62 protein-coding genes, 7 tRNA genes and 5 pseudogenes (2 of these 74 cut by a window edge) are annotated in these 57671 nt (G+C 36.6%); 18 read left to right on the plus strand and 56 right to left on the minus strand.

The features are described 5' to 3' along the window. From PUN35_RS11830 to PUN35_RS11845, 4 genes and pseudogenes are all read right to left on the minus strand, one after another. Positions 1–99: pseudogene (locus tag PUN35_RS11830) on the minus strand (hypothetical protein); it reaches 146 nt to the left of the window's first position. Positions 100–157: 58 nt separating this feature from the next. After that, complete coding sequence (locus PUN35_RS11835; RefSeq protein ID WP_014478962.1) at positions 158–1465, minus strand: arsenical efflux pump membrane protein ArsB; 1308 nt, start codon at positions 1463–1465, stop codon at positions 158–160. Positions 1466–1477: 12 nt separating this feature from the next. After that, positions 1478–1813 (minus strand): metal-responsive transcriptional regulator AseR, encoded by a 336-nt coding sequence (gene aseR, locus PUN35_RS11840; protein WP_014478961.1) that lies wholly within the window; start codon positions 1811–1813, stop codon positions 1478–1480. Between the two features lie 573 nt (positions 1814–2386). After that, positions 2387–3259 carry a YitT family protein gene (locus tag PUN35_RS11845; protein WP_014478959.1) on the minus strand — a complete coding sequence of 291 codons (873 nt, stop codon included), beginning with the start codon at positions 3257–3259 and terminating at the stop codon, positions 2387–2389. A gap of 254 nt (positions 3260–3513) precedes the next feature. On the opposite strand from PUN35_RS11845, the pseudogene PUN35_RS11850 reads away from it, so the two are divergent. Then, a pseudogene (locus tag PUN35_RS11850) lies at positions 3514–3844 on the plus strand (winged helix-turn-helix transcriptional regulator). Positions 3845–3926: 82 nt separating this feature from the next. Continuing rightward, positions 3927–4499 (plus strand): alpha/beta hydrolase, encoded by a 573-nt coding sequence (locus PUN35_RS11855; RefSeq protein WP_033881081.1) that lies wholly within the window; start codon positions 3927–3929, stop codon positions 4497–4499. A gap of 52 nt (positions 4500–4551) precedes the next feature. Here PUN35_RS11855 and PUN35_RS11860 read toward each other — a convergent pair whose 3' ends face one another. Both PUN35_RS11860 and PUN35_RS11865 read right to left on the minus strand, forming a co-directional pair. Further along, complete coding sequence (locus tag PUN35_RS11860; protein WP_014478957.1) at positions 4552–4977, minus strand: MaoC family dehydratase; 426 nt, start codon at positions 4975–4977, stop codon at positions 4552–4554. Between the two features lie 195 nt (positions 4978–5172). Next, positions 5173–6564 (minus strand): MocR-like pyridoxine biosynthesis transcription factor PdxR, encoded by a 1392-nt coding sequence (locus tag PUN35_RS11865; RefSeq protein ID WP_033881073.1) that lies wholly within the window; start codon positions 6562–6564, stop codon positions 5173–5175. A gap of 154 nt (positions 6565–6718) precedes the next feature. Here PUN35_RS11865 and PUN35_RS11870 point away from each other — a divergent pair, with 154 nt between their 5' ends. Beyond that, on the plus strand, positions 6719–7582 hold the full coding sequence (locus PUN35_RS11870) for a DMT family transporter (RefSeq protein ID WP_014478955.1): 864 nt from the start codon (positions 6719–6721) through the stop codon (positions 7580–7582). A 143-nt stretch (positions 7583–7725) separates the two neighbouring features. Here PUN35_RS11870 and PUN35_RS11875 read toward each other — a convergent pair whose 3' ends face one another. Beyond that, entirely contained in the window at positions 7726–8271 is a 546-nt protein-coding gene (locus tag PUN35_RS11875) for a TetR/AcrR family transcriptional regulator (RefSeq protein ID WP_014478954.1), read from the minus strand. 332 nt (positions 8272–8603) lie between these two features. On the opposite strand from PUN35_RS11875, the gene PUN35_RS11880 reads away from it, so the two are divergent. Continuing rightward, entirely contained in the window at positions 8604–8879 is a 276-nt protein-coding gene (locus PUN35_RS11880) for an HPr family phosphocarrier protein (protein ID WP_014478952.1), read from the plus strand. Between the two features lie 237 nt (positions 8880–9116). Here the strand turns inward: PUN35_RS11880 and PUN35_RS11885 are convergent, their stop codons facing one another. Next, positions 9117–9476, minus strand: coding sequence for a TVP38/TMEM64 family protein (locus PUN35_RS11885; RefSeq protein ID WP_228224831.1), 360 nt, complete (start codon positions 9474–9476; stop codon positions 9117–9119). 187 nt (positions 9477–9663) lie between these two features. Between PUN35_RS11885 and PUN35_RS11890 the strand changes: the two genes are divergently transcribed. Next, a complete protein-coding gene (locus PUN35_RS11890) occupies positions 9664–10323 on the plus strand; it encodes a hypothetical protein (protein ID WP_033881077.1) in 660 nt (219 codons plus the stop codon). A gap of 344 nt (positions 10324–10667) precedes the next feature. Here PUN35_RS11890 and PUN35_RS11895 read toward each other — a convergent pair whose 3' ends face one another. The 4 genes and pseudogenes from PUN35_RS11895 to PUN35_RS11910 all read right to left on the minus strand — a co-directional run bounded on the left by PUN35_RS11895 (position 10668) and on the right by PUN35_RS11910 (position 14892). Continuing rightward, on the minus strand, positions 10668–11261 hold the full coding sequence (locus PUN35_RS11895; protein WP_014478948.1) for a YdeI/OmpD-associated family protein: 594 nt from the start codon (positions 11259–11261) through the stop codon (positions 10668–10670). A gap of 235 nt (positions 11262–11496) precedes the next feature. Next, complete coding sequence (locus PUN35_RS11900) at positions 11497–11871, minus strand: hypothetical protein (protein ID WP_014478947.1); 375 nt, start codon at positions 11869–11871, stop codon at positions 11497–11499. Between the two features lie 230 nt (positions 11872–12101). Beyond that, positions 12102–13393 (minus strand): annotated as a pseudogene (locus PUN35_RS11905) (MFS transporter). 110 nt (positions 13394–13503) lie between these two features. After that, positions 13504–14892, minus strand: coding sequence for an aminotransferase-like domain-containing protein (locus tag PUN35_RS11910; protein WP_014478944.1), 1389 nt, complete (start codon positions 14890–14892; stop codon positions 13504–13506). A gap of 226 nt (positions 14893–15118) precedes the next feature. Between PUN35_RS11910 and PUN35_RS11915 the strand changes: the two genes are divergently transcribed. Further along, positions 15119–16003 (plus strand): AraC family transcriptional regulator, encoded by an 885-nt coding sequence (locus tag PUN35_RS11915; protein WP_014478943.1) that lies wholly within the window; start codon positions 15119–15121, stop codon positions 16001–16003. Positions 16004–16143: 140 nt separating this feature from the next. Here PUN35_RS11915 and PUN35_RS11920 read toward each other — a convergent pair. Next, positions 16144–17103, minus strand: a pseudogene (locus tag PUN35_RS11920) (DMT family transporter). A 112-nt stretch (positions 17104–17215) separates the two neighbouring features. Here PUN35_RS11920 and PUN35_RS11925 point away from each other — a divergent pair. From PUN35_RS11925 to PUN35_RS11935, 3 genes are all read left to right on the plus strand, one after another. Then, the gene (locus PUN35_RS11925; RefSeq protein WP_014478939.1) at positions 17216–18091 is read left to right on the plus strand and encodes an AraC family transcriptional regulator; all 876 of its coding nucleotides are present in this window, start codon (positions 17216–17218) and stop codon (positions 18089–18091) included. Between the two features lie 231 nt (positions 18092–18322). Continuing rightward, a complete protein-coding gene (locus PUN35_RS11930; RefSeq protein ID WP_031600199.1) occupies positions 18323–19210 on the plus strand; it encodes a DMT family transporter in 888 nt (295 codons plus the stop codon). 589 nt (positions 19211–19799) lie between these two features. Then, positions 19800–20261 (plus strand): CarD family transcriptional regulator, encoded by a 462-nt coding sequence (locus PUN35_RS11935; RefSeq protein WP_010886417.1) that lies wholly within the window; start codon positions 19800–19802, stop codon positions 20259–20261. Positions 20262–20943: 682 nt separating this feature from the next. Here PUN35_RS11935 and cspC read toward each other — a convergent pair. From cspC to PUN35_RS11970, 7 genes are all read right to left on the minus strand, one after another. Next, complete coding sequence (gene cspC / locus PUN35_RS11940) at positions 20944–21144, minus strand: cold shock protein CspC (RefSeq protein ID WP_003234247.1); 201 nt, start codon at positions 21142–21144, stop codon at positions 20944–20946. Positions 21145–21406: 262 nt separating this feature from the next. Then, a complete protein-coding gene (locus PUN35_RS11945; RefSeq protein ID WP_014478936.1) occupies positions 21407–22000 on the minus strand; it encodes a type 1 glutamine amidotransferase family protein in 594 nt (197 codons plus the stop codon). Positions 22001–22349: 349 nt separating this feature from the next. After that, positions 22350–22535: a hypothetical protein gene (locus tag PUN35_RS11950; protein ID WP_009966647.1), complete on the minus strand. Its 186-nt coding sequence runs from the start codon at positions 22533–22535 to the stop codon at positions 22350–22352. A gap of 424 nt (positions 22536–22959) precedes the next feature. Beyond that, complete coding sequence (locus PUN35_RS11955; RefSeq protein ID WP_004399401.1) at positions 22960–23646, minus strand: hypothetical protein; 687 nt, start codon at positions 23644–23646, stop codon at positions 22960–22962. A 24-nt stretch (positions 23647–23670) separates the two neighbouring features. Further along, a complete protein-coding gene (locus tag PUN35_RS11960; protein WP_009966645.1) occupies positions 23671–23847 on the minus strand; it encodes a hypothetical protein in 177 nt (58 codons plus the stop codon). Positions 23848–24667: 820 nt separating this feature from the next. After that, positions 24668–25021, minus strand: a complete 354-nt coding sequence (locus PUN35_RS11965; protein ID WP_033881080.1) for a hypothetical protein — start codon at positions 25019–25021, stop codon at positions 24668–24670. Continuing rightward, positions 25018–25251 carry a helix-turn-helix transcriptional regulator gene (locus tag PUN35_RS11970; protein WP_003240464.1) on the minus strand — a complete coding sequence of 78 codons (234 nt, stop codon included), beginning with the start codon at positions 25249–25251 and terminating at the stop codon, positions 25018–25020. The genes PUN35_RS11965 and PUN35_RS11970 overlap by 4 nt, the downstream gene beginning before the upstream one ends. 480 nt (positions 25252–25731) lie before the next feature. Here PUN35_RS11970 and PUN35_RS11975 point away from each other — a divergent pair, with 480 nt between their 5' ends. The 3 genes from PUN35_RS11975 (at position 25732) to PUN35_RS11985 (ending at position 28744) form a co-directional block, all read left to right on the plus strand. Beyond that, entirely contained in the window at positions 25732–27453 is a 1722-nt protein-coding gene (locus PUN35_RS11975) for a ribonuclease YeeF family protein (protein WP_014478934.1), read from the plus strand. 10 nt (positions 27454–27463) lie between these two features. Then, a complete protein-coding gene (locus tag PUN35_RS11980) occupies positions 27464–27982 on the plus strand; it encodes a hypothetical protein (protein ID WP_014478933.1) in 519 nt (172 codons plus the stop codon). Positions 27983–28180: 198 nt separating this feature from the next. Beyond that, the gene (locus PUN35_RS11985) at positions 28181–28744 is read left to right on the plus strand and encodes a GNAT family N-acetyltransferase (RefSeq protein ID WP_014478932.1); all 564 of its coding nucleotides are present in this window, start codon (positions 28181–28183) and stop codon (positions 28742–28744) included. A gap of 492 nt (positions 28745–29236) precedes the next feature. On the opposite strand, the gene PUN35_RS11990 is transcribed toward PUN35_RS11985, so the two are convergent. After that, positions 29237–30136, minus strand: coding sequence for a LysR family transcriptional regulator (locus tag PUN35_RS11990; RefSeq protein ID WP_014478930.1), 900 nt, complete (start codon positions 30134–30136; stop codon positions 29237–29239). A 130-nt stretch (positions 30137–30266) separates the two neighbouring features. Between PUN35_RS11990 and PUN35_RS11995 the strand changes: the two genes are divergently transcribed. Then, complete coding sequence (locus PUN35_RS11995) at positions 30267–31526, plus strand: APC family permease (RefSeq protein ID WP_014478929.1); 1260 nt, start codon at positions 30267–30269, stop codon at positions 31524–31526. Between the two features lie 544 nt (positions 31527–32070). On the opposite strand, the gene PUN35_RS12000 is transcribed toward PUN35_RS11995, so the two are convergent. From PUN35_RS12000 to PUN35_RS12040, 9 genes and pseudogenes are all read right to left on the minus strand, one after another. Then, positions 32071–33963, minus strand: a complete 1893-nt coding sequence (locus PUN35_RS12000; RefSeq protein WP_014478928.1) for an NACHT domain-containing protein — start codon at positions 33961–33963, stop codon at positions 32071–32073. Between the two features lie 124 nt (positions 33964–34087). Continuing rightward, positions 34088–34372, minus strand: coding sequence for a hypothetical protein (locus PUN35_RS12005; RefSeq protein ID WP_033881083.1), 285 nt, complete (start codon positions 34370–34372; stop codon positions 34088–34090). 153 nt (positions 34373–34525) lie between these two features. Further along, a pseudogene (locus PUN35_RS12010) lies at positions 34526–34822 on the minus strand (hypothetical protein); the annotation flags it as partial. Between the two features lie 167 nt (positions 34823–34989). Next, positions 34990–36114, minus strand: a complete 1125-nt coding sequence (locus PUN35_RS12015; RefSeq protein ID WP_014478926.1) for an IS4-like element IS4Bsu1 family transposase — start codon at positions 36112–36114, stop codon at positions 34990–34992. 114 nt (positions 36115–36228) lie between these two features. Then, complete coding sequence (locus PUN35_RS12020) at positions 36229–36429, minus strand: PIN domain-containing protein (RefSeq protein WP_014478925.1); 201 nt, start codon at positions 36427–36429, stop codon at positions 36229–36231. A gap of 243 nt (positions 36430–36672) precedes the next feature. Beyond that, on the minus strand, positions 36673–37848 hold the full coding sequence (gene rapI / locus PUN35_RS12025; RefSeq protein ID WP_014478924.1) for a response regulator aspartate phosphatase RapI: 1176 nt from the start codon (positions 37846–37848) through the stop codon (positions 36673–36675). 214 nt (positions 37849–38062) lie between these two features. Then, positions 38063–38443, minus strand: a complete 381-nt coding sequence (locus tag PUN35_RS12030; protein WP_072592623.1) for a DUF4467 domain-containing protein — start codon at positions 38441–38443, stop codon at positions 38063–38065. A gap of 62 nt (positions 38444–38505) precedes the next feature. Beyond that, on the minus strand, positions 38506–39012 hold the full coding sequence (locus tag PUN35_RS12035) for a hypothetical protein (protein ID WP_031600193.1): 507 nt from the start codon (positions 39010–39012) through the stop codon (positions 38506–38508). A 14-nt stretch (positions 39013–39026) separates the two neighbouring features. Then, positions 39027–39989, minus strand: coding sequence for a bifunctional lytic transglycosylase/C40 family peptidase (locus PUN35_RS12040; RefSeq protein WP_031600192.1), 963 nt, complete (start codon positions 39987–39989; stop codon positions 39027–39029). Positions 39990–40094: 105 nt separating this feature from the next. Here PUN35_RS12040 and PUN35_RS12045 point away from each other — a divergent pair, with 105 nt between their 5' ends. Then, positions 40095–40667 carry a hypothetical protein gene (locus tag PUN35_RS12045; RefSeq protein ID WP_014478921.1) on the plus strand — a complete coding sequence of 191 codons (573 nt, stop codon included), beginning with the start codon at positions 40095–40097 and terminating at the stop codon, positions 40665–40667. 42 nt (positions 40668–40709) lie between these two features. Here the strand turns inward: PUN35_RS12045 and conG are convergent, their stop codons facing one another. The 17 genes from conG to xis form a co-directional block, all read right to left on the minus strand. Further along, positions 40710–43160 carry a transposon conjugation system subunit ConG gene (gene conG / locus PUN35_RS12050; protein WP_031600190.1) on the minus strand — a complete coding sequence of 817 codons (2451 nt, stop codon included), beginning with the start codon at positions 43158–43160 and terminating at the stop codon, positions 40710–40712. A gap of 3 nt (positions 43161–43163) precedes the next feature. Then, positions 43164–43490, minus strand: coding sequence for a YddF family protein (locus PUN35_RS12055; protein ID WP_033881975.1), 327 nt, complete (start codon positions 43488–43490; stop codon positions 43164–43166). 17 nt (positions 43491–43507) lie between these two features. After that, a complete protein-coding gene (gene conE, locus PUN35_RS12060) occupies positions 43508–46003 on the minus strand; it encodes a VirB4-like ATPase ConE (RefSeq protein ID WP_121517049.1) in 2496 nt (831 codons plus the stop codon). Further along, on the minus strand, positions 45891–46415 hold the full coding sequence (locus PUN35_RS12065) for a conjugal transfer protein (RefSeq protein WP_041516320.1): 525 nt from the start codon (positions 46413–46415) through the stop codon (positions 45891–45893). Before PUN35_RS12065 ends, conE begins: the two co-directional genes overlap by 113 nt. Before the next feature lie 12 nt (positions 46416–46427). After that, entirely contained in the window at positions 46428–46676 is a 249-nt protein-coding gene (gene conC, locus PUN35_RS12070; RefSeq protein ID WP_014478915.1) for a transposon conjugation system subunit ConC, read from the minus strand. A gap of 11 nt (positions 46677–46687) precedes the next feature. Then, the gene (locus PUN35_RS12075) at positions 46688–47752 is read right to left on the minus strand and encodes a conjugal transfer protein (protein ID WP_041516317.1); all 1065 of its coding nucleotides are present in this window, start codon (positions 47750–47752) and stop codon (positions 46688–46690) included. Then, positions 47742–48050 carry a hypothetical protein gene (locus PUN35_RS12080; protein ID WP_033882198.1) on the minus strand — a complete coding sequence of 103 codons (309 nt, stop codon included), beginning with the start codon at positions 48048–48050 and terminating at the stop codon, positions 47742–47744. Before PUN35_RS12080 ends, PUN35_RS12075 begins: the two co-directional genes overlap by 11 nt. Before the next feature lie 12 nt (positions 48051–48062). Then, entirely contained in the window at positions 48063–48380 is a 318-nt protein-coding gene (locus tag PUN35_RS12085; protein WP_033882199.1) for a hypothetical protein, read from the minus strand. 11 nt (positions 48381–48391) lie between these two features. Next, positions 48392–48658 carry a hypothetical protein gene (locus tag PUN35_RS12090; RefSeq protein WP_014478911.1) on the minus strand — a complete coding sequence of 89 codons (267 nt, stop codon included), beginning with the start codon at positions 48656–48658 and terminating at the stop codon, positions 48392–48394. Beyond that, a complete protein-coding gene (locus PUN35_RS12095; protein ID WP_014478910.1) occupies positions 48651–48902 on the minus strand; it encodes a DUF3850 domain-containing protein in 252 nt (83 codons plus the stop codon). The genes PUN35_RS12090 and PUN35_RS12095 overlap by 8 nt, the downstream gene beginning before the upstream one ends. Before the next feature lie 270 nt (positions 48903–49172). Further along, positions 49173–50231 (minus strand): DNA relaxase NicK, encoded by a 1059-nt coding sequence (nicK, locus tag PUN35_RS12100; protein ID WP_014478909.1) that lies wholly within the window; start codon positions 50229–50231, stop codon positions 49173–49175. Then, on the minus strand, positions 50224–51666 hold the full coding sequence (conQ, locus tag PUN35_RS12105) for a coupling conjugation protein ConQ (protein ID WP_041516314.1): 1443 nt from the start codon (positions 51664–51666) through the stop codon (positions 50224–50226). The genes nicK and conQ overlap by 8 nt, the downstream gene beginning before the upstream one ends. A gap of 35 nt (positions 51667–51701) precedes the next feature. Then, positions 51702–52082, minus strand: a complete 381-nt coding sequence (gene helP / locus PUN35_RS12110; RefSeq protein WP_009966619.1) for a helicase processivity factor HelP — start codon at positions 52080–52082, stop codon at positions 51702–51704. Between the two features lie 35 nt (positions 52083–52117). Further along, positions 52118–52246 carry a hypothetical protein gene (locus tag PUN35_RS12115; RefSeq protein WP_121517044.1) on the minus strand — a complete coding sequence of 43 codons (129 nt, stop codon included), beginning with the start codon at positions 52244–52246 and terminating at the stop codon, positions 52118–52120. Between the two features lie 202 nt (positions 52247–52448). Next, entirely contained in the window at positions 52449–52709 is a 261-nt protein-coding gene (locus PUN35_RS12120; RefSeq protein WP_003240400.1) for a hypothetical protein, read from the minus strand. A gap of 53 nt (positions 52710–52762) precedes the next feature. Further along, positions 52763–53023, minus strand: a complete 261-nt coding sequence (locus PUN35_RS12125) for a hypothetical protein (protein WP_048356433.1) — start codon at positions 53021–53023, stop codon at positions 52763–52765. Continuing rightward, positions 53020–53214 carry an ICEBs1 excisionase gene (gene xis / locus PUN35_RS12130; protein WP_003240395.1) on the minus strand — a complete coding sequence of 65 codons (195 nt, stop codon included), beginning with the start codon at positions 53212–53214 and terminating at the stop codon, positions 53020–53022. Before xis ends, PUN35_RS12125 begins: the two co-directional genes overlap by 4 nt. Positions 53215–53487: 273 nt before the next feature. On the opposite strand from xis, the gene immR reads away from it, so the two are divergent. Genes immR through PUN35_RS12145 form a run of 3 tightly spaced genes read left to right on the plus strand, consistent with a single transcriptional unit; the run spans position 53488 to position 55496 of the window. Further along, on the plus strand, positions 53488–53871 hold the full coding sequence (gene immR, locus PUN35_RS12135) for a helix-turn-helix transcriptional regulator ImmR (protein ID WP_003240393.1): 384 nt from the start codon (positions 53488–53490) through the stop codon (positions 53869–53871). Beyond that, entirely contained in the window at positions 53868–54377 is a 510-nt protein-coding gene (gene immA / locus PUN35_RS12140; protein WP_014478906.1) for a metallopeptidase ImmA, read from the plus strand. Before immR ends, immA begins: the two co-directional genes overlap by 4 nt. Before the next feature lie 12 nt (positions 54378–54389). Further along, positions 54390–55496, plus strand: a complete 1107-nt coding sequence (locus tag PUN35_RS12145; protein ID WP_014478905.1) for a tyrosine-type recombinase/integrase — start codon at positions 54390–54392, stop codon at positions 55494–55496. 85 nt (positions 55497–55581) lie between these two features. On the opposite strand, the gene PUN35_RS12150 is transcribed toward PUN35_RS12145, so the two are convergent. From PUN35_RS12150 to PUN35_RS12185, 8 genes are all read right to left on the minus strand, one after another. Next, positions 55582–55665: transfer RNA gene (locus PUN35_RS12150), tRNA-Leu, on the minus strand. Between the two features lie 86 nt (positions 55666–55751). Beyond that, positions 55752–55833, minus strand: a tRNA-Leu gene (locus PUN35_RS12155). A gap of 11 nt (positions 55834–55844) precedes the next feature. After that, positions 55845–55920: transfer RNA gene (locus PUN35_RS12160), tRNA-Lys, on the minus strand. A 28-nt stretch (positions 55921–55948) separates the two neighbouring features. Further along, positions 55949–56023: transfer RNA gene (locus PUN35_RS12165), tRNA-Gln, on the minus strand. An 11-nt stretch (positions 56024–56034) separates the two neighbouring features. Beyond that, a tRNA-Glu gene (locus tag PUN35_RS12170) sits at positions 56035–56106 on the minus strand. Between the two features lie 29 nt (positions 56107–56135). Then, positions 56136–56226, minus strand: a tRNA-Ser gene (locus PUN35_RS12175). A gap of 4 nt (positions 56227–56230) precedes the next feature. Then, positions 56231–56305: transfer RNA gene (locus PUN35_RS12180), tRNA-Asn, on the minus strand. A 122-nt stretch (positions 56306–56427) separates the two neighbouring features. Next, on the minus strand, positions 56428–56880 hold the full coding sequence (locus PUN35_RS12185; RefSeq protein ID WP_003234309.1) for a SprT family protein: 453 nt from the start codon (positions 56878–56880) through the stop codon (positions 56428–56430). 103 nt (positions 56881–56983) lie between these two features. Here PUN35_RS12185 and cmpA point away from each other — a divergent pair, with 103 nt between their 5' ends. Next, positions 56984–57097 (plus strand): cortex morphogenetic protein CmpA, encoded by a 114-nt coding sequence (gene cmpA / locus PUN35_RS12190; protein WP_003225207.1) that lies wholly within the window; start codon positions 56984–56986, stop codon positions 57095–57097. A 9-nt stretch (positions 57098–57106) separates the two neighbouring features. Here cmpA and PUN35_RS12195 read toward each other — a convergent pair whose 3' ends face one another. Then, positions 57107–57671, minus strand: partial view of a Tex family protein gene (locus tag PUN35_RS12195; protein ID WP_014478904.1) — the 3' portion only. The gene runs 1595 nt beyond the window's last position; only the last 565 of its 2160 coding nucleotides appear in the window; its start codon lies off the right edge, out of view; it ends in the stop codon at positions 57107–57109.

The following is a 57671-nucleotide window of genomic DNA, read 5'->3' on the forward strand; positions in this document are numbered from 1 at the left end:
TTGCTTTGACAGCACTCGATGTCATCCATGAGCTTCGATTCCTGCGCTGTACATATTCCACTTGTCCCCAAGGTATTTTCTCCCCCACCCTTCAGCCATTTGGCTGCGGCAAGAGTTACCTGTGCATTGTTTTCCTTGATATAGTGACCTTGTCCTTTTAGAAACAAGAATGGATTATCAGCAGCCAAATATACAGGCCGACAAGTGTGATCAATAAAGTGGGTATCGTGAGGATAATTCCTGTTTTAAAATACGTGCCCCAGGAAATCTTCATACCTTTGTGCGAAAGAACATGAAGCCATAATAATGTCGCCAAGGAACCAATCGGTGTTATTTTAGGCCCTAAATCTGAACCGATCACATTTGCATAAATAAGCGCTTCTCTCATCATCCCATGTGTGTCTGTACCGGCAATAGCCAATGCGTCAATCATAACAGTCGGCAAGTTATTCATAATGGAAGAAAGAATCGCCGCAATAAAGCCCATTCCAATTGTCCCAGCAAACAATCCTTGATCAGCTGCGGCTTGAATCACATCTGAAAGGACATCCGTTAATCCGGCATTTCGGACACCATACACAACAACGTACATGCCAATTGAAAAGAATACGATAGCCCATGGCGCCTCTTTCACCACTTTCTTTGTATGGACGGCCGGACTCTTTTGCGCAGCGATTAAGAAAATGATCGCAATGCTGCCCGCTACCACTGATACAGGGATAGAAAAAAATTCACTTGCAAAATATCCAATTAACAGCAGCCCTAAGATATACCATGACAGTCTGAACATGTTTTGATCTTTAATTGCTTCAACAGGTTTTTTAACCTCAGTCAGATCATAGCGTTTTGGTATGCTTTTTCTAAAGAAAAGGTAAAGTACAATGATGCTCGCCAGCAGCGAAAACAAGTACGGGACAACCATTCTGGATGCATAATCAATAAACGTAATATGAAAATAGTCCGCTGAAACAATGTTGACCAAATTGCTCACTACTAAAGGAAGCGAAGTGGTATCCGCAATAAATCCGCTGGCAATGATAAAAGGAAAAACTAATTTTTCATTAAAATGTAATGCTCTGACCATCGCTAATACGATTGGTGTCAATATAAGAGCTGCACCGTCATTTGCAAATAACGCGGCGACAATAGCTCCTAATAGAGATACATAAACGAACATCCGCACACCGTTTCCTTTTGCAGCCTTAGCCATATGAAGCGCTGCCCATTCAAAGAAACCGATATTATCAAGAATTAACGATATCAGTATGATGGCCACAAAAGCCAAGGTCGCATTCCAAACAATCCCTGTCACAGTTAACACATCATGAAAATTGACAACACCTGCTATTAGAGCTAAAACTGCGCCTCCACAGGCTGACCACCCTATAGATAAATTTTTCGGCTGCCATATGACCAATACTAGAGTTAATAAAAAGATGAATACTGCCAAAATCATTGATGTCAATCTAATGCCTCCTTACTGGCAACACGCTTGAGTTTTCTTTTGTTTGATATGGTTTAACAATTCATCCTCCTGATCGATTTGATGTAAGATCAATTGCAATGTATCAAACTCAGGACAGGAACCATTTATTGAATAATAACGCCATTGGCCTCTTCTGTCCTCATTCACAAAACCTGCGTTTCTTAATTTCCGCAAATGCTGGCTTATGGCGGGCTGGCTCATTTCGAACATATCAACCAATTGACAGACACAATATTCTTTTTCAAGAAATAATCTCATCATTATAAGCCTAGTTTGATCACTAAGTGTTTTCAAACAACGAGTCATCGCCGCAACATCAATCGTCATATGAGCTCCTCCTTCCCAAATCAATATATAAGCAAATCATTATATACACGCCAAATGATTCTACATTCCCCTTTACGTTTCCATATGTAGCGCTCCGTATATCTTAAGGATCAAAACTTCGAAACGAAAACCTGAGTAGCTCCCCGCGTTACCTTAGCGCCACCGTCATTATATAAACTTTTATTTATATAAACAATCCCTTATATTTGGAACATCAAATATGTTTGATTCAATTAATATCAATCTCTTTATTTTCCTTTACCCATTGTACATTGAACCGAGTACGGCAATATAGCTTGTGTTTGCTTTTGGTTTTTGGCAGGAAGGATGGCCAGGACAACACTTATGGCGGACAAAGCATTTCATTCCCAAATCAGTAACTGAAATGGATATCGGACAGGAAAGCATAATACATAAGCAATCAGCAAAATACAAAAAATACCAGGGGTTTTGATACCCTTGGTATTTATGATTGAGACCTTCACCGGTTATTCACCCACAAGCCTCAAAAAAGTGTTTTTGATTAAATTACCCGCGGCATGTCAGTTACGGTTAAAAAGGTCATTCTATTTTTTAATGATGATTAAGACTTCTAAAATTGCTGCCCTTCACTTCAGCTACGTCATATACGGTGACAAAGGCGGATTTATCAATATCATTAATAATTTCCTTTAGTTTGGTTTCTTCTAAACGATTGATGACACATGTGATTTCTTTAAATTTCTCGTGGGAAAAACCCCCGTAAGCTTCTTTATATGTGGCGCTTCGGCCTAATTGATCACGTATTGTCTCTACCATTAATTCAGGTTGGGTTGTAATAATTTGAAAGGTTTTAGAGCCGCTTAAGCCTTCCTCCACAACATGAATCACTTTGGATGCAATGTAGTAAGCAATGACTGAAAGCAATGCCCCTTGTAAGCCAAATACTGTGGAAACAAAAATAAACACAAATAGGTTTAAGAATAGAATGAGATCGCTCGTTCCGAATGGCAGTTTTCGGGATAGCAGCACAGCAAGCATGTCAATTCCATCTAATGCGCCGCCATTACGCAGCGCCAGCCCCATTCCGAATCCAAGGATAATCCCGCCGACAACGGTAATTAACAGGGTATCTCCTTCTATGATAGCGGGTGTGTGGTGAAAAAAGCTTGTCCCCGCGGCAAGCGATACGATTCCGATAATTGATAATAATGCAAAGCTTTTCCCAATTTGCTTATATCCTAACCAGACAAATGGAATGTTGATCACAGCAATCAAAATCCCCAGCGGCAAGTTGAATAGCTGTGAACCAACGATGCTCAGACCCGTCACCCCTCCATCAGATACACTGTTTGGAATGAGCACTGTTTCTAGTCCATACGCCGCTATGATTCCTCCAATGATAACCATGATGATTTGGAAAATCATTTTCGCTTTAAATTTCTTATGTTTTTTGGTTGTATTCATACCATTCCTCATTTCTCAAATATTTCGTTATATTTAAATATACCATAATAGATATTTTCAGCTAAAAACATGCGTTTTTTTAAATAAAGTAATTAACAGTAAGGTAACCCTCTTTGACTTAGAACATTCATGTACCGTGCCGCCTGTTGAGCAAGCGCCCCCTTTCACTTCAGATCGTGAATCGCCCTCAAACTTCAACACCGAAAATCCTAATTTATTCTGATATGATACTTAAAAAAGGAGGTTCGATTACAATGAATAACCTGTGCCGCAGTAAACAAGCCCCATTTGAATACACCTTATCTCTTATAGGGGGCAAATGGAAAATGAGAATTCTCTATGAGTTAGGGGTGTGAAAAAACGATGAGATACGGCGAGCTGAAAAGGGCTATGCCCTTCATCACCCATAAAATGTTAAGCGCACAGCTTAAGGAATTGCAAACTGACGGCCTTATTCATCGGTATGAGGTTTCTCAAACCCCACTGAAAGTAGAGTATTCGTTATCTGACAGAGGGCGATCTTTGTATCCCCTCATAGATGAAATGTGTAAGTGGGGAATGGCACAAGGAATGCCTCATATGTAAAACTACTTACAAAAAAGTGCGTACTTGTTTCCCAATGAGAGGAATTTTATACTGAATGAAAATGCTTCGTGTGGAGGAAAAAATGATAAAACAAGTCTATATCATTCATGGCTACGGAGCCTCCTCAACAAATCATTGGTTCCCTTGGCTGAAAAAACGCCTGCTCGCAGATGGGGTCAAAGCAGACATTTTAAACATGCCTAATCCGCTACAGCCAAGACTTGAGGATTGGCTGGATACACTCTCTTTATATCAGCACACTTTACATGAAAATACGTATTTGGTTGCGCACAGCTTAGGGTGCCCCGCCATTTTGAGATTTTTGGAACATCTTCAATTACGAAAACAGCTTGGCGGAATCATACTTGTTTCCGGCTTTGCCAAATCATTGCCCACTTTAAAGATGTTAGATGAATTTACACAGCGATCGTTTGATCATCAAACAATCATTGAGTCCGCGAAGCACCGTGCTGTTATTGCTTCTAAGGACGACCAAATTGTGCCTTTTTCATTCAGCAAGGATCTGGCACAACAAATTGACGCTGCGTTATATGAAGTTCAGCACGGAGGTCATTTTCTAGAAGATGAGGGATTTACTTCTTTGCCTATTGTTTATGATGTTTTAACCTCTTATTTTTCAAAGGAAACTCGCTAACATCTTTCACCCATCTGCTTCAATCGAGCCCGCGAAAAGCGGGCTTTCTGAGTTATCGTTTGATCAATACAGATAACTCACCTTCAAACACTTTTACTTCTTTTTGATTATAAGTAGATAGCAATACTGTGAGTATTCCCAATTCATTTCTCTTTGGCTGCTTATCAAGAACCTTAACAATTGTAAACAATTCATCATCCGGATATACGGGTTTTATGAATATCATATGATTCATCTCTGTTCCGGCTATAATATCGTCTCCATAGAAACCTTCTTCAATCCAAAGTTTAAAAGATATGGCCAGTGTTTGTATGCCGGAAGCGATAATTCCATTAAATCTGCCTTTACTCGCTTTTTCTTCATCTACATGCATATACTGGGGGTCAAATTCACCCGCAAACCGCATAATATCATCTTTGGATACTTTTAATGATTTCGTTTTGAAGACCTGGCCAATTGTAAACTCATCTAACTTCACTCTTACACCTCTATTTTTTCAATTGTCTATTTTGTTTATTTTAGCACTGTGATGAGCAAATAAAAAATTCTGTTTGTCGCTAAACAGACGTATCGTGGCCTGGACTGCAGGCACTCATCATATACTTAAATAATATTGAACAGCTCTCAACACTTAGTTCCGTCACTTGGCCGTCTTGCTAAACTGAAAGCTCCCTCATATCTTCCAGGCAGCCTTCAGTTTTTTTATGCCTTCTCTTATGTCGGATTCAGAAACCCCTGCAAACCCGAGCGAGACCGTTTTTGTGGGAGGATGATGTTGATAAGAAAGAGAAACAGGATAAATTTTCACTCCATGTTTTTTCGCCTTCTCAATTAACTCTTTTTCACCAAATGGCAAATAAACGTCAAGTAAGATACGAAGCCCAGAGTTTTCTCCGCGAATTCTGACATGCTCTCCTAATTCCCTTTGCACTGCCTCTAATACAATGGCTCTTTTTTTGCGGTAAAGCTTTCTCATTCTGTTGATGTGTTTTTGCCACTCTCCATTTTTTATAAATTCAGCTAGGGTTAGCTGACTGTGGCAGGACACTGTCTGCTTATATAATGACGTGATGTCATGCCCCTTTTTTAAAAGAGGTGAAGGAAGAATCATATAGCTGATACGCAGCGAGGGCAAAAGAGACTTAGAAAAAGTGCCCATATAAATGACACGGTTATGCTGATCAAGCCCTTGCAGAGAAGGAACCGGCTGTCCTGTGTACCTAAATTCCCCGTCATAATCATCCTCTATGATAAAGGATTGATTTTCGGCTGCCCATTTGAGCAGCTGAATTCTTCTGTTTATTGTCATTATGGTTCCCAGCGTAAATTGATGGGAAGGTGTGACATATACAAGGTTTGGCTGCTGTTCTTTGACCTTCTGTATACAGATTCCTTCCTCATCGACTGGTATCGGAACAATATTCATGCGATTGGCTTCAAAAATTTTGCGTGCTCTTGGATAACCAGGATCCTCATACCCTATAGAAATATTCGGCTCAAAAACTTGGCACAAGATTTGCAGCAGAATAGGGTTCCCGGCACCTATAATCACTTGTTCAGGGCCGCAATGAACACCCCGAGATTGATACAGGTACTCTGCAATGAGTGTTCTCAGCTCAAACTCTCCTAAAACATGTCCTGGCCGATAAAGCTCGTGTCCATATTGGTCTAAGCTATTGACCATGCTTTTTCGCCATGCGGAAAAAGGGAAGTAAGAAGAATCTACATTCCCATAATGAAAATCAATCCATTGTTTATTTTCTTCTGCTTCTTGTTGAATGGGTGTTGTGCTTGGCATTCTATCATTAGCAAAATCAGAATCATGATAATCAGCAAACCACCCGCTTCTTGGCTTGCTCACAATATAGCCCTCAGCAGCGAGCTGTTCATAGGCACGTTCTACAGTCGTTTGGCTGATGGAAAGCTGATTCGCCAAGAGTCTTTTTGAAGGAAGCTTCATTCCTTTTTGAATACGGCCCCGATGCATGTTTTCTTTAAAATACCGATAAAGCTGCTGATAAAGCGGACTATCCAGATTTCTATTCAAAAAAGGCGTGATATCCATTTGCACGTTGTTCTCCTAACTGGTATGCAATTTTTTATGAAAACTGGCTGTTTATAAAAGGCCAATTCCAGTTTATAGTCATTGTAATCCTTAGCTACTGGTTTTGTTAAGAAAATACAGACAATGAACAAGAAAGATATGTGGAGTGATTATAATGAACAAAACAACAAATGGCTGGATAAATGGTTTTATAGGCGTACTCATTTTCAGCGGCTCGCTGCCTGCGACCCGTTTGGCTGTGTCGGACTTCGATCCGCTGTTCCTCACCGTATGCCGCGCTGCGATAGCTGGTGTACTGGCGGGAGGTCTCCTTCTCATCTTCCGGCAGCAGCATCCTGCCAAAAGAGACCTCATTTCATTATTAGTGGTAGCGTTTGGCGTAGTGATTGGTTTCCCGTTGCTGACAGCTTTAGCGCTTCAGCATGTCACATCCGCACACGCCATTGTCTTCATTGGACTTCTTCCACTCGCAACGGCGGTCTTCGGCGTACTGCGCGGGGGTGAACGCCCTCGGCCCGTCTTCTGGATTTTCTCAACCGTTGGCAGCTTGTTAGTAGCAGGTTTCGCCCTCATTCAGGGGGGAGGTTCATCCCCGCTTGGCGACGCGTACATGCTGGCTTCTATTGTCGTATGCGGTCTTGGTTATGCGGAAGGGGCAAGGCTTTCACGGCGTCTGGGGAATTGGCAGGTGATCTCATGGGCACTCGTTCTGTCGCTTCCTCTTATGCTGCCATTGTCGTTCTTTTTTACGCCGGACTCATGGTCGGCGATCGGCGTTCCCGCACTGCTCAGTCTTGCATATGTATCCTTATTCAGCATGCTGATCGGCTTTGTGTTCTGGTATCGAGGTCTTGCCCAAGGCGGAATTGCGGCGGTTGGGCAGCTCCAGCTTCTCCAGCCTTTTTTTGGACTGCTGCTTGCCTCAGTGATTCTACACGAGAAAGTGGGCTGGGCACTCGTAGCAGTGAATATCGCCGTTATCATGTGCGTTGCGGCTGCACGGCGATTTGCAAAGTAAGGCAGACCTTTAAGCATAAACTTCAAAAATGCATGAAAGTATAAAAATACCAAGGGCCAGCAACCCTTGGTATTTTGTATGCGATCGAGGAGACTTGAATCTCTCGCTTAGACAAATAAGTCAACACCCATTTCCTGCCTCCATTATAAAATCCGCTCTAATAACTCCCCCACTTTTTCTGCCATGACACGAGGCGGATAAGGCATTTCGTTTTTTAACCACCATTCCACTACCCCTACGTAAGCATTTGCTATAAATTCAACAATGACATCTTCACTTTGGCCGTAATTCTTGCCTTTCGTTACATCTACATCTTTCCTGAACTCTTCGATATTAAACTTAAGGAACTGACTGCGAAAATATCGAGCGCCTTCACTGGCTAACATCGTCGAAAAGAATAAATAATTACTCTCAAGGTATTCCATGCAGTGTACAGTCGATTCAATCCAGTCCATTTCAGCTGCCGACTCACAAAAATCCCCCATATTGTTTATATGCTCTTCCATAATTTTTTCTAATAGATCAAATTTATCTAAGTAATGAAGATAGATTGTTCCCCGGTTTACATTTGCCCTTTCAGAAATTTCCTTAATCGTAATATGATCAAAACTTTTTTCAGTCATCAGCTCAATCAGAGCTATTTTAATAGCCTCTTGGCTTTTGGTTATTCTTCTATCCACTTTGGACATAGCTTTTCACCAAACTTTCTTAAGATAATCAACAATTTAGAGTGGAATGTTGAATAATCAACAAATCGCCTGAATGTAACCATTGTACACACCATGTTTGTATTTACAATAATAAATAAAAGCTGATAGTGAATCATGCTTTTTCCCGAATGAAGTCATTGTCCATTTTAGTTAGTTGAGAATTATTTTGTAAACACAAAGAAAGGGTGTTATTTCAAAATGCAGAGAAAATGATGAAATTAGATCACTTATCCTAAAGGTACTCTAAATTCAAATTTGATCTGCAGCCCAACTATAAATCCGTATAGAGGCAGACTTTAATGAGGTGAAGAATGATTAAAAGACAATTTACGATCATTAAGGAAACAGGGTTTGCGCGACCAGCTACCCTGTTAGTCAGTATAGCTCATCGGTTTACATCAGATATTTTTCTTGAATACCAAGGGAAAACTGTTAACCTCAAACAAGCGCCAAAAGCCATCATGGACATTATGGATTTAGGAATTAAACCAGGAACCGAAATACATATATACGCTCATGGAGCCGACGAAGCGAAGGCAATTCAAAAAATGAAAGAGCATTTACTAAAAAACGATTATATACAGTAATTTCAAAATCTATCGTAGTAGCGGGATTGTTATCGTTAATTTATTTTGCGGCAAAACAGCTTTTCAGATCATGCGTTCATTTTTCTTCTGGTGATCATTCAACCTAAAATACAAAAATTAAAAAGGATCTACAAACGAAAATGGAGGGTTTATATATGTGCAGCAGAACATAATACCAAGGGCAGTTATACCCTTGGTATTATTGGATACCGAAAGAACTTAAATCTCTACAGGTGCTTATAAGCTATAAATGGTTAGTCTCGTGGCATTTCTATGTGCTCCGTTTATGCTTAAGGGTGTTCCACATTTAATGGATACAATAGAAACCAAAACAAATGATGCGACAACCAATACAGTTCCCATTAATGACTCACTAAAATTGATCACAATGAAACTCGAAAATATCAATAAAGGGATATTCGTAACGATAACCGTTAAAATGTAAGTGGTATACTTGATTCCTACAGCTGCCGATAAAAAACAAACGACATCTGTTGGAGCTATTGGACAAATCATCCCCAGCGCCAAAAACTTATAATTATAAGTCTCCAATAATTTTTTCAACTCTGGATATTTACGTTCTAAATCCTTCATCATGTTCCCGCTTGAAAACACAGAAAAAGGGGCAAAACTTCTTAAGAATTCTTAAGTTTTCGCGATGCTATTCAAGATCGTTTCCTCTTCTTAAACAGTTTTCAATATCATCCTATCTATTCCATGGTAATATTTAGATACATAAACTTATATATGAAGCTGACCTGAGTTAATGGAGAGGAATGAAAAAATGAAGAAACACAGAAAGATATATTTTTGTATTACTGCCCTGCTGCTCATGATTTTGCTTGCTGGATGTACGGGCAGTAAGAATGGAGAAGCACATCAACCTTCAAATCAAGCTTCTGCTGTGCAAACTGACGAAAAACACACTGAGCCTGAAGAGAGAACCAAAATACGCAAGGATGAAGCGGAGCCAATAACAGAATCAGAAGAATCCGCAACAAAAGCTGCAAATGATACCTCTTCAGCAGAGGAGAAAAGCAAAGAAGACAATGTATTGGCAGCATACTCTTCGGAAAAAATTGAATATGCCAGGGTTTGGCTTCAACTGGGACCTAATCAAGAGATAGATGAATTAAACGTTCGACATATTTCGGCTGGCGAGCCAATTAATCCTAATGATGATACAAGTGCCAGCTATCCAGAAGATGTGACCCAGTTGGCAGGTTCTCGTTTAGTGGATGGATCAGTCACTTATCATGGCAATGGGGATGGCACGATTCATGTATATAATGTGCCTTTACGCTGGGATTCCGCTGATGATATAGAAAAAGGCGTCATGAGGGAAGTGACTGAGAGTATCATAAAAAACAGAAAAACAGTGTACGTTGATACAGGCGACGATGAAAAAATCAAACGGCTCATTGATATCATGATGATTCATTAATCAGTATTCGTTTGTCTGCACCTGACTAAAAACAATGGTTAATAAGGTATATTAATACAAAAACAAAGTTTGGAGTGTAGTAACTTGCTAAAAATCTTCCGGTTCTATTAGTTCTCCTAGGCATTCTAAATGTGATGAGCCGTACCATTGAGCTATTTCTAGGTGTTGCATTAATATTTTATAACGCTGTCTAGTGGCATACAATGTTAATCAAAAGAAGCATTTCAGCAGTAAGTGAATGTTGTCCTAAGAAAAAACAAGCATCTTACTATGCTTGTTTTTCTTCTATAGAAAGGATCTTATTACGCTATGATGATATTCCTTTAGCCTGAACCTTGGCGTGCCTAATCCTTTAATCCCTTTCCATCGAGAATTTTTTGCACATATTTTTCGACTCTCGATTCTCGGGTTTTGGATTGTTTGGCTTGAGAAAAATAAAGAGTGTACGCTCTTTGCCGTCCCGGGGTCAAAGCTTCAAAAGCAATTTTCAATGCAGGGATTTCATCGAATTTATTTTGAAGTTCTTCAGGAATGTTCAATTCAATATTTTTGTTAACTTCCACTTTCAAACCGGCTTTTTCAACTTCAATGGCTTCGTGAATATAGGCTTTCAAAATGTTTTCTAGCTCATTTATTTCCTGAACAGTTGTAAACCGAATCTGGCGCGCCGCCTGTACATTCTCCGTTTGTTGAATGAGAATTCCATCGGTATCCTGTAATAGGGCACCTTTGTGAAACAGAAGCGCACAATATTCTTTAAACCCATGTATTAAAACGACATTTTTATTATTGTATGTGTAACAAGGATGCATCCACTTAAAATCTTCAGTCAGCTCACAGTCAAGAATGATGGTTCTCAACTTCTCAAATTCTTCCTTCCACTTTTTCGCTTTACTTAAAAATTCATCAACCTTCGGATTCGTTCTGCTATTTGTCATGAAGGAATTCCCCTCTTTCCAATCTTTTTACATTTACGTGAATTGACAATAATGAAGTCCAGTTTTATTTTTGACATCTCGGTATTTATTTTATTCTTCTATAGGTTCCTTCTCTTATTATTCAATAGATTAAGCTTAAAGTGGGGATGATGCAACAAAAAAAAAGAAGGCCCACAAGCCTTCTCTTTTTGTATAATTATTTCACTGACAATCTGAAAAAATAACAATTCGATGATTATATATCTTTTTTATTCTTGCCAATGCATAAGGTTACGGCAACACTAGCTATACTGACTAAAGTTCCTGCAATAGAAACTAGAATTGTCAAAAAGCCATTGGGAATAAGAAATCCAATTGGAATGAGCCCCAGAAAAGTGAAAACGATAAAACATTGGTATACACCAGATATTATTCTTACAACCAAATTGCCAAAAAAGGACATGACTAATGGAGGGATAAATAAAAATACAACGATTCCAATTGAGATCATCAAGATAAGAGGTTCATCAAATGAGATGACATGATCTCCAGGCGACTCTTTAGCGGCCGCTAAAACAACAAGTATAGACATCATTAGTGTAACAAAAACAAGAGAAAACCTTTTTAACAACGTGATGACTCCTTTACCTAAAGCGAGTAATCCTGCCTTTTTCAAATCCGATAACCATTTTATGTGATTCAATTAAAGAATATGCAGTGAGTGACACAGCTATAAGGAATCCTAGTCAAATCTTTATAATAGATTTAATTGAGCAACTATAGTTAGTTAGAATATTAGACGACGCAATAGACTTTATCTAACAATATAACAAATTAATGTAAATTAAACAATCCTATCCTTTAGCGGCCCCTAAACCATACCACCACTGGAATGAGTAATAAGGACAACATCCCTCCAGTAAATGATAATGCGAGGTAACTTGACCCTGCCACAATCATTCCAGATAATGCTCCGCCAGCAGCTCCTGACAACGCAATCAGAACATCCACTGTCCCCTGCGTTTTAGCTCGTGTGGCACTATCAGTTGAATCTACAATAAGGGCAGTCCCGCTTATCAAACCAAAATTCCACCCTAATCCGAGTAAAGAAAGAGCAATGACGAGAAGAACCATAGAATCTCCCGGAGCAAATGCTGCTATTACACCTGCCAAAAGCAACGTTGTTCCAGAGGAAATAGCCATTGCGGTACGTCCCAACCTATCTACAAGAACACCTGTAACCAGTGAAGGGAGATACATAGCACCTATATGAAAACCAATAACAAGCCCTACTGCCCCCAAGTCATGCCCATGATGTCTCATATGAACCGGTGTCATTGTCATAATAGCTACCATTACTATTTGGGTAAGAACCATAACCGTTGCCCCAACGATTATCCCTTTTTTGTTTTCTGTATGCTCAGTTGCCGCCAAATGTCCTTTATCACCAGGCTCTTCATTTGCCGCTTCTATTGTTCTTGCTATAACTAATGGATCTGGACGAAGCATAATGAAAAGGACCACACCTGCTAACATATATGCTGCTGCGGCTAAAATGAAAGGGCCAGCAAGTGATGGAACACCAATAGAAAGAGCGAAATCCCCCATCACATTCACTAAGCTTGGACCTGCCACTGCGCCAAATGTAGTAAAAACCATCGTAATACTAACAGCAGTCGCTCGCTGCTTATGATTTGCTAAGTCTGTACCAGCATAACGCGCCTGTAAATTAGTGGCTGTACCTGCACCGTAAATAAGCAACGCAATAAATAACAAGAAAATACTATTTATGATTGCTGCCATAATAACGCCTATTGCTCCAAGTCCGCCAATCATAAAGCCAGCCGAAAGACCTGTTCGACGGCCATAACGTTGAGAAAGTCTTCCAACAATTAATGCAGATCCTGCTGACCCTAAAGTAAATAACGCAGAAGGCAGACCAGCAAACGCATCAGTGCCAAGCATTTGCTGTGCAATAAGCGCACCGACAGTCCTCCTGCCGCCAGCCCCGCACCGCCAAAAATTTGTGAGATACTCACAACGAATAGTGTACGCTTGTATAACGATTTTTGTTTTTCTGGTGAACCGATGTAGCTTTGTAATGAAGCAGTTTGAACATCTATTGCTTTTACGCTGTCCTTGTCTAACATCATCTGACCTTCCTTTCTAAAAGCCTATTTTTTTATAAACCTCCCTCTAGATGTGGATCATCATAACACGCACAAAAAAGCCATACAATGTCATAATTGTATGGCAAACAATATTAGGTAAGATCGTCTAGCAAACGTCTCAGGATCATTAATCCTTGTTCAAGCTCTTCAAGTGTTTTTGGTGCACAGGCAGAAACCCTTACAGCCCTTTCAGGACAACTATTTCCCACTACAAAGCGTTCAGCCGCATACACTTGCACGCCATGTTGAGCAGCCAATTCTTCAAATTCGGCACCAGACATTTTACCCGGTAACAACAACCAACGAAAAATGCCTGTTTCAACACCTAAACATGTATATCCCGCAACATATCGGTTTACGAGTTGATTTCTGCGAATGGTTTGTTCACGATGACTCTCAATTAAGACTTCAAATTGATTTGATACAATCGTGCGAGCAGTAAGTTCAGCTAATAGCGGGGAAACGGTTATATTTAAATTATAAAGCGCCTTTGATATTAGCTCCTTATATTGTCTCGGCACTGCTACATAAGCCAAACGCAGGCCTGGCGCTAACGATTTTGATAAACTTGCAATATGAATAACCTGTTGCGGTGCGAATGAGGCGAGTGCCGGAAGCGGATTTTTGTTGAGAAGATGGTACGATGCATCCTCAATAACAAATAGATTATATTTCTTTGCAATGTCTGCAACCATTCTTCGATTCTCAACAGACATAAAGGAAGTCGTCGGATTATGATAATCCGGGATTAAATACAAACCTTTAATATTTTCGTTTTTACACGCATATTCAAGTGACTCCGGACTCATTTCATCGTTTTCTGATTTTATCGGTACGATTTGCACACTAAGCAATGATGCAACAGTTTTTAATCCAGGGTACGTATGATGGTCAACACCGATGCGATCTCCAGGCTTACAAAGACTCGCCAATGTCGCAGCAATCGCATTTTGCCCTCCATTTGCAAATAAAATGTGATCAACGGATGTTTCAAATCCGCCTCTTTGGATGAGCTTTACAGCTGCATCTTTTTGCCAAAGGCTTTCGCCTGCCCGGCCGTAGCTAAACCATTTTTCATAATCCTCCTCCTGAATCATGTTTTTCAGTTGGTGTAACAAGGGCTCATATGAAGCGTGATCTGGAAGTATTGCTCCCATTTCAATTAAATGTGTCGGCTTTGTATCCTCAAGTAAATACGCATTCAACAACGCATCATACGATACAAATGTGCCGCTCCCTACAGTCGCACTCAGCAGCCCCTTTAACTCACACACTTTAAATGCTTTGGAAATCGTACTCACATTTAAATCTAAATAATCAGCCAATTCTCGCTGCGGAGGAAGTTTTGTTCCAGGTAATAAAACTCCGTTTAAAATATCCTGTTCCAATTGCCCTGCAAGTGCTTTATAAATAGGCTTTTCAGCTTTATCAATCGATGGCTTCCAGCTCATCGGATAGTTTTCAAAAGAATTGATAGGCATGATACGCATCCTTTTTCACTCAATTATATGAATGTGCCGTTTATAAGACAATTATAACTTTCTTTTATTGATGCCTTTTTATGAACAGCATGCTTCAATAAAACCTGTACAAATACAAGTGAATCACTTACTTTATTTCATATAAGTCATCCTGCAAAACTGTGCACAGAATGTCGGATAAATACAATTCACTCCTGTTATTCTTTGGTTAAAGGAGGTCAAATAAATGGATTTGCTTAAAAGTATGAATAGGGCGTTAAAGTATATTGAAGAAAACCTCACTAACGATATTGATTTTCAAGAGGCAGCAAAGCTTGCTTTCTGCTCTGAATATCATTTTAAAAGGATGTTTTCCTTCCTTGCAGGTATTTCATTATCGGAATATATTCGTCGCAGACGTCTTACTCTTGCAGCTTTTGAACTGAAAGACAGCAATGTAAAAGTGATTGATATTGCAATAAAGTACGGTTATAACTCACCTGATTCTTTTGCACGGGCATTCCAAAATTTACATGGCATAAACCCATCAAAAGCCAGACTTAATGGCCATTCCCTTAAAGCTTATCCACGAATGACCTTCCAGCTAACAATTAAAGGAGGAAATGAAATGAACTACCGTATTGAAGAAAAAGAGGCATTTCGCATCGTTGGCATTAAAAAAAGAGTTCCTATTATTTTTAAAGGGATTAATCCGGAGATTGCATCTATGTGGGAAAGTTTAGATGAAAAAGCAATAAATAAACTAAAAGAGCTTTCTAATGTAGCACCATCAGGACTCATTAGTGCATCCACCAATTTTTCTGAAGGTCGGACTGAGGAAAAAGGAGAGCTCGATCACTATATTGGCGCAGCCACAACGAAACAGTGTCCAGATAATTTCTCACGGCTTGAAGTTCCTGCCTTAACGTGGGCTGTATTCGAATCAATCGGACCATTTCCGGATACACTGCAAGAAGTATGGGGACGCATTTATTCCGAATGGTTTCCATCGTCAAATTACGAACAAATAGAAGGTCCAGAAATATTGTGGAATGAGCATAAGGATGTAACATCACCATCTTTTAAAAGTGAAATTTGGATACCAATTACAAAAAAGGAATACGTTTTTTGATCAGAGAAGAAAAATTGAAGGTTCTTGAAGAAAAAATACCAAGGGCGTCAAAACCCTTGGTATTTTTGATATTGCCGAGAGGGCTCAAACTCCACCAGTGTTTTTCATTGCCGGACCGGTCATATAAGCAAAAAAAGCCCCTATATATCCCGATTTGCATGATTCCTAATCTTTAATATCGACTTTTCACTCTGCACAGAAGGCTCTTTATTTAAAGCCAATATTAAAGTTATTCCTATAATACAAATAGCACCAATCCATTGAAAAGAACCAAATGGCGCTTTTAACCAAACGACAGTTGTTACAACAGCGGATAGAGGTTCTAAACTGCCTAATAGGCTTGTTTCTTTGGGAGAAAGGCTTTCCAAGCTTTTTATGAAGAACCAGAACGCAATCATTGTTCCAAATAATATCACAAATAAAATATATGCATACGCCTCAGCAGTTAATCGTTGAAAATCCAGTTGCCATGGCGGATGGATAAAACCCAATGCAAAACCGCCAATAATCATAGCCCAACCTACAACGACAAGAGAATCAAATTTATTTAATAAACCAACGGCATATAAAGTATAAAAAGCTGCCGCGAATCCTGATAAAACTCCCCATACTACTGCAGCTGCCGGCACTGAAAGTTGAGATATTGAACCATTTGTTAACAAAAAAAAGCAACCCACTAAAGCAAGTACAACAGTAATGATATCTTATTTGGTAAGAACCGTTTGTTTTCGCAAAAGCGTGTAGATAATGACGATTACTGGGGATAAATATTGCAATAATGTAGCAACGGCAGCATTCCCATGTTGAATGGATGCCATATATGTGTACTGCACAGCAAGCATTCCCAATAGGCCAAAAATTAGAAGCTGGCCAGCCGACGCTTTGTTTTTCCAAACCTCAATAACCTGAGACCGGTCCTTTCTGAACAGTTGCAGCATTAAAAGTAACATTCCAGCCGTAAGCAAGCGTGTCGTTACAAGCCAATTGACATCGATTTGATATTCTTGAAAAAGTTTTTTGGCTACTGTGCCTCCAATTCCCCAACATGTCGCCCCTGTTATAACATAGAACAATCCCATTCTTCTATTGGAAGTATTCATACATGACTCCTCACTAATAAATATAATAATAGTGTTATAATAAATGCAAAATAGGATAAAAAATACTTAAATCGAATGAAAAAATATAAATATATTGAGGTGAGAAGTCAGAATGAAGAATTTTGTGATCGATCAAAATTTAAAAGAATTAACAGAGCACCGAACGGTAGAATTACCAGTTGCCTGTTACAAGACAAGGATCAATCAAAATATAAATGGCTATATTCCGCTTCATTGGCATGATGAAATCCAATTTGTTTTGATACTAAAAGGGATAGCTCTCTTTCAAATAAATGAAGAAAAAATAGAGGTTCACGAAGGGGATGGATTATTTATCAATAGCGGCTGCCTGCACATGGCAGAAGAAAAGGAAGGCTCGGATTGTACGTATATTTGCTTGAATGTGTCACCCCATTTCGTTTTATCTCAAGAACTGTATTCCAGCTATGTTCAGCCCTATATGTTTTCAACCAATTTGCCCTATGTATTTTTGGATGGAAATCAACAGTGGGCAAAAAATATTCTAGATGCTGTTAAAAAAATAAATCAATTGATTCAACAAAAGACATCGCTCTATGAGATTGACATTACGATGCAATTAACGTTAATGTGGAAAAACATGGTCGTTAATGGTTTTCAATTAGAGTACGATCAATCTGAAATGATAAAAAGTCATCGAATGAAACAAATGTTAAACTGGATCCATCTCCATTATGCTGAAAAAATCACATTAGAGGACATTGCAAAAGCTGGCCAACTGAGCCGTTCTGAGTGCTGCCGTTATTTTAAACGAATGCTGAATAAGACGCCATTACGTTATGTAATGGATTATAGAATTCAAAAAAGCTTATTATTACTGCAACACCCTGAATCCAATGTGACAGAAGTGTCTTATCAAGTTGGATTTAACAGTACCAGTTATTTCATAAGTAAATTTCAACAAGCGATGAATATGACGCCATTATCATACAAAAAAATGAATTTATAAAGTTTATTCTATTATTAAATGGAGTCCCCTTAAGGTGTTTACGGCTTTAAAACCAACATTGTATAATGATAGTCATTCTTAAAAATCGAGGTGATCATAACATGTTTTTAGCTCCACTATTTGAAAATGATGTTCCAGTAGCACTTCTCCGCCCTTAATGGAGTAAAGTGACTACTTCTCTCCGTTAGGGCATTTTTTGACCTAATTTTAAATACGGAGGGAACAAAAAAAATGAAAAATACCCTGTTAGGTTCTATATATTTAGCTTTAGCCGCTAGTATCTGGGGTGGCATGTATGTTGTGGTTAAGGTTGTTGTCGCAGTAATTCCGCCTTTTGAATTGGTTTGGATCAGGTATGTCATCGCCATCCTTGCGCTTCTTATTGTTGGTTTGATAAGGAAACAATCTTGTGGTTTGATAAGGAAACAATCTTGGAAAATTCATAAGCGCGACCTTTTATTAATTGTTGCCATTGGAATTGTTGGCAACACCATTTCAATTGTTACACAAGAATATGGAACGATGTTGTCTTCAGCACAAATGGGAGCAATTATTACGTCCTCCACACCAGCGTTCATGGTTATTTTTGCTCGTCTATTACTTAAAGAACCATTGAATATAAAAAAAGGAACTTCAATAATTTTAGCGACCACAGGCGTATTATTTATTGTTGGAAACGGACATATTGATACCTCTAATCAGCTTGGCGGTATTTCTCTGCTTGTTGCAGCCCTTACATGGGCACTGATGTCAGTGCTTATCAAACGCGTGCCAAACAGCTATTCGCCTATACTTGTTACCACGTATTCAACTTTTGTGGCCATTGTGGCACTAACTCCTTTTGTAAAACCTAGCACGATTTTTACGCCACTACTGCTTGACCCTAAAATTCTAGGTGGTCTTTTGTATTTGGGAATTGTTTCAACCGCTTGTGCTTTTTTATTGTGGAACCGCGGCTTACAATTATTAAATGCCTCAAGTGGAGGCCTCTTTTTCTTTTTTCAGCCTCTGGTTGGAACCTTACTCGGATGGATTCTGCTTGGAGAACAAATAGGCGGGACATTTTGGATAGGTTCGTTTTTAATTCTTAGCGGTGTTTTATTAGTCATTAAAGAGTAAGAAAAAGAAGTGAATTCATAACAAAAAAAGCAAACTATTTTATATAGTTTGCTTTTCAATTAACCTTGTTCTTTCCCCTTTACTTCTTTATGTTCTGGTCTTCATTTATAATCTCTCCTTTCTTTATTTTTCTTTTCACCTCAATACCCATTTGAAGGTCCTCAATTTCCATGGTAATAATGCCAATTTGGTGGCTAAATGTTTATCAACAAACCTTTTTCTGTTCGCAAGATAAGTGAAAATGCATCATTAAGTAAGTGGGCCGTTATCCATATCAAATCGATAAAGAAATTAGAACTTAATCATGTATTTTTAATATTTTTAGCTGACATTTCACAAATATCGTTCCTTCTTATTTCTACTCAAATCATTTCTGTGATGTCATTGAGCCAATGAAAAACTGCTCACACGGATCAATTGACCTTTTCCTGATTGGAAATCCGACACGTTCCCTATTGTTTTTGCTTGATCTGTTTTTTCAAAAAAGTTATTGACATCAAAAATTCGATCATGTTATTATTAAAATTTTGATATTACACCTCCATATATGGTAATCTTAAGAAGGATACCATATATGGAGGTGGATGATATGTTTCAAATTGGCGATAACATTGTTTATCCAATGCACGGAGCAGGTATAATTGAAGCCATAGAAGAAAAAGAATTCTTAGAGGAAAAACAACAGTATTATGTCATAAGAATGTCAATCAGTAATATGACAGTTATGATTCCAACGAGTAAAATATTGAGTTCGAATATACGACCAGTTACCGATATACTTGCATTAAAACACATTATGCACATTTTTCAGCATGGAGAATCAGATAGGTTACTGCCATGGAAGCAAAGGTACAAAATAAACACGGACAAAATAAAAACAGGTGAAATACAAGAAGGCGCTGAAGTTGTACGTGATTTAATGCGTATGAAGAAAGAAAAAGCACTTAATGCAAGCGAAAAAAAAATGCTGGATAATGCATATGAATTTTTGATTAGTGAACTGGAAGTAATTAAAGGAATCACTGAAAAACAAATAAAAAGTTTTGGTTAGATACATCCCAAAAGATATTTCGGTATATTATGATGAAAAGCAAATCTTCTCCAACTTATGTTTAGAACATTAACGACCTCTTTTGTTATTCCTACATTCTAATCCATTTTTATTATTTACATTTCTTCTGCGAAGATTGAAGTTTTACCAAAAAATTCAATAAAATAGTCACTTTTTTTAGTATCCTGATTCACACTGGCACGGACAAGGAGCCGTAAGGATGGAAGAGAGGTAGGGCTTTCATTGTTTTAGGTATCTCTAAGTGATTATTTCCAGGAGAAAAAAACAATCGATCTCCTCATTATTTTTAAGAATTTCTTATATCCACTGCCACATTGAATAATAATTGTTTATCTTCTTCTCATAAAAGAGATATGCGAGTTGATAACATTTAGATGAAACCATTTTTATAATTCATCTAATCTTACTTAAATGAACGAACAGGTTAGTGAAAAAAAGAGTTATCTATGCTTGAACAAAAAATTAAATATTTTATATACATTCCGCATATTGTCAATCCAGTATGTTATACTGTAAACAAACCTTTGAAGTTTTAAATCTTTTTCTATTACCTTGTAGCATCTCCCTACTCGAACGTTGAGTAGGGTTTTTTATTGAGTATGATATAGACATAAAAAAACAGGCCCTATATAAAGAGCCTGTTTGTATAAACGATTGAAGATTAAGCTTTTTGAACGTTAGCAGCTTGAGCTCCACGAGCACCTTGCTCAACGTCAAACGATACTTTTTGACCTTCGTCTAAAGATTTGAATCCGTCACTTTGGATTGCAGAAAAGTGTACGAATACATCGTCTCCATTTTCGCGTTCGATAAAGCCAAAACCTTTTTCTGCATTAAACCATTTAACTGTACCTTGTTCCATTTTTGTTGCCTCCTAGTGTGTAACCACACAGTATATACTATCCTTGCCCAAAGTATCATCAAGACGAAAAGTCAATCTTCATACTATCCTTTACACCGAACAAAAATAATTCTTCTTTATTATATCAGGTATCGGAAATAACTGCAAATTAATATTGATGGCATTATTTGTTAAACTTGACCTCAAATCATCTTTCTTTGCTTTATTAGGAAATTCAACTCAATCGCAAAGCCCCCTATTCGGGAAAATCATTTCCAGCAAATTAATCAACAAATGGATTTCCATATTTATCACAAAAATGATAAAAACCATAACGATTCATATACATCATTTTCTCTATGTTCTCAGGAGTATCAAAATCAATCATCTCTAAAATTAAATTAGTAAATTCAATAGGGGCAGTTCCATTAGCAGTAACCAAATTTTTATCTCTTACTGCTTGTTTCTCTACAAAACTGCTAATCGGTTTATATTGTTTGTAATCTTTCCATAAGTAAACAAAATTACCTGTATGGCTATGATTTTTCAGCAAACCATTCTTCGCCAAAAAATCCACTGCACCGCATATCGCTGCTATTGGAATGTTTTTTTGAAATGCAGTTTTTACAAAATGTAATAGTTTTTTATTGTCATTACTCCAGGAATCCCCGCCAATCATAACTAGCAAATTAAAATTTGCAGGTTCTAACCCTATTATGTAATCGACAGATGTTTTAAAACCACCTATTGAGCTTACAATAGGGTCTAAAGAAACAGTGTGAACCGACCAATCTTCTCTTTGATTTAATGCAGATGCTAAGTAAACACCTTCCCAATCTGCATACTGGTCTAATATAAGAAATAACGCCTTTTTCACAACTATATACCGCCTTAGATTATAAGTTTTTTATTATCCAACCTTTTCGATTTGTTACGAAGAAAAAATACTCTATCTTCCGTACCTGCCCTTCCCCAACAATTTGGGGTCAGGTGAGTGCGATAAAGAGGAGTGTTCATCACATCCCTGTAATCTTTGAGTAACGTTTCCTCTTGCAACATTCATACGATAATATTTCATCAGAAAGCATTAAATCTCCTGTTCATGAAAATAATCAACGACTTCAATTGATTATATAAGCTGTAATCTCCAATTTGTTTCATTTTTCAAGGAATAATAAAGAAGGATACTACATAAGTAACATCCTTCTTTCCCAACTTTATGACTTTTAATTTGCTTGCTGTGCTTGTTTTACTGATTCTTTGCTAAAAAGTCCAACAATATTCCACAACACAATTACAGAAGCTATTATTAAACGAGTAGTACTGACTTCTTGGTTAGTAAATAATTTATAACCATATATTGATCCCAATGCTACTATACAAAAAACATTGAACCATTTACTCCAACGCAATTAAAAAACTCCTTTTTAATTAATTACATCTCCATACAATCTGTATACATTTATTATAGTACCAGTATTTTATTGAAAATATATAAAATTTTTCAATATCTAATCTTAAACCTTTCTTAACTGATCCTACAAATCATTACTTTCACACTTGTTACGTTGGCAAAATAAAAAGAAGACTACACGTTGTAACACCCTTTTTTATGCTTTGACTTCCATATAAACTTTTGAGCTTGGCATCAACCGTCCGGCTAATATCTTATTATTTAGAATGTGTAGCGATACATAGAAAAACTAAATTAGCAAGAAAAAAACATGTTATATCAAAATTGAACCAAGTTTTTTCCAAGATTCCTCAGACGAGGGATTTTACTTCTGTATAACAAAAAATCACTTTGTCCTTTATAAAGACAAAGTGATTTTAAAATTAGCTATTAGGTAAATCTACTTTTGCAGGAGTACTTGTCCAAGGTTTGCCCATTTTCTTTTTATGAGCTTTATCTTCAAAAAATTGAACTGTAGCATACTGATACCAACTATCAGTCATTGCTCCTTTTTCGTATAAATCATATTTATAATACGCATCAGGGATTTGTTCTTTTGCCCAATAAGAGAATAAAATAGTGGCAGCCTTACTCCCCCATCCCAAGCCAGGGACAATACCGACTAATGACATTGTAACTGATAACGCATTTTTAGCTGCTTTTGTATGCCCAGATAAAGTCCCCACATAATGGTATCCCTTTTTAGGTTTTGCAGCCTGTGTTGTGAATTCATTTGATTTCAAATTATTGTTTTCATAATTTGTTCTTTTAGCAACATTTTCATCATACTCAAAGTTTAAACCTTTTTGTTCTATGCCATCGACTTTTACAGTATGATTATTTCCGTTCATCTGAACTTTGTGAGTTTCATTTCCACTCACATACTCAATTTCAACTAATTTCCCGTTCGATGAAATCTTTTCACTTTTCATTTTGTAATGTAGAGCTAGTTCTTCGTAAGAAGGGGTTGTCTTAGAGTCCTCCTTTGCAGAAGCGTAACCTGCAGGTAAAAGTGAGCCTAAAGTCAATGATGCAGCCATAACACAAGTAATAACTCTTTTCTTTCTCAATTGAAATCCTCCTTGTGTTACACCTTAAGAATCTGAATTACTAAATACTTGCTTAATTTTATAAGCAATAACAGCGAGGTATAAAATTGCAACAAACACTAAAACTCCAGTGCCATAATCAGTTTTTGCAACTAGAAAAAGACTTAACACACCGAAAATAATGTACATAACAATATCAAAGATATTTTTCTTGTTGTTCATATAAACTCCCCCGTTTAGCAATTGATTCCAGGTGCATATTTGATTGCAGCCCCAGTGTATTAAACACTTACAATTTTGTCCAATTGAAACTCTCTGGCAATATTACTTTAATCATATCGCAAAATAATTTTTTGAATTATTTTAAGCACACCTACTCTAACATGATTCTTTTTTGATTTACATAAAAAATCGAAAAATTGAGTCATTTTTCCTTGGAGAATAAGTGTGTAAATCTTAAAAAGGACTATTCATTCATTTTGAAAATTAGAGATACATACGCTAATCATTTTATTTTCATTAAAATCCTTTTCGTGTTTGTTGATAATATGGAGAGGTGATGAAAATGTTCAAAAAAAGAAATCTGACTCCTGTTCTATGTAGGATACCGTTTTTTGAATTATTTGGTTTGGGGATACAGGGGAATATGAAATATAATAAGTGGTTTTAAATAACTGGTGAGTATTGGTTAGCATACGATCTTCCATAGTCGTTTTTCTGCATAAAAAAATAACACCAAAGATGGTAAACCCTTGGTATTATTGGGGTGCGGCCGAGCGAACTTGAACTTTACGGGTTATTCCCCCCACTGGGCCCTCAACATTGTAAATCCATATCATTGATTATGAAAGCTTGTTTTCATTGCACTTTCTAACTCCACTTTACATCATTTCTATAAGTTTGTATGAATTATGGTTAATAATTGGTGAGCAAAAACCCATTTCCTCACTTCTTCAAATCTCATTATAAAATGATTTCATATTCGTTCCCTCTCATAAAACAATTAAAACTACAGAGACACTATCTTTCTCGGTAATTGAATTCACAAAAAATCTTTTTTATATCGAACGGCTAGATAGATTGCTGAAGCGAAGAATGCAATAGAATACTTAAATAAGAAGAAAACTTGCCACATATAATCTTTCGGGAAAATCGTGTCGCACAAAATTAGTGCACATAACATATAGAGGCAACTTTTTAATGCTATTTGATTTGTTCTCTCGTCAGTCTTACCCATTTTTTTATGAAATACGATTGTGAGAATCAATCCAACTACAAGCAATACAAACCCACTGCCAATAAGAATATTCCAATTTCCCGGAGAATGTTCAGCCCAGGACTTTAAAGGGGAAAAAATTGCGTTGGTGATCGTATCTGTGATCGAATTCATTTTCATTTTTGATCATTTCCTTTCTCATAAGTAAAAATCTCGTTTACATCCACATTAAAAAATTCGGCAATTCGAAAAGCTAACAGCAGAGTCGGAACATAATTTCCTTTCTCCATTACAAAGATGGTTTGTTTGGAAACCCCGACTTTCTTTGCTAATTCTTGCTGAGACAATCTGGCAAGTACACGATATTCATAAACCTTATTTGAGATCGAATCACCAAAATCTTTCTTCATGACCATCACCTCTTGAACCAAATTATAAATCCACCTTATATAAAAGTAAAGTAAACTTATACAAAAATATAAAATACTTTTATGTTTACTTAGATTACTTTGATTTAATCATGAACCAGAATGCAGAAAGAACCTGACGAAATTCATGATTCCGTCAGGTTCGATCTAGTGTAATTTATATTTTTAAAAGAACACGGTTTTGATGGCGCATACAGAATAATGATTCTTGGTTATGACTCTGAGGCGCTGAAGTTGTAGAGTAAACAAAAGAATACAGAATCACTGATTATGTAAGAATATTTTCATTACACTTTCTAACTTCTCTTTACGTTAATAATTGGTGAGCAAAAAAACACCCTTACTTCATATTTCTCCAACTCTCATTATGTTCAAATAATCTAAGATTCGTTCCCTACCCCTTAAACTTCATATCTATTCCATGGTAATATTTAGATATAAACTTACTGAAAGGATTGGACAATGAAGGTATTTGAAGCTAAGTCTTTGTTATCTGAAGCTGAAAACCGCGCAAAAGATTATAAAGAATTGAAAAATCAAATGATTAAGCTAAGAAAAGCATTTAAGGCTGTTGCCGATCTTGATGACAGTGAGTTCTCTGGCAAGGGAGCAAACAATATTAAAGCTTTTTATCACGATCATGTGGGTGTCACTGATCAATGGATTGATTTAATTGAAATGAAGATCGCTTTCCTTACTAGTATCTCCGGTGTTTTAGAAGATGCCAGCTTATCTGACGCATATATCGAGGAATCCTTCTTAGAACATGAACTAACAAACGCATATAAAAAATCAAAATCAATTATGTCTGAGCAGAAGAAAGCAATGAAAGATATTCTGAATGATATCGATGACATTCTTACACTTGATTTATTTTCAACAGAGACTTTTAAAGATGAACTCTCTTCTGCCGAAAACAAACGGAAAAAGACTGTTGATAAAATAGGCGATGTGGATGAAAACTTAAAAACTGAATATGCGATAACTGAACCTAACGAACAATTCATTAAAGCAGACTTTCAAAAGTTACAGGAATCAACAGGTAAGGGCAAGAATGCTACACCCCTTCACTATAATGCCAAGGCATATCGTGAGAGCGATATACATAAGAAAAAAGGCGATATCGAAAAGCAATCTGAAGCATATTTAAAGATCAAAAAAGAGGAAGCTAACAAATGTGAGATAAAAGATTTGAAAAAGCAGCTTGTAAAGGTAACAGATCCAGACGAGTATTTAAAAATTGCGAAGAAAATAGGATACGAGAATTTGGAACCTGAGCAGCAAGTTTATTTCCGCCAACTCGAAGAACTCCAACAAAAAGCTGAAATTGGAAAAGGTATTGCAATGGGAATGTATGAAGCAGGTAAAGATACAGTGATGGGTCTCTATCAACTTGCAAGACACCCGATTGAATCGCTTTCTGGAACTGTGAACGCAGCCTTACATCCAATCGATACCTATAAGATCATAGCAAAAGACATAGAAGACACATTTCAACGTGAAATGATTAATGGAGATAGCCACAGCAGAGCAAAATGGGTTTCCTATGTCGGCAGTACTGTTGTTCTTGCAATAGTTGGTCCGAAAGGTATTGATAAAGTATCCAAAGTTGCAAAAGCCGGTTCAAAAGTTGCTGCACTTAAGACACTTGAAGTTTCAAAAACAGGAATAAAAAAAGGTATTGAATACGTTAAAATACCAAGTGTTTTTGAACAACAGTTCGCAATGGCTGGTGGTTCAGGGACTTTTCCTTTTAACGTGCTTGATGGAGAGAATTATAAAAACTCTGCACTTGAAATATTTAAGAACTCGTCTACTGTACAAGGATTAAAGAAAGCTAAACCGCATGAAGTTGTAAACGAATTAAAAACTTTCCAAAGCAGAAAATACACTTTTGGAGGACAATCATTCCTCATTGATAAGCGAGGAATGAAGCATATTTTAGAGCGCCATCATCCTAATTTATGGGATGGTTCAATTAAGTCTCAACAATCTTTTCTCAATAAAGAGATGACTGTTAACGATGTTGCAGATGCGATAGAATCAATTATGAAACAAAACCGTGAAGAGTTAACGAAAAAAGGAACTAAATTTAGTTATCAAATTAGAGGATCATATGAGGGTCAACAATATGTTGTAGGCTTTCAAAAAGGAAGAGTAGGACAATTCTATCCGGAAAAATAGGAGAGGTAAAATGTTTTATATTGAATCATTAATTCTTAGGCCAAATAAGAAGATAAACGATCTTTCAATCTTAAAAAATAATATTGACGATTACTTTGTTCCACTTAGCAATATAGAGGGACTAAAGAACATAAAACCACAGTTAGACTCTTACTATTTATCTGGGGCGATTATTTTAAAATATGGTGAACAAGATTTGCTTGATGTCACTATGTGGGACTTGGTTGACCAATTGTGGGCTTATTTTTTAAATCTAATTGAAGAAGCTATTGAAACAGGAAAAAGCGAAACTTATTTTCCAGATCAACCCCTTCTATTGAAAATGAAATCAATATCGAACGATATGTTGTTATTTGAAATTGACCAAAAACAAAAAGTATTACTACCGAAACTTGATTTTTTTGAATCACTCTTAAAGAATGCGAAAAGTTTCTTTGAAACTATGAATTTTGTTTTAGAAGGTAACTGTGATTATGAGTATGAACTTAATAAGATCGATGAATTGCAAACCAAAATTAAATGTATGTGAGGCTAAATGTGAATTACTCTATCGTGAAAAAATTCTTTGATGAGAATAAAAAATATTCAATTCTTACTGGAGGCGTCACTGATAAACAAGAATAGAAGAGCAGAAGATACCACGAAATTGTCCTCTCGTCCTCAAGAATTTTTACTTGGAGATGAGAGTTTATTATTGCAATTTTAAATTTTAGAGAGGGGAAATCAATTGAATCCTTTGTTGTTAGATGTTCCTTTACAATTAGAAACAGAAAGACTAATTCTTCGAGCACCACATCAAACAGGAGACGGGAAAATTGTAAACCAAGCAATTAGAGATTCCTTTTCTGAATTAAAAGCGTGGTTGCCATTTGCTCAAGAACTTCCTACTGTTGAAGAAACAGAGATAAACTTAAGAAATGCTCATATAAATTTTTTAAAGAGAGAAAGTTTTCGTTTTCTTATTTTTGATAAAGATAGCAATGACTTTATTGGAATAACTAGCCTTCAGAGAATTGACTGGAACATTCCTAAATGTGAAATTGGGTACTGGGTAAATACTAAATATAGCGGGAATGGATATATGACAGAAGCAGTAAAAAAATTAGCTAACTTTGGGTTACATAATATCAAATTTAGAAGAATTGAAATCAGATGTGATTCAACAAATCTTAAAAGTCGTGCTATTCCAGAAAAATTGGGGTTTGTATTCGAAGGCACTTTAAGAAATGATGATTTATCCGCAGATGGTAGCAAGCTGACTGACACTTGTTTTTATTCCATAGTAAAGTAACATTGTGAACATTTACACTTAAAGTAGCGAATACGTTAGTAGAACAAGAAAGGACATAACATATTTTATACGACTAATATGTTATGTCCTTTTTTTATCTTATTTTTTAATTTTGGTCTTGATAAATTAGTCTATTCCTCTAAATTAATTCATTGTACGCTGACAGTGTGCTTTTGATCTGAACGAGAAGGTTACAAACAAAAAGAAATGGCGGACAAATTAGACGACTTACTTTAAGTTAGTGGACACTTTTGGTCACAAAACACAATTTCTTCAAAGACTAAAAAAATACCAAGGGCGTCAAAACCCTTGGTATCATTGATGCGGCCGAGAGGACTTGAACCTCCACGGCTTATTCACCCACTAGACCTTCATTAAAATAAATATGTGTTTTCTGTTTCAAATCCCTTATATATCAACTTTTGTTTATTTTGATTATGGTGCTTACAATTATTTATTCTTATTTGGGAGTAAGATTTTAATGAGCATCGACTATAAAGTCTGAGTTCTTTTCCATAATTCCGCATGTTTTTTTACTATATTTATAAATTCAGCCATCGCTAAGGAATTCCATCTTTTTTTATGATATGCCACCTGCGTTATAATACGTGTTTCATCCATAATCAATCCACTTAATTTGTTTTCTTTCAACTCTTTTTGTACAGTGATCAACGGTAATAACGAAATTCCTAAACCGCACATAACGCACTGCTTAATTGCCTCAACACTCCAAAATTCAAAGGTATTCTCCGAAACCAGTCCTTGGTGTTTCATATACTCTTCAAAGTAAGTACGATAGCTGCACCCATGTTCTGTATATAAAATCACTTCATCAGATGAAAAATAAAAATCATCAAATGGAGTATTTTGCAACTTATGCTGTTTAGGGAATACCAATATCATTGGCTCAGTTATTAGTTTTTCTATATATAAATCAGCTTCCTCTTGTTCATACTCCAACAGAAACGCTAAATCCACCTTCCCATTTCGGAGATCATCTTTTAATTCCCAGCATGTCGATGATTTTAAAGTAATTTTCACTTTAGGAAAAAGCTTTTTGAATTCGTGAATAATTGGAGGTAAACGGTAAACCGTTAAAGATTCCGGGGCACCAATAACAAGATTCCCCATGGGTTCATCGTTTGATTGTATTTGTTTTACTTTTTCAGAAATCCTGATCATTTCGTTTGCATATGGCAACAAATACTCACCCACTTCAGTTAACAGCATTTTCTTCCCAAAACGATTAAATAAGGGTCCTCCTATTTCTTGCTCAATATCTTTGATATGTGAAGTTATGGTCGATTGGGCATAACCTAAATATTCAGCTGCTTTTGTAAATCCTCCCTTTTCCACTATTGTTATAAATGTCTTTAGATGCCGTATTTCCATCGTCTCTCCCCCTTTAAACATTACTAATTCCGATGGAAAAGTTCATATATATCTATTTTACGGATGAAAGGAAACAAATTACAATTGAAATATGATCGTAAGACACGTTTAGGAAGGGATGGAATGAAAAGTGAGAGAAAAAAAACTTGGCCCCGTACTTTTAAGTGGATTAATTGTTGGTCCTATTTTGGGATCGGGAATTATTTTGCTTCCACCAATAATTTATGGTAAGACTGGGGATTATGCCATATTAGCATGGTTTATTATGATGATCATTAGTTTTCTATTTGCTTCATTGTTTGGAAAATTAAGTGTTTTATTCCCGAATGAATCTGGTGTTGCACATACAGTTGAACTTGCATTTGGACAACATATAAAACAATTAACTTCTGTATTTTTTATTATTGCGGGCAGTGTTGGACCAGTAGCCGTTCTAATGACAGCCAGTCAATACCTCAAGGCTTTGTTCAAAAGTAATGGTTGGTCCCTAGAGACATATGGAATCATTCTAATGATGATTTGTTTATTCGTTCTATTATCGAATATCTCTTCCGTAGGAAAAGTGTCATTTATGTTTTCCACAGTCTCCACAGTAGTATTGTTAAGTGGAGGGATTAGTTCAATTCCCTTTATGAGGGATAAAGCTTTTATTAAAACACCATTTCATCTTGATGATTTTGGTTATAGTATTCTTTTGCTTTTTTGGGCTCTAGTAGGTTGGGAAATTATAGGTAATTATAGTTTGGATGTCAAAAACAGAAAAAGAACGATTCCCCAAGCAATAGTAATAAGCTCAGTGGTCATCACAACGGTTTGTATTGTTGTAGCTGCTGCCTATCAATGGATTGATTTACATCACACACACACATTAACGATTATTTTAATTCCATTGCTTGGAACGTCGTTTGCTTCCCCGACAATGGCTTTCATCACAACAATATTATGTATGAGCACATATTTATTGGTTACTGGTGGAGTATCACGTCTAATAGCCTCAGAGAATAAAAAAATAACCTTGATTTCTTACCGCTCCAAAACAAACATACCAATTGGAGCCATAAGCATATTAACATTAGTTCATGCAATCGTTTTTATTCTTTTATTTATAAACATCATTAATGTTGAACAAATTGTTGGAATGGCTAATGCTTTCTTTATTAGTAATGCAATTTGCGGTATTTTGTCTGCATATAAACTGTTACCTGGTAAGTTTTCAAAAAGTTTATCATTAATGCTTATTATCAGCTTTTTGATTATCCTTTCTTTCTCATCAATATGGATTTTATTAATGATTGCCCTTATAACTACTTTCTATTTGATCCGACACTTTATCTGGATACGTCAATTAAAGAAATCCGCTACTAATTCTCAAGACAAATTGCGATTTTAAGATCATGAATTTCTCACCCAAACTTGGATGTATAAACAAAAACGAGAGATTTTACAGTTCCTTTAGGACATAGTTCCGTTTCTTTGAATACTTCCGGACATCTTTTTCCTAATAAACAGAAGGAAACTGCCGACCGTTTGGATGATTACTTTAAGTAACTGGTGAGATTTGGTGAGCAACTCTTCTCTCATAGCCGTATTTCCGCACAAAAAAATAATACCAAAGGTGGTTAAACCCTTGGTATTATTGAGATGCGGCCGAGAGGACTTGAACCTCCACGGGTTATTCACCCACTAGGCCCTCAACCTAGTAAAATCATATCTTCATTTACAAAAGCCTTTATTTATAGCACTTAGTTATTTCGTTTACACCAATATTATTGATTTGTTGTTAATTATGGGCAGTAAATGGGCAGAACATAATCTATAAACATCTTATATTAGTGAAGCAGAAACGTATTTTTACTGTGGGTATGAATCCCAATTTAAATTAAACACATGTAATGCTTCCCCTTTAAATTTAATTTTAACTAAACCCGTCTTCTTTAAAAATCAAATAAATCGTCAGCAATTATTTCTATTTCTTGATGTTCTTTTTCAATTTGTTTGAATATGTTCAAAGTATTTTTCAACAAAAGTGTAATATTACTAAAACATTTTATTATATCACGTTTTAAATATGAATCACTTCTCATAGCTGAAATAAGACGAACTGGTTCTATACTGAAAGCAACACTTTTTTTATTTCTTACTTGTTCGAGTAGTTTTTTATCTCTTATATCAAATAGACTTAAGAATGACTCTAATTTCTCTATAGAATCAAAGATAATTTTACTCACAGCATTAGCAGGCAATTCGTATCTAAAGTAAACACTGTTAACAAAAAATAGCAGTGAAACAATTGAACCTTTATGACTGCCCACATATAGTCTCGGGATTATTGCGAAATGACCATCACTATAAACCCTTATCTCAAATCTAACCTTCTCATAATTTTTTTCAATATAATATTCGAAAATTTCCTCAACGTTTAAACCTGTTATCTCTTCGCAAAATTCTTTTAACAAAGGAATAATTAATAGTTTTTCAACCATCGCTCTATTTTGATCAAATAAAATATTTAATACTTGTTCACTTCTAGTAACTCTACCAGAGGAAAGAATCTTCATAAGAATTTTTTTCTGTCTATCTTCAGATTGTCTATTGATAAATTTTGCAGTGAAATATTCTTGAAACGAACGGTGTAAATAAATATATTTTAAACCATCCAAAACTAGAATACAGACTGCTTGAATTAAATCCGACTTATAATCTTCCGTATTGAAATCTAAACGTTCAATTTTTTTTGCTTTAACAATATAATCATTTAACTCTGAACTGTTAAAAGAGACTTTATTCTCCAAATAGCTTAGTGCTGATATTGTTTCTAGTATCTTAGTAAAACCATCAGACCCTAAGTTATCAGAATCAGTTTTCTTTGGCCTTTTATAAGGTTTTATTGCATCATGTTTAAGGTTTAAAACATCAAATGCTTGACCAAAAAAAACATGGATTTTTTGAGGAATATCTGCAAATTCGTCAAAAGTCATTAACATTAAAGTTAATAACAATGGATTATTACAAAAAGATTCGTGGTCATTATACAGTGTTTCTTTTAGCTTTTTTAAAAAACCATCCTTTATCTCATTATCGTATGGAAGTTTTTCTATTAACTCAATAGATTTTTCTTTTGTAAGTGGTAACATTGTTAATTCAGAAAAACCATCCCATCCCATTGATACACTATCTGATTGTCTTGAGGATACAAGATAATAGTTTTCATTATACTTACAAGTTAATTTATCTATTTCTCTGATCATCTTAGTCTGCCTGCTGTCTTCTACCTCGTCAAAACCATCGAATAAAAATATGTACACACCCTTATCTAAAGATTGCATAAAATAATCTTTTTCTAATGTAAATCCAAGAGTCACCAATTCTTCATATATACAATCGATCAATGAATGATCTGTCCCATTAACATTTCTAAGTGGAACAAATACAGGAATTTTATCAGTATGCATCAAAGAGCTTAGAAACAAGTGCTTAAATAAAGTGGACTTCCCAGTTCCACCACTTCCTAATACCATATTACATGTATTATATCTCATTAAATCATTTATATCTTTTGCTGAAATAATATCTTTATCACACTTTAAATTAGTATAAACATAAAATTCATAGAGATTTATCGGATTTGTTCTATGAATAAGAGTTTTAACCTCACCATATTTTTTTGCAGCCCTGGTCAGGTAAGTTTTGTATGCATATAGAGTTTTGACCTGGATATCAGCTGCTGTATCCTTACCAAATTTAAAAATTCCTTTTAATATAGTCTCTATATTTTTTTGAATTATTTCAGACATAAACTTGCTAGTATCAAATTGTGTTTGTTCCATTTTCTTCTCCTTTAAAGTATAGCTAAATCATCAGGGTTGAAAAGTTTGTCAGAGTAATCATATTACCTCTGCATAAATGAACAATGTAAAAAAAGCTAGACAACGAATTTGTCAACTTAAAAGATTACTCAAAACTGAACCATCTTTTACGCATTCCTTTTAAAAACTCTTCTGTGATATGCAATACATCACTTTCTCCAATAACTGAGTCAATTCCACAATAAGGGCAAAGGGCTGTGTCCTCATTATCAATCCATTCAAAAATTTCATCAGGGCTAAAGATTTCTAAACAATGAAAACATCCACACCTGTTTACTTTTTCTAAGTAAGTCTTATTGTGAATACTAAAAGTATGAGCTTGGAGTTCATTCTCTAATTCTTCAAGATTTTTTGAAGGTTCTGCACCTATTATATCAATTGCTTTTGTAATTGATGGTGTTATACCTAAGAGCTTGAATCCTTTATCTTTAATTTCTTCCATTAAGAAATTCATATTATCTAAAAAGCTTTTGTCATTAGTAACTATTACAATATCATCAGAAATATTTGCAAGAATTGATTCCCATATTATTTCATCACCTATTGTTACTGAATCTTTACTCCCTGGAGGATTTCCAATTAATTGCCTATCTTTTGCTTTTTTTATTATTTGATCATTAATGTCAAGTTTTTCTACAATTTCTGTTTCATATAGATTATTTATAACTTCGTTTATTGGATCTCCTTCTTCTTTAAGACCTTCAATTTTGTCTATCAATTTTTCAACGGTTTTCTTCATCTCCTTCTTTTGATTGATTAATTTCTTATATTCTTCTATGGACTCTACAAAATGAGAATTAAGTGGATTTAACCCGGTCATATATTTTTTAAATGAATCAGATCACTAGTGTTGCATAAATTTTGACTGAATTTTCTGCTTTCTTGTTTTTGCTCATGAGAAGAAAAACAAAGACATTTGAATAGAGGTAGTTAACATCCATTTTTTTACTATAATCTTTGACGAGTGCAACAGACCTGTGAAATTCTTTAGGGCACGGTTTTCCCTACGATTTTTCGTAGCCATAAATGAGCGGATTTCCATGGTGCCGCTTTGAGTAAGCGACTAATTTGTAAGTACGTCCTTGAACTGTTCGTGTTCAGCTGTGCCAGTACATTTAGGCAATATACAATCATTGCGATATACACTTGATTATGTACGCCTTGTTCGCTCTGCGCGTAGAACTTTTTGATGTTCAGGTGCTGCTTCAGCCATTTAAAAAATAGCTCGATTGCCCAGCGCGACTTATATAACTCAGCGATTTCGTCAGCGCTTAAATCAAATCGATTCGTGATCAGATGCAGTTCGTTTCCTTTTGAATCGAGCACTTTGATGAGGCGAAAAGCGTTTTCTGCACGGTTTTGTGGTGTACCAATCAAAACCATTTCATCTGAAAACACAAGCGAGTCTTCAGGCAGTTTAAATGGCTCGATTACACGAATGACAGCGTTTTTTCGTAAGCGTGACACAAAGAAATACCCATCGTCTGTCATGCGGTCAAATCGTTCATAATCCAAGTAACCCCGGTCAAAGACGTACATGCATTCTTTGTCGTCAACGAGTACTTCCAGCTGACCACGATCATGTTCTTTCGCGTTTGTCAGCACCGCTTTATCTGGATAGGAACAGCCTTTTTCTGCGTAAACAAGACGTAAATGAAGCTTGATGCCCGACTTTGTTTTACGGAATTCAGCCCACTTATGGTTTTTCAAGTTCAATGGCAACGTACTCGAGTCGATAATTTTCAGTGGTGTTGTCGTTTCTCGGCGCTGCTCATAATGTGATTTCTCGTGAATTTGGGCAACTAAATCCAAAAATACCTGTTGGAACACTTCAGTCGGCACTTGATTTAATCGGCGTCCGAGCTGCGAAAAGCTAATCGCTTCTAAATGCGTCGCTTTTTGAAGGTCGTCAGAAAATAATGTCTCACTGACTGCACGCAGACTCTCGGTTTCATTGAGCTGAGCGAATACGAACAATTTCAAGAATGACGCAATATGTAGCTTCTTTGTATAGTAATTTAATTGATAGCTTTCAACTAATTCCTCGAGTTTTGTGGAGAAAATCGGTGAAAACCATTGTTCAAATGATGTTTTTCGTGTAAACTTATCCATGCTTATTGTCCTTTACTTTGGATTTGGATGGTTTATTACCGCCCTACCATTATAAAGGCTTTTTTTATGCAAAGATAAAATTACTGAAAATTTAGATTTTTATAAATCGTTGAATTATTTTAATGCGACACTAGTGGAATCAGATATAAGTTTAAATTGCTTATGTCTATTTCTTTTATATTCATGATAAATCTGTTTTGGTAAAATTATATGTTCAGCATAACGAGTCAAGTCTTTTAACTTTTCTAAAGAAGTTTGTTTAGATCGATAGAATTCTAAAAATACATTAGTATCAATAATTATTTTCCCTGCCATAGATATCCTCCTCGGAACATTAACTGTAACCCAATTATTTCAAATGTTCCATGTTTATACAATCGAATATTTGGTTATATAAAGAAAGGTTTTAAGCCGTTTACAATAAAAAAAGCTTAATCCTAGAAATAGGACAAAGCTTTCCTCCTTTTTTAATTTGTCTATGCACCTACCCTATCCGCAGCTATATTAACTTCACCATTACCATTCTGACTACTTTGACTATAAGCAGTTGTGAACAGACTACCTAATATCACTGCTGCCAATAGAATCCGGCTGATTTTCATTAATAATCTCCCCTTTTTTAATTTTTCGTCTTGCTTCAATACTCATACGATAATATTCATTAGAGAGCATTAAATTTCCTTGTTCATGAAAATAATCAGCGACTTCAATCGAAAAATTTTCAACATCTGCAAACATTTTTCTCGAAGCCAGATATGAAAATGCATTCTTTATTAATTGAGTCTCGCCATCTGAAAAAAATAACCCCTCTAATATTTTGAATTTCGCTGAGTATTCCTTATCATCACTTTTATCGGCAATAAATCGCCCTTTCCTAAAGTATATCAAAGCAACATCATAATTTTGTTGTTTTGCTTCTACATAGGTTAGAGTGAATAAAGTCTTTGTTAGGAAACTATGTTTTGATTTTTCGAAAATTTCTAACGCTAAAATTAAATGTTGTGAAGCCTTTTTATATTCTTTCAATTCATCATAACAAATCCCAATATTCATGTGTGACATTGCAATTAAATGCTCTATGTTACTTCCCTTGGCAATTTCCAAAGAATTCAGAAATTGTTCCAAGGCTCTTTCGTATTCTAAAGAATCGATCAGGTTACCTGCAACAATAAATTGACAACGCACAGTTTGGACCGCATACTCTTCATACTCTCTAAATATTTTGAGTGCACGATTTGCATAATTCATGGAGAAATATGTTTGTTTCATATAATAATATACATAGGACACTTTGAAAAAAAACTCTGCTTTTTCTATTTCATCCTCAACTTCCGACAACTTTGATTCAGCTATTCGATAGGCACTTATGGCTGAAGTTAATTCTTTTCGCCTAAACTCATACATACCCTTAAAAAAGTAAAAATAATATTCCAACATACCAGTTAATTGCCCTTGTTTCTCAATTTCTTTTATAGTCTCATAAGCATTATTGAGATCATCTATTTCTTTAGATTTCATATAACTCAGCATTATCTCGTGCCTAAAATCTAATAACTGATAATATAACAAGGCATCTTGGTTTTCTTCCATGTTTAGCAATTCTTTCTCTACTTCTATTTTTATAATCTCTGCATGCTCAACTTGATCATCTTTTATTAATGTATACCAATCATTTAACTTTTTTGTGACTATGTCGTACGGAATTTTATCTTTATCTAAGAAAACACCCCGCAAGAAAATTCCCCCATCCTTACATAAATTGTTCGAATATTTACATTAATTGTATTATGTCAGAACACCCTTTATTTTACAAAGATGAATTGTAAAAAGGTACATTATATCTACTCCTTTGCGGTTTTTTTGCGGTTACACCAATACTTTTGCGACTTGACGCCAACATCACGGCAACCCTTTCATAAACACAAAAAAAGAGGAGTAAACACATGGTTTACTCCTCTAACTTAGTTTCTTTACCTTTTGCTTCTTCATAATCTGGTGTTTTCCTTGATAAGCCAAGTCGATCATTTTCTCCATTCCCCGGCATATCAGTCATCTTTTCATATTTATCTCCTATTTTTTCATAATACTTAAATGTTGTTAATTCACGTGAAGAGTTATCCGGCATATAAAATGCAAACTGAATATATTTGCCCCCTTCATAGACTCTAACAATCGCATTCTCTCTTTTAATATTTATCTCTGTGTCATTTCCTTTATGCTCTTTATATTGGCTAATTACATCATCAATCGCATCATCATACTTGCTTCCACCACATGCAGTTAAAACAAACATCATCATCAAACTAAGAAAAATAAAAAGGTTTTTCAAAATAAACATTACCTCCTTTTTCAATATTTAGTATAAACAAACAAATTGATCTTTTCCACCTTTTATCCATTTCCCTTAACCTGCACATTATCGACTAACCAACCATCCTTTTCTTTCTTCATAGTCGTTTGTACAATTAACACTTGATTCGTAGTGACTGAATTTGCAGTTGTGGCGACTTCAACAATGTTTAAAAACAATTCATGAGACTCATCTAACGGCTTTGAATAACTCTCTAGTGATAGTAATTCACTTTGCACGCTGACTGTGTGCTTTTGATCAGAGCGAGAAGGGAATGCATAATCAAACCCTTTTCCAGTTGTGTGCTTCTTAACTGTTTCATATCGTTTATCTATGTCGGAGTAATTAAAAAACGCTTCAAAAAATGCCTTATTTTCCGAAGCGCTACTTGTTGATTCTATATGGTTCAGTTCCTTAATTTTTTCGCTCAAAACTTCATTTTTATCTTTTAACTTTTCAATCTTATACGTTTGCTGTCCATTCGTGAAAAATCCCGTCAACAATATTAATAACAAACAAGCTGAAGCCCATGCAATATGTGTTTTCATGTTTTCACTCCTAGTTATTTAATGCGTCCAAAAGATACAAGGTGATCTCTCCAGTAACCTGATTTCAGATCAGAATATTCGATTCCACTGTCATTCGAATTAAACATTCTGCCATTGCCTACATAGATGCCGACGTGAGTAATGGCTTTTCCTTCATATGTGCCACCAAAGAACACTAAGTCACCCGCAGTCGCTTCTTTTTCACTTATTTTCTTTGTTGCCCCATGTTGTTCCTGTGCTGTTCTTGGAAGAGTAATTCCGGCTTTGGCGAAAGACCACTGAACAAGGCCCGAACAATCAAATCCAGTTTTCGGGTTTGAACCACCCCAGGCATACGGTTGCCCTTCATATTTCAAAGCTTCTTTCATGACCGTTTCATAGAAATCCATAGAACCATTCACAGGCTTCACATTTTTATCAGAACCTTTCACATACCTCATGACATGGTCAACATAACTTGGGTCACCATAGCTTTTCCAGCCCATTTTAAAAGCTTGCAATCGGCTGAAATCAAGTGCCAATTTCTTTGTGTATTTCCCGCCATTCTTTTTGACATAATCTATAAAGCCAGAACCAAAGTTGTATGCCTGTAAGGTTAAACGAACATCACCGCCAGCCTGTTTAAAAACCTTCTTAAAATGTTTAATGCCGACTTCAATCGAACGTTCTGGGTCAGTTATGGAGTTGGGAGGTAAGCCAATACTTTCGGAACTTTGCATGATATCTAAAGAACGCCCACCACTTTCTTGCATGGTGAGCGCCATAATAATATTCACTTGGTCAAAAACGCCTTCTTGACGGGCATATTTCTCAAATACTGCTCTAAATCGTTCCACTTCCGGCGCAATGCCAACTGTTTCATATTCGCCATCCCCACCGCCTATAAAATCGTCCCCGACTTGATTTTCTCTTGAAATTGTCATAACCACTAATATAGATAAAACAAAAAAGAAGATAAAAGGGGCTGAGAATATCATTGATAGAAGATATTTTCTCTTAATCAAGTTACAAATCCACCCTTTCTTATACTATTCTTCCAAGTTGTGATAAAATGTAAAAAAAACGAAAAGCGAGGTTGCAGAATGACATTTGATATAGAATTAGATGATTCAAAGACAATTTACATCACTAATTTTGCAAATGTAATACCGCCTGAAGATATACAAATGTTAAAAAATGAACTCTCTGAATCTGATATTACTGTTAAATCAACTGATACCGAAGGGCAACCAATGGCATTTGCAGAATTAGATACTGTTGTATCTATTCTTATACATTCCGCCGTTTTAACCTCATTGGTTGAGAGTATTGGTCAAAGCGCAACATGGGATCTGATTAAATTATTTGCCAGCAAAAGTTGGAAAAGAATAAAGGGACAAAAATATACTAAACTCTATTTAAGTGGAGGATCAGAACGTAAGGACATTACTTTTGGAATAAACGCCACTATAAATAATGCTGATTACACATTCAGATTCGATAATGTTTCACCCGACGATGCTAATGAAGCACTAGATAAAATATTGGACTTTTTTAAAGAGCAAACTAATCATCAGAAATGGTCAACTCATATAGGAAATTATAATAATGATAAACAGGAATGGGAGCTTAAAGAACTACGTGAAATAGTTAAAGAGCTAAATAAAAACAAATAGACAAGTAAAGCCTAAAGCGAATCTTTAGGCTTTTTTTTGTGTTTATAACGTTTTTCTCTCGTCCCTTCTCAGTCGATCTTCTACTTTTGATGAAGAGCGTCTTGCAATTTCATTCAAAGACACTTGGTCAAATGTATTAACACTTTGTTCAGTCCGTTTAATGTTTTGTGATGAAGGCTGTTTTTCTCTTGATACAGCCTTACTTTCAGCAGGGGCAACAGCCTGTTTTTCCTCAACACGAATACCATCTGAATGAACTTTTGCTGGTTCAGATGGTCTGATTTTACGTTCGTTATTGGCAATAGACTGATTTTCTACTTTTGTAGATTGAGGACTTTCAAAGCCGAGCTGCGGTTCAGATTGATTCGTCATGACTTTTTGGTCTGATCTTTTGATTTCTGCTGTCTTCTCTTGTGCTACTGGCTCACTCTTTGAAACAGAATCATCTTTCTGAACTTCAAAGTCATGATGTTTTTCAGTTTCAGTATTCTGGTTTTGTCCTTCATGAACATATGCCTTTTGGTCTGTACGTTCTGTTTCTTTCTCACTCTCTTGTAAGACTGGTGCTCGATTAGAAGTAGTTTCTTCTTCAAGTTGTAATGATGCATCGTCAGTTTGTTTCTGATTATCTGGCTGTTTAAGAAGCTGTTCAACATATTCTTTTTGATCTGTTCTAGCTGATTCATCCTTTTTATCCTGCAAGATAGGTGCTCGTTTGGATAAATCCTCATTTCCTTCATTCAAAACATCTTTCAGCATAGGTGAGTTTATTCCGTCTTTTCTCAATCTGTCTAAATGGGATTGCTGTTTATTATCTTTTGCATTTGCAAAGGCTTCCTTTTGTTTTTGCTTTTCTTGTTCTTTCGATAGAGTTTGAGGATTTCGTTTTAAGTTGCGGCTGTTATGACTAGCTATTCCGTTAGCAGTCTCTTTTTGTGGAGTTCTTGAAATGGCGTGAGTATTATCATATCCCATAGCAGCCCCACTCGGTGAATTGCCGCCACCACTTGGAGCACCAGTTACGCCATCAGCATTCGAACCGTCTTTTCTTCCCCCAAAATGCTTTGTAAAGTCAGTAAATACGCCGCCTCCGTTCCCCCATACTCCACCTATTTTCTTTGCTTGTTCCCAAGCAGGCTGAACAATGTTTTGTCTCATGTTTTCCATCATATTATTATCAACTGAAACTACTTTTCCAGCAGTCACAAACTTGATAATGGCATCCCTCTTGTGAAAACCAATCCACAAAATTGAGGCAAGGACAGCAACATTCAAAAGATACATTCCGAAACCGTTTGGAGGTATTAACTTGTCAACGATAAAACATGTCACGTACACAAACAGAACAATAATACCTAACATTGCTTTCAGTAGATAAACACTCCCCAAACGTCCAAGAGTGACAAATCCAGAGTAAGCTAATTGGGGAACATACGCTAATATGAAAGCGAATGGTACGAAAAAGACAATGACTAAAGCAACAACTTGAAGCAAGAAATTAAAAAACGCTAGTGCCAAAAATGGGATTCCAATAACAATAGAAGCGACCACAGCAATAAAAGATTCTCCAAGCTGATTAAACACATTTCCAGAAGTCATAGATTCATTTTTATATTCATCAATTTCAGTTTCTTTTATATAATCTTTTTTATCTTTTTCTCCATCCTCTGAAAGCTTATAAGAAAGCAGTTTATCTATACGATTAAGTCCGCCTTTATCTGTATCTTTCTCATTGATTTTCTTTTCGCTTGTTTCATCAAAATTCACAATTAAAAAAGGCTTCATCAAAGCAATGTCAAAGTAAAGATTACGCATAACCGCAACTGTGCCTTCCATTTCCTTTCCTTTTTCAATCGCAGAACTGTCCGCAAAATTGCCTTCATCTTGAACAATGCCAACCAATCCATTTCCCGCAGTTAAAAGCTTTCCTTGCGCTTCTACAGACAAGGCATTCAACGCTTTCATGTAATAACCAGCGTTTGACATCCAAAGCCCACCGATCACCATGACACAAATAAATAAAATACTCCGCCGCATGGCTTCTTTTACGCTACCTCTCACACAGAACAAGTAGACAACATAGGCACACGTGAAAATAAATAAAGCTTCACCGAAATTCTTTTTCAGTGTTTTATAAACTGTTTTAGAGACGTTTGTAATGGAGTTTGCAAACTCGTCAATCGGTTGCAAGTTATACAAAATATCCATTCCCGCATCAACCACACGGACAATGTTTCCCGCAAAAGAAAAAGTGACGTTTGTCAGCCCAACAAACGCCCCCTTGATTAAATCGTCAGATGCTTCATTATTCGCTTGATAGCGTGAGATAGGAAATCTTTTCACCTTCAATTCCACGCCGCCGGCTTTCTCAATTTTTGGCTGCGTGGTGGTATCTCCATCAGCCGAAAATACTGTTACAGCTGAAGCGACAGTTAAAAACAGCAACACGATAGCCGACACAATTAGAATCCTTTTTTTCTTCATCACAGCCACCTCCTAATCTAACCGAGTTAATAAATAAAATTGATATCTGGCTTTCTCTAAGTCTCTTTGCGTTAGCAGCACGTTTTCGGGATATCGTTCATACAAGGAAAAACAGATTGCTTTTTGATATTTCATATGCCTAAAAGTCTTTCGGTTTTGTTCAATCTTGATGCCTAATAATTTTTGCAAAAACTGTGCCGTTGATTTATGTCCGATAAAACTTTTGTATCGACCATCATAATGCTTTAGCCATTGTTTAACTTCTTCCAATGTAATCTTTTCAGCTTTATAAAAGCCTGGACTCGTGACCACAAGAGAGTTTAAGAAAGCTATTTCCATGTACGATTCAACCCCTTTTACAAATATTTTTCTTCCGCATATGCGACAGCTTTTTTCTCTACTGTTTTTAAAGCGCCTTGCCATTCTTCGAATAGGCATTCAATCGAAATTTTGGAGGTGCGGCCATAATAATCTTTAAATAAGCATTGACCTTGAAACATGGATTCCATCATTTTTTTGTTTTCTTTTGTGACCTCCATGTTCATCCATTTCAACACTTCTTCTCGCTCATTCGGTTCATCAAAAGCAAAGGCAACACCGAAGTTTCCAGAATCCTCTTCTTTTAAAGCGTCTTTTGTGGATTGGGAAATGAAGTATTCCGCATTGTTGTATGAGCGACCAATCCGGCGCATTTGTCTCTCAACTTTTTTGCCTTGTTGAGAAGTGGTAAATATCCATGCTTCATCTATAAATTCAACGGTCTGTTCATCTGGGTTCATACCAAATAGTTCGCAGAACTTACCAAGTGCAAACATGACGGCACTAGACTTTAGTTGTGATATGGTGTAGTTTTCAAGTCGTTCAGCATGATCTGGCAAATCCATATTTTCAACTTCTAAAATGGTGATTCGTTTTTCAAGTGACAATGCAGGGTTTGAACCATCATGAATACAAAGTTTTAAAATTGAATCTGATACAACCTCATTTAAGTAGTCGCCAGCCTTTTGTACAGCTTCTTCGGGATGGTTCTGCATCTTCCGAATAATATCCAGTGAGCCGACCTGTTCGCCTTTATGTTTTGCCTCAATTACTTCTGATGTAGCACGAAGGAAAGCCGTGTTTATGTCGTCCTTCCCTTTAAAGTCATATACTTGTTCAAAAATGACTTGAACTAGCTCTTTTGCTTTCATAGGAGGGAGGAAGGAGATAGGATCAAGCGCTCCCCAGTTGTGCGTGTTTTCATGATCTAGTGTGATATAGTTGTATTTCTCTAAATGTGCAATATATAAGGGAAAGTTCTCTCTAATGTACTCATCATTCAAGACTCTTTGAATCCACTTTCTCATTTCCTTTTTAGGGTCTATATACAGAGATTTGATGTTTAACATGCTGATATAGTTAAAGATCAATTTCGCCAGATATGACTTGCCATTTCCTGTGTCTCCTGTGATTAGGCAGTGAGGAGAACGTGTCTTTGAACCTTTTAACTGCTGGTTCGCTAAGAAAGGGTGGAATAAAACAAAATCACGGCTGGACATAATGGCACTTTCTAAGTCGGTGTGCTCTTGGAAACGATCAACCCAGCCGAGAAAGAAGCCGATTTTCGAACCAATATCAGAGTTAACAGCAAACAGACTTTCAGCCACACCGTCTTGCGTTGTTTTTTGAATCCAGTTCTTATCGGTTATGTCTAACTTTTCACCAGGAAGCATTTTATAAAAAAGGTTCAATTGATCAGCCACCGGAAGCCGACAAGTAATGCCAGCGCCTTTTAAATGCCTTTTGACAATCGTTGCTTTTCCCACACATTCTTTTTTTGTCTTTCCATGAACGACTATCACCGACAGCCAGTTCATCACATGCACATCTTCTTTCTTTATTTCATCTTGTAAATGCCTTATCATTGTGGCACTTGTGACAGTGGAAACATCGCTTCGATCGCCTGTGCTTTGTTGCTCTTTTTGTTCTTCTTTCAATTGCTGTCTTTTGAGGTTGAGGGCAGGCTTGGTAATGGACTTTGATTCCGTTTGAATTTTCATCTGAACTTCAACAGGGAAGGGAAGAGACTGTGCTTCATAAAACAAATCACTTTCCGACATATTGTGAAGAAATTCGTCAATCACGACAAAAGCTGAATAGCCTTCATCTTGATCACTATGCAAATGCAATACTGATGGGTCAGTGGGGTCTATGATCGTGTTTGTAATAGAGCGAACATCCTTTATCTCACTTTCTTCATTCGTTTGGTGCTTTAATCCACGTACAAAGTGATAACGGTTAATGTATGTCATTTCTGTTTCTGAAAGCCGTTCTCCGCGAACAGAAGCCATGATATTCGCTAGTGTTTCTTCGACTTCCTCATATTTTTCAAAAAAAGAGGTGGAAACATTTTGTTCCCACCCGAGCATTTTCACGACTGTATCAGTCGCTGTATTGAAAAAAGATAATATATTGTCTTTAAGTTCGACACTAATATTTACAAGACTGCTTTTCAGTTTTACACCTAAAATGAAGTCATACTTTGTCAGCCTTCCTAATCGCTGTTCTAACAGCCTTACCGTTTCTTCATTGTAGTAACGTGCCACATCCATTGCATCTGCCGCAATATCTGTTTCTAAATCCTTAAATCGTTTTTCTAATTCATACTCACTTGGATACATCATCAAGTGAAAATCCTCATAAGATGTAATTTCTTCAAAAAGATGCTGCCACTTCTTTTTATACGATTCAACTTTTTCTTTATTTTGCATAGGAATCGAATTGCTTTTTATTCGGTAGTACGCCCACACGTCGCCCGTTCTTGTTAACAGCAAATTCTTGTGTATTGCCTTCATAGGCGTTTTTAGTCTCATTCGAATAATCCACCACCTTCACAAGTTTTCGAAACTCAATTTGTTTTTCATTACTTAAATCAACCTTTCGGTCATTGCAAAACTTCTTTTGTGGAAGCTTAATGAGGAAGTAATACTTTGCAAAATCAATGAAGTATAAATAAATGTTTTTGCCTTCCGGCTTTATTTTCGTAACAAGCATTGTTAAAAAAATCGGTATTCCAAAAATCACGATGATGAAACTGTTATCAAAAGCGTGAGGAAAAATCATCCTCACGCCGTACCAGAACCCAAAGCATAGGCCAACAAAAATGAAATAGTTAATAGCCGGTATTAACTCAACTGCAAAGGGTAACGAATAATTTTCGGTTAATTGCTGAATTTTTTTCGGCTCTCTCATTGCCTTCCGATAGTTGAACACCAGACGCCCCATTCAGATGCCCCCTTACAATTTTTCCATTAGCGCATTGATCCAGCCGGAAAATTCTGACCAGTGTTTAATAACCCACGTTACCGCACTGCCAATACAGCAAACAAAGATAATGCCGCCCATTTTTAATCTCATAAGATTCTTTGCGGCTATGAACATGACCACAATCGTAATGAATTGGATAACAACATCTGACGCCCAACCTTTTACCCCTCCAAGTGTTGGAAGGTCTGCACCAAGAATAAAGAAATTCATGAAATCCATATTTAAACCTCCTATTGATGTTTGAGTTTATTTACATAAAACTGACCGCTGTTTTCCGTAATCTCTAGACTGAATTTTTCATTTACCGGAATGTCATTTTCTTTTTCCTTAAATCGAACAGCACAAAAAACCTCGAAACCTTTTTTCGTCTCGAAGATTTTTACTGACTGTACTGCCCCAAATAACAAGTTTCCTTCCAATGCTTCCGGCTTTTTCATCATATAAACCATTTCTTCTTTCTTTTCAGAAGCGTATTTCTCAAAGAAATTTTGAAGAAATGATTCGATAGATTCTTTTTTCTCGCCTGCATATTCGTCTCTAGTTTCTTCTTTGCCCTTAAAAGCAATATCGCCTTTCAAATCATAAATCTGGGTAAAGTAAGGGACGGCAGACACCGCAAAGGAATCATCTTTATTTGTGACTGGAATATTCAGCAACATTTGTTTTTCAGATTTCTCATTTGTTTTAACCTTTTCTTTCACCTTCTTTTTCTTCTTTCCGTCTTTGACTTCTTTTTCAACTTCCTTTTCTACAGGGTATAGATTTTCATATGTGACCTTATATTGAAAAAGGCTGTTTTTATCACCTTCTTTCACGTTATATAAGCTGTAATCTTTCAACTCTCGATCACCTTTTAAACCATCCACATTGAAGCGTTCTTCATCTTCAAAGTGGTTATCCTCCTGTTTCACCATGTAGCTTTCAAGGCTCTGTATACGTTTTTCAATAGATTCTTGATTGTTCTTCACATTCACATATTCATTGATGAACCCTGATAGAAAGTTTTCAGCAGCAGTCACCGAAATTTTTTGTTTATCGTCATTTGTTGGCTTATTGGCTTCATCTTTCATGTCATTAAGTTGAGAGCGAGTATTAATTGACAGAAGCACAGCGAGCAAGCAGATAAACAGCAAGCCACCGACACAAGACCACAATGTGACGGCTATCAGTTTCGACCTGTCACGAGGGACTTTCTGTTTGTCTTTTTCCGGTCTTTCAATTCGTTTCAGTTTTTGAAAGGCAGACCGAAAAAATGACTCTTCTTTTTTATCAGAGCCGATTTCTTTATTGAGCAACTTTTTCACACTCCTTCTGTTCAATTTGTTTCGTTCTTTCCAAGAAAGATAAAAAGGATGCTACACGATGTAACACCCTTTTTATGCTTTGATTCTCCATATAAACTTTTAAACTAGTCATTCGACCATCTGGCAAGTGTCTTGTCTTATAAAAGGTATAACGATACTCAGCAAACCCTTTAACTCGTTCGCCTTCGACAACCAACATACAGTCTCTGCTTAAACTTCTTACAAAGACTAAAGAGGGAATACCAACATTAAAGCCCAGTCTTTTGAAGTGATTATCAACCACAGACACTTGATCACCTCGTTATATTTGTCCTCCGTTTTTAAGATGGGTTTCTTCGTAATCTTTTCTTATAACATGAGGGTCATACATTACAAATTCGACAAGAACTCCTCCGTCATCTGATTCCGTTTCATTTTCTTCAAGGACTCTAAAGTGAAAATACAAGTTCGCAACCATATCCCCGCCGTTATCTTTTCTGACATGAATAATGATCATTTGATCATATCCCGATGACATTTCATCCCTTAATCTTTCGAGTATGTCATCCAACAAGTGTATATTAAGATGCCTTTCTAATGTATTTATAAGGGAGGACTCATTTATAATCCTGTAATCCATATTTTCACCCCTCAGTGATAGTAGGATATTCCTTCAAATTCAACACTTCGTTCATCTGTCTCAGCGTCTTCACCCTCCAGTATGTTGAAGGTGGCTTGAAGTTTAGCATTCACGTTATCTATAACCGCAAGAGTTTGGACTATGACTCTTTGAGCAACATCACTGTAAAAGACATCTTCCATCATTTTTTCAATCAATTCCTCAGCAATATCTAAACAGCCAAGAGACTCCAAATCACTCTCTAGTCGGGCCTGATTCAAAAGGTTAATATTAAACATGAACAATCCCCCCTTTAGTTCTTTCAATGCCTAGAACCACATAACCGGGACGCTGTTTATAATCAGTAATATATATAATTTGTGCTTCTAATTTCCGCCCAGTAAATTCATCCATCCATTCATGAAGTACCAGCGTATCTCCGACCATATAGAACCTGTCGTTTTTCCGAATTTCAAATTTCTTTACGTCTTTTAATACAGCATCATAGTACTCTGGATATATCTTAAGATGGTGCACTACCATGACAGCACACCTTTCTTATTTAATATCTTGGGTTTCACCCAAACCCACCAACGGAAGCCCGTTGGATTGCTGTTAATCTATCCCCCTATTCCCCCGAATCATCGGGGGACTCCCTCGCCGGTAGGCAGGAACAAACGGTTGTTTGTTCATTGCCAAGAGGGTTTTGGTGGCGCTGAATATGTCAACTCCTTATCCTCACTTCGTTCCGGTACCGTTGACACATACGTTTAATCGCATCACCTGTGTTTATAAAGATTTAGCAGCTTGTTTTTAAACCACCATGTCAGCAACATCAGCTATAAACACATTCAACATTTTTTCATGTTTTTCCGCCAGTTCAGCTTCTGCGATCATATCTGACAGATCAGTTTTCCCTAAGTGCTGATCAGCTTCCAGCACCATTTTCATAGTGGGAGCGCAAGAGTTACGAAGCCAGTTTCTTGATTTTTGATAGAAGTCTTTTTGTGGTTTGACGTACAAAGGAAGTTTTCCAACATCACCTATAAATTCAGACCAAAAAAGGCTCGTTTTCCAATGCTCTCTAGTGATGTTTTCATCAGCATCAACGAACCTTACATAGTTATTAATGATCTGCATAGCGATTAAGGTTAAATCCTTTGTTTTCAATAAAGCATCTATAGCCACTTGTGCACGTTCATTTTTAAGCCGCAATTCATAACGATTCCAATCGCCTAGTTCTTCTAACGGAATGTTATACTTTTCTGCTTGTTCATAGTTTTTCTCATAAAAGCAAAGGTACGCTTCTGACTTTTTAGAACCGAAATATATTGTCGTCCCGCCTGTAATGCCATCAGATAGACCTAAGGAGCCATTGAAATCCGATTTTCTAAACCGTGAAATGCATTCGCCCTTTTGGGCTTTCTTTAACAGTTCCGGTATAGAAAAGTATGTCTTTTTATCATCAATAGCTAAATCAAAGCGAGTGAACGAACCGCCTTGTTGCATGCAATCTTGAAAGAAGTCGTACCATGTTTTCTTCCGGCATTCCAAGAAGGATTCAAATTGACGGCAACCTTGACCGGACATTTCTATCAAAACACCTCTGTTGTCATCCGGCGCAGAATAAAAGACTTTGACATAGTCCAGTTCATACGTGCCAACGTAGCCATAGAAACCAGATTGTTTCTCAGTCATAAAGTCTTTGCTAAGATGAAGAACCTCTTCAATAATTCTGTCAACATCATGAGTTTTAAAAGAGACTCGAATATAGTCAACCATTGATACTAAAGGACTTTCAACGGTTTCATTCTCTTCTTTTACGATTACTACCCCCCTGTTAGCGTGGGGGGGGTGTTTTAGCTCATCCATTCGCTTCGCTCACTCCTTCGCCGCTGGCCGTCTGGTCGCTTACGCTGCCGCTGGCGACTGCCGTCGCCTGCGCTCCCTCGACTCCAACCAGCGCATTTTTAATAGACGACATAAAATCATATCCTTTCGGCACGATAGGGCTGTAAAATTCCAACACTGAACCAGTGCCAACATTGGCATATCCTCGCCCTGTCTCTTTTTTATTCACATATGCTTTATCAACATCACCAAACATCATCCCGTAGCCCGTATCTGACATTAAACCTAACGACACACGGAAGCTAAACTGATCTCGAATACCGTCAGCCAAATATTTTGCATCTGGACGTTGTGCCCCTAAAACGAGAAAGTAACCCGCCTGTCTCCCCAACATGACCAACTGTTTCATGTAAGAAAGGGCTTCGTTTCTTTCTTTCATATCTAACAAATCCATAAACGCCACATATTCATCAAAGAAGATAAAAACAGGTTTTAAGCCTAAATAGGCATAGTTTTCACCTGTCTTATAGTTAGACATTTGCTTCATTTCATCCATTCGTTCCATCATGCCATCTACAGACTTTCTCAGGCACATAAGAATACCGTTCTTTTGGGAATAGACCTTTTTCGGAAGTACTTCTTCCAAGTCTGCTAAATCTGCATTTTTAGGGTCTAGTATTCTTACATCTGCCCCCAGTCCAACACATGCCTTAATGATCGTTAGCATGAAGTATGTTTTCCCTCCACCTGTACCACCCGCAATAAGCATGTGCGGCAACTTATCAAATTGCCATGAGATATGCTTCATTAACGGAAGGATTCCATTCTCAGCCACTGCATCATCAATGGAAATACGATTCTTTTTGACATCGTAAAGAAGCTTAAAGCATACAAAACCTTCTTCCATTTGTTTATCAACCAAGTCACAAAATAAGCCGTTTTCCAAATCCTTTCCTAAGTCTAGGAAGCGATTCTGAAAACGGCTCATGTCCATAGCAATACGAATATAGATGTGGTTGTTTTTGACCTGGTAATACATTCTAGGAAAGTATGTGATCTTTTCCTTTGAGTCAGTTTCATTTGAAAAGATTTTTCTTACTTTCACATTTTCTTTTTCGTAAAACTTGTTAGAGAAAATCATTTTAGCAATCTTTTGCCTGTGAAGGATTTTCTTATAGCTGTCAAACAAAAGAAAGTAAGATGCAACTATGCTCCCAACAGCAATTAGCACAGAGCATAAAACGCTTTTAATGATTAAAGGCACATTCCATTCAAAATTTTTTATCACTTGAGATAGATCAAAATGAATGAGTTGTTCTCTCCAAAAAAGGAACATAGACAATAAAAAAACAGGCACAAAGATGATTGCGCCTGCTAATTTTACGTTGTTTCTCATGTACGGGCGGATTCGTTTGCCCCTGTATTTCCAAAATCTTTTGTTTAAGAAATCACTCATATACATCACCCGCCTGCCGATATGAGAGCATCATGTTATTTCTTTTCATTCCCGCCAGTTGCCGCGGCAGGTTTCACAGAAGAGCCACCTTTAACAACAATATCATCAGCTTCAAGTTTCCACATCACATTGGCATACGTCGAATCCCTTTGACTAGTCGCCATAGCGCTAATTTTTGGGTTTTTCAACTCAATATCTGCAAAAGGAGGAATTTCTTTTGCCCCAGCATACTCAGGAATAGTTACTTCAATTTGACCACCTTGAACAGCACTAGCAATGTTATAAATCCTAGATTCCAGTACGTCAGTACGCTTATTATTTTCACGATCATAAACATACCTTTCTCTGTTAAGTCCCATGAATTTCATGTCTCCAAAAGTCATATTGATATCCGGTACAATAAAGTTTAAGTTCATTTTTCATATCCCCATTTCATTTTTTTATAATTTATTTACAAAAGAACATTAATTTCGATTTTATGTTTTTGATTCGCTCCGGTTCTGTATCCATCTTGGCGCTTATCAGTTGCTAACGGCTTTATGCCCTCATGGCAACCTAGTAGGCTAATTATAGCCATCAAGCTGACTACAGCTATTCCGCACGCTTATTCTAGCCTGCTACAGCATTTAAAGTGATTGCTGTTCATCACTCAAATACTCACGCATGACATTTTTATAAAAGTGCCGTATAATAAAGGTGTCTAATCTTTACACGGCGTTCTTGATGATCATTCGTCAAGGCGCTTTTTTTGTCTATATGTAGTTTTCAAGGAACAAACACTCCTAGCGACATAAGTTATATAAATCATCGTTATACAAAGTAAACACTTGGTTATCCTTTTTACTCAATGGACGAGTTGACCAGATACACCACCAATCCCAACCTTTTAACAACTCAGATATTTCTTCATTAGCCTTCAAATAATTATCAGCATCAACAACGAATGTTTCACAAGTGGCATAGTCTTTAAAATGATTCAAATCCTTATCAGCCTTTAAAGCTTCAACATCAGTAATGATTGTTGCATTTACTCTTATTTTCATCGCACCCCCCCTTTCAAAGGATTCTTAACGGCTCCCTATAGTGGTATATAACGTCACACTATGGATGATTGCCGCAGCTTTTCAATGTCTTTTCTTCCAATGCCATAATGCTTACATATCCTGCGATATGAAACACCTTTTCGCAGTAATTCATTAACATTTTCAATTGTTAAGGGAAGGTTTAAATAATGATTTATGATGACTGAATTCAGAGCAATTTTCATTCGTGCTATCCAATCACCTTCCATTTGTCTGGCTAAAGGAACAGCTTCTTTCATAAACGAGTTTGTTATATCAATGTTTATAAAAATCACCCCGTTTGAGATTTTGGACCTTTGTAACAATAACACTCTTCAAACTTAGCTCTACTCACCTTACCTTGAATGACCATATATCCTTCTTCTTTCATTTGAGCATTCAAAGTTCTAATGATGTCATAAGATTTAGCCTGTTTAACTCCAAGAATTTTTTGAATATCTCTCGCAGTTAAAAACTCTCCTTTCAAAATATCACCTCCTCGTTAACTCAACTCTTTGTGAATTAACTTTATTATAAAACTCCTTTTCGTGTAAGTCAACACAAAATTCACCTTAAAGTGTATTTTTTTGAACATATATGGAAATATTGATAATTAAACTCTCCATAAAGAAGAAATAAACACTCCTAAAAGGAGAATTTTGAATCATTTATTTAACTTATAGGTGAAATTAATGAATTCTCCAAAAAATGTTGTTATTATTTTTATAAAAATCAACTCTTTGTGAAATGGATGATAAAAATGAGCCTAGGCAAACGATTAAAAGAAGCTCGACAAAAAGCTGGATACACTCAGAAAGAAGCCGCAGAGAAACTTAACATCGGTAACAATAACTTGTCTAATTACGAAAGAGATTACAGAGATCCTGATACAGACACACTCTTAAAATTGAGCAACTTATATAACGTATCTACAGACTATTTATTAGGAAAGGATGAAGTAAGCAAGAAAAACGAAACTGATTTACTCAATAAAACAATTAATGAAGCCATACAGGAATTAAAGGATGAAGATACACTCCTTTTTATGAATGATGGTGAATTTGATGAGGAAACTGCACGCCTTGTCAAAAAAGCATTAAAAAACGGAATTAAATTCATTGACGAATTAAAGAAGAAAGAGTGATAACAATTTATACAAGCAAAGGAATTAAACATAAAGTCCAATCAGTAATTAAGACACATGGTACAAATAATGTCTATGAAATTTGTGACATCCAAAAAATTTATATACTCAAAAATGATCTTGGACAAGCAAACGGTTTACTACAACATGACAAAGCCACAGATCAATATTTAATTCATATCAACGAGAACCTCCAACATCAACAATTTGTAATTGCCCATGAATTAGGGCATTACTTTCTCCATAAAAGATTGAACACTTTTAAAGTTGTGAATTGCTCTAAAGTTCTAAAAGAGAAACTTGAGCATCAAGCAAGCCTATTTGCATCAGAATTAATACTGACAGATAAAATGCTTAATGAAGCCCTTCCATATATACAGGGTTTTAGCAAAGAACAAATAGCAGCATACTTCAACGTACCATCATTTGTTACTGATTATAAACTTTCTCAAATTGGCTCATTTAGTAACAGAATCTATTCACACGAAATAAGCGCTTTTGGTTAAAGGAGAAATAAAATGTCTGTAAAAAAACTTGAAAATGGTCAATATCAAGTTGACGTTAGTTTTGGATTTGACCCGATTACTGGAGAAAGAATTAGGACGAGACCAGTAGCATCAACCAGAAAAGAGGCTTTAGAATTAGAAGCAAAATTAAGAAGAGAATTTCAAGAAGAAAGAGCAAGAAAGTCCAGATCAGTAAGCTTTCCGACTCTAATTTCAATTTATTTAGCAAATTGTGAAATAGATAGTAAACCAAACTATTATCAGAATCAGAAATACATTATAAACAAACATATATCTGATTACTTTTTGAAATCTGATATACAAAAAATCACACATAGAGAAATAACTGATTTCAGAAAACATTTAATGGAAACAGGTCTAAGCAATAAATCGGTTAATAATATAATGACTAGTCTAAGCAAAATTTTTGATACAGCTGTACATGAAGAAATCTTAAAAAGAAATCCGTGTGACAACGTTAAACGATTACCTTTAACAAGAAAGAAAATGAAGTTTTGGAGACCAGAAGAATTCAAAAAATTTATTAGTTTAATTCCTCAAGATCAATTATTGTTTAAAACATTTTATACTGTTGCTTTTTTAACTGGACTAAGATGTGGTGAAATGCTCGCCCTGCAATGGAAAGATATTGACAAAATCTTATTAGAAATAGATGTGCATAAATCGTGCACCTGGCTTGATGGTCAATTTGTTGTTACTACTCCAAAAACCAAAAATTCGATTCGGCGAGTTAGCATCAATAAAAAATTGCTTAAGCTACTAGAAAGCTGGAAAGAAGCACAAGAAGAGTTGTTTAATGAATTAGGTATTAGACATTCACATGACACCTATATCTTTCAATATAAAGATACACCTTCAAGAAAAGATATTTTCAGTCGGAAGATTAAATACTTTTGCAAGGATAGCGATCTTACTCCTATACGTTTACATGATTTTAGACATTCACACGTTGCACTATTAATACACCAAGGAGAAGATTACATAACAATTAAAGAGCGTTTAGGACATGGTTCTGTAAAAACAACAATTGATGTTTATGGACACCTATATCCAAACAAGCAAAAGGAAATGGCTGATAAATTAGATGACTTACTTTAGGTAAGTGGGCAGTTTGTGGGCAGTAAATCATTTGAAAATAAACACAAAAAAATACCAAGGGCGTCAAAACCCTTGGTATCAGTGATGCGGCCGAGAGGACTTGAACCTCCACGGGTTATTCACCCACTAGGCCCTCAACCTAGCGCGTCTGCCATTCCGCCACGACCGCGTGATCATGAAATTGTGTTGTGTTTGTGCTGGTTTAGTAGGCTCTTAACCTAGTAAAACCGATTTGCGTGCACTTTGTAAATAAAGTGCGGGTGAAGGGACTCGAACCCCCACGTCGTAAGACACTAGATCCTAAGTCTAGCGCGTCTGCCAATTCCGCCACACCCGCAAAAAGACAAATGGTGAGCCATGAAGGACTCGAACCTTCGACCCTCTGATTAAAAGTCAGATGCTCTACCAACTGAGCTAATGGCTCTTACTATTCAATTTAACAAAAATAAAAATGGCTGGGCTAGCTGGATTCGAACCAACGCATGACGGAGTCAAAGTCCGTTGCCTTACCGCTTGGCTATAGCCCAACGAAATGGAATGACCCGTACGGGATTCGAACCCGTGTTACCGCCGTGAAAGGGCGGTGTCTTAACCGCTTGACCAACGGGCCGATGGTTGAGAACTTATATCGAAATCTTATGGCGGAGAAGGAGGGATTTGAACCCTCGCGCCGCTTACGCGACCTACACCCTTAGCAGGGGCGCCTCTTCAGCCACTTGAGTACTTCTCCAATATGGCTCCACAGGCAGGATTCGAACCTGCGACCGATCGGTTAACAGCCGATAGCTCTACCACTGAGCTACTGTGGAATAATGAGACAAGACTTATTATATCAGCCTTGATTTACAGTGTCAAGAGGTAAATGTTTTTATTTATCTCTCGTAACGACTTTTATAATGTAACATAGGCTTGCCATATTCGTCAACCTTTTTTACGAAAAAATTCTTTTTATTTTTCCGCGGCATTTTCCGCACCTGTATCTGTCAGGGTTCATGGCGCGCTTCTTTATATACTGTTGGCCGCAGGCCGTACAGATATACATATAAGTTTTTTTGTTTTCCGCTTTTTTCTTAAGGGGTGTACAGAACCTCGGCGCGTTGACTTGCTGCAAAAGCATTCTAAAATCTCTGTCTCTGTGCTTGTACCCTTTTCCTTCAAGGTGAAGATGATAATGGCAGAGCTCGTGCTTGATGATGCCGATCAGTTCCTCCCTGCCGTGTTCAATCAGATATTTTCTGTTCAATTCAATGTTATGAGAGGTTAACAGGTACCTTCCGCCCGTGGTTTTAAGCCTGTCATTAAAAAGCGCCTGATGGCGGAACGGCTTTTTAAAATATGTTTTAGAAATATCCTCTGTCAGCTTTTGAAGCTCTATATTATCCATAGTGCACCTCACTTAAAAAACATTGAACGGGACAATTCACCGTTCGCATACAATATGGTAATCACCGTCCCTCTTATGATAAAAGCTGAGGAGGAATGAGCCTATGCCAAATTGGCTTAAAAAGCAGATGCAAAAAGCGTTCCTTGAAAAAGATAATTACCAAATTAAACTGCTGAATCAATGCTGGTATTTCTATAGGAAAAAACACTGCTCGTAAGCAGTGCTTTTATTTTACCATAGACAGCGATACTCTGCCTTTTTGTACATCTACGCCGTCAACCCAAACTGTCACAATATCGCCGACAGATACGACATCAAGAGGATGCTTGACGAATTGATTGCTCAATTTTGAGATATGCACAAGCCCGTCTTGTTTGACTCCGATATCAACAAACGCTCCGAAGTCCACTACATTGCGCACGGTGCCCTGCAGTTCCATTCCCTCTTTCAAATCTTCCAGCTGAAGGACGTCTGTTTTCAGCAAAGGCTTAGGCACCTCATCGCGCGGATCGCGTTCCGGCCTTGTCAGCTGTTCACAAATGTCTTTCAGAGTGATTTCGCCGATTCCCAGCTCTTTTGCCGTTTCAGAGAGCGCCAGCTGATTGATTTTGTCCTTCAATTCCGCCGTGCCGATATGTTCTGTTGAAAGTCCGAGTTTTTTCAAAAGTGCTTTTGTTTCTTTATAGCTTTCCGGGTGGATGCCTGTTCTATCCAAAGGCTCTGTCCCTTCCTGCACTCTTAAGAAACCGATACATTGCTCGTAGGTTTTCGCACCTAACCTTGGGATGTCC

The sequence above is a fragment of the Bacillus sp. N3378-2at genome, assembly GCF_033412715.1.
GTDB classification, from domain to species: Bacteria; Bacillota; Bacilli; order Bacillales; family Bacillaceae; genus Bacillus; species Bacillus subtilis.

Bases quoted from the DNA above. Each gene is read 5' to 3' on its own strand.
- cspC (WP_003234247.1), bottom strand. From the start codon at position 21,144: ATGGAACAAGGTACAGTTAAATGGTTTAATGCAGAAAAAGGTTTTGGC.
- helP (WP_009966619.1), bottom strand. From the start codon at position 52,082: ATGAACTTAAACTTTATTGTACCGGATATCAATATGACTTTTGGAGAC.
- PUN35_RS11880 (WP_014478952.1), top strand. From the start codon at position 8,604: ATGATTAAAAGACAATTTACGATCATTAAGGAAACAGGGTTTGCGCGA.
- PUN35_RS12095 (WP_014478910.1), bottom strand. From the start codon at position 48,902: ATGGTAGTGCACCATCTTAAGATATATCCAGAGTACTATGATGCTGTA.
- PUN35_RS11885 (WP_228224831.1), bottom strand. From the start codon at position 9,476: ATGATGAAGGATTTAGAACGTAAATATCCAGAGTTGAAAAAATTATTG.
- PUN35_RS11910 (WP_014478944.1), bottom strand. From the start codon at position 14,892: ATGCCTATCAATTCTTTTGAAAACTATCCGATGAGCTGGAAGCCATCG.
- PUN35_RS11890 (WP_033881077.1), top strand. From the start codon at position 9,664: ATGAAGAAACACAGAAAGATATATTTTTGTATTACTGCCCTGCTGCTC.
- PUN35_RS12000 (WP_014478928.1), bottom strand. From the start codon at position 33,963: ATGGAACAAACACAATTTGATACTAGCAAGTTTATGTCTGAAATAATT.
- PUN35_RS11915 (WP_014478943.1), top strand. From the start codon at position 15,119: ATGGATTTGCTTAAAAGTATGAATAGGGCGTTAAAGTATATTGAAGAA.
- PUN35_RS12145 (WP_014478905.1), top strand. From the start codon at position 54,390: ATGTCTGTAAAAAAACTTGAAAATGGTCAATATCAAGTTGACGTTAGT.
- PUN35_RS11980 (WP_014478933.1), top strand. From the start codon at position 27,464: ATGTTTTATATTGAATCATTAATTCTTAGGCCAAATAAGAAGATAAAC.
- PUN35_RS11965 (WP_033881080.1), bottom strand. From the start codon at position 25,021: ATGAAAATGAATTCGATCACAGATACGATCACCAACGCAATTTTTTCC.
- conC (WP_014478915.1), bottom strand. From the start codon at position 46,676: ATGGATTTCATGAATTTCTTTATTCTTGGTGCAGACCTTCCAACACTT.
- PUN35_RS12085 (WP_033882199.1), bottom strand. From the start codon at position 48,380: ATGGATTACAGGATTATAAATGAGTCCTCCCTTATAAATACATTAGAA.
- PUN35_RS11975 (WP_014478934.1), top strand. From the start codon at position 25,732: ATGAAGGTATTTGAAGCTAAGTCTTTGTTATCTGAAGCTGAAAACCGC.
- immR (WP_003240393.1), top strand. From the start codon at position 53,488: ATGAGCCTAGGCAAACGATTAAAAGAAGCTCGACAAAAAGCTGGATAC.
- aseR (WP_014478961.1), bottom strand. From the start codon at position 1,813: ATGACGATTGATGTTGCGGCGATGACTCGTTGTTTGAAAACACTTAGT.
- PUN35_RS11855 (WP_033881081.1), top strand. From the start codon at position 3,927: ATGATAAAACAAGTCTATATCATTCATGGCTACGGAGCCTCCTCAACA.
- PUN35_RS12120 (WP_003240400.1), bottom strand. From the start codon at position 52,709: ATGAAAATAAGAGTAAATGCAACAATCATTACTGATGTTGAAGCTTTA.
- PUN35_RS11935 (WP_010886417.1), top strand. From the start codon at position 19,800: ATGTTTCAAATTGGCGATAACATTGTTTATCCAATGCACGGAGCAGGT.
- PUN35_RS12185 (WP_003234309.1), bottom strand. From the start codon at position 56,880: ATGGATAATATAGAGCTTCAAAAGCTGACAGAGGATATTTCTAAAACA.
- nicK (WP_014478909.1), bottom strand. From the start codon at position 50,231: ATGGATGAGCTAAAACACCCCCCCCACGCTAACAGGGGGGTAGTAATC.
- PUN35_RS11845 (WP_014478959.1), bottom strand. From the start codon at position 3,259: ATGAATACAACCAAAAAACATAAGAAATTTAAAGCGAAAATGATTTTC.
- cmpA (WP_003225207.1), top strand. From the start codon at position 56,984: ATGCCAAATTGGCTTAAAAAGCAGATGCAAAAAGCGTTCCTTGAAAAA.
- PUN35_RS11895 (WP_014478948.1), bottom strand. From the start codon at position 11,261: ATGACAAATAGCAGAACGAATCCGAAGGTTGATGAATTTTTAAGTAAA.
- PUN35_RS12055 (WP_033881975.1), bottom strand. From the start codon at position 43,490: ATGGAAATAGCTTTCTTAAACTCTCTTGTGGTCACGAGTCCAGGCTTT.
- PUN35_RS12020 (WP_014478925.1), bottom strand. From the start codon at position 36,429: ATGGCAGGGAAAATAATTATTGATACTAATGTATTTTTAGAATTCTAT.
- PUN35_RS12045 (WP_014478921.1), top strand. From the start codon at position 40,095: ATGACATTTGATATAGAATTAGATGATTCAAAGACAATTTACATCACT.
- PUN35_RS11875 (WP_014478954.1), bottom strand. From the start codon at position 8,271: ATGTCCAAAGTGGATAGAAGAATAACCAAAAGCCAAGAGGCTATTAAA.
- PUN35_RS11990 (WP_014478930.1), bottom strand. From the start codon at position 30,136: ATGGAAATACGGCATCTAAAGACATTTATAACAATAGTGGAAAAGGGA.
- conE (WP_121517049.1), bottom strand. From the start codon at position 46,003: ATGAGACTAAAAACGCCTATGAAGGCAATACACAAGAATTTGCTGTTA.
- PUN35_RS12035 (WP_031600193.1), bottom strand. From the start codon at position 39,012: ATGAAAACACATATTGCATGGGCTTCAGCTTGTTTGTTATTAATATTG.
- PUN35_RS11970 (WP_003240464.1), bottom strand. From the start codon at position 25,251: ATGAAGAAAGATTTTGGTGATTCGATCTCAAATAAGGTTTATGAATAT.
- PUN35_RS11865 (WP_033881073.1), bottom strand. From the start codon at position 6,564: ATGGATATCACGCCTTTTTTGAATAGAAATCTGGATAGTCCGCTTTAT.
- PUN35_RS12040 (WP_031600192.1), bottom strand. From the start codon at position 39,989: ATGATATTCTCAGCCCCTTTTATCTTCTTTTTTGTTTTATCTATATTA.
- PUN35_RS12065 (WP_041516320.1), bottom strand. From the start codon at position 46,415: ATGGGGCGTCTGGTGTTCAACTATCGGAAGGCAATGAGAGAGCCGAAA.
- PUN35_RS11870 (WP_014478955.1), top strand. From the start codon at position 6,719: ATGAACAAAACAACAAATGGCTGGATAAATGGTTTTATAGGCGTACTC.
- PUN35_RS11960 (WP_009966645.1), bottom strand. From the start codon at position 23,847: ATGAACAACAAGAAAAATATCTTTGATATTGTTATGTACATTATTTTC.
- PUN35_RS11925 (WP_014478939.1), top strand. From the start codon at position 17,216: ATGAAGAATTTTGTGATCGATCAAAATTTAAAAGAATTAACAGAGCAC.
- PUN35_RS11930 (WP_031600199.1), top strand. From the start codon at position 18,323: ATGAAAAATACCCTGTTAGGTTCTATATATTTAGCTTTAGCCGCTAGT.
- conQ (WP_041516314.1), bottom strand. From the start codon at position 51,666: ATGAGTGATTTCTTAAACAAAAGATTTTGGAAATACAGGGGCAAACGA.
- PUN35_RS12090 (WP_014478911.1), bottom strand. From the start codon at position 48,658: ATGTTTAATATTAACCTTTTGAATCAGGCCCGACTAGAGAGTGATTTG.
- PUN35_RS12015 (WP_014478926.1), bottom strand. From the start codon at position 36,114: ATGGATAAGTTTACACGAAAAACATCATTTGAACAATGGTTTTCACCG.